This is a genomic window from Geothrix terrae, assembly GCF_022808775.1.
Classification (GTDB): Bacteria; Acidobacteriota; Holophagae; order Holophagales; family Holophagaceae; genus Geothrix; species Geothrix terrae.
In genome coordinates, this window is record NZ_JAKZLA010000005.1 from 1 (window position 1) to 54,663 (window position 54,663).

Here is a 54,663-nt window from a genome sequence, read left to right on the forward strand (position 1 = left end):
GCGCCGCGGGGCCGGCTCCTGCAGGTTCGCCAGGAACTCGTCGTTGGTCTTGGCCTTGCCCAGGCGGTCGACGAGCAGTTCCATGCTCTCGCTGGGGCCGCTGGCGCTGAGGATCTTGCGGAGCACCCAGATCTTGGCGAGCTTGGCGGCGTCGATGAGCAGGTCTTCCTTGCGGGTGCCGGACTTCTGGATGTCCATGGCCGGGAAGATACGCTTGTCGCTGAGCTTGCGGTCCAGCACGATCTCGCTGTTGCCGGTGCCCTTGAACTCTTCGAAGATCACGTCGTCCATGCGGCTGCCGGTCTCGATGAGCGCCGTGGCGATGATGGTGAGGCTGCCGCCGGCCTCGATGTTTCGGGCGGCGCCGAAGAAGCGCTTGGGGCGCTGGAGGGCATTGCTGTCCACGCCACCGGAGAGCACCTTGCCGCTGGGGGGCACCACAGTATTGTAGGCACGGCCCAGGCGGGTGATGGAGTCGAGCAGGATCACCACGTCCTTCTTGTGCTCCACCAGGCGCTTGGCCTTCTCGATGACCATCTCCGCCACCTGGACGTGCCGGGTGGCGGGCTCGTCGAAGGTGCTGGAGACCACCTCGCCCTTCACGCTGCGCTCCATGTCCGTCACTTCCTCGGGGCGCTCGTCGATGAGCAGCACGATGAGGAACACTTCCGGATGGTTGGCGGTGATGGAGTTGGCGATGTTCTGCAGCAGCACGGTCTTGCCGGTGCGCGGCGGAGCCACGATGAGGGCGCGCTGGCCCTTGCCCAGGGGCGTCATCAGGTCCATGACGCGGGTGCTGATCTCCTGGGCGTCCCGCTCCATGCGCAGGTGGTGCTTGGGGTAGAGCGGCACCAGGTCGTCGAAGTGGGCGCGGTCCTTGGCCACCATGGGCGGATCGAAGTTCACCGCGTCCACCCGCAGCATGGCGAAGAACTTCTCGCCCTCCTTGGGCGCGCGGATCATGCCGGAGAGCGTGTCGCCAGTGCGCAGGTTGAACTTCCGGATCTGGCTGGGCGAGATGTAGATGTCCTCGGGCCCGGCCAGGTAGTTCTGGTCGGGGCTGCGCAGGAAGCCGAAGCCCTCGGGCAGCACCTCCAGCACGCCCTCGGCGAAGAACTGGCCCTCGCGCTCGGCCTGGGCCTGGAGCACCCGGAACACCAGTTCCTGCTTCCGCATGGCGAGCGGGTTCTCGATCTGCAGGTCCTTCGCCAATTCGGCGAGCTTGCCGATGGAGAGTTCCTTGAGCTCTTGCAAGCTCAGGACGGCCGGGGACTGAGAAGGGGTGGCCATAGGTCACCTCAGGGGCAGGGCGAGTCGGAAGTGGCTCGGGGAAGGATGTATGGTAGGCCAGTTTCCCTTATCGGCCAAACCCGGCATCGACTTTATCCATGAAGTCCCTAATCCTGATCACGAATCCTTTGGGATCCTCGACAGGGTAGGCATGTCCGATGCCCGTCACGATCTCGAAGCGGCTGCCGGGAATGCGCTGGGCCGTCCCCAGGCATTTCCAGGGGGGGGTGAGGAGATCCTCGGCACCCGAGAGCACCAGGACCGGATCTTGGATGAGACTCAGACGCTCACAGATATCCCACCCCAGGATTCCCCGGATCTGGTGCAGGTTACCGTGCATGGGCTTTCCGACGCCGCCCGTCACCACTTGGTGGTAGGCCCGCAGGACGCCGTGCCGAGCCTCCAGGAACGCGTCGCCCCACAGGAATGGCGCCACGGCGTCGAACTGCATGAGGGGCCCGCCCACCTCCAGGCAGCGGGCCCAGTGCTCGGCCTTGAGGGCCATGGCGAAGTCGATGCGGGGCATGGCGCTTGTGAGCACCGCCCCGGCGAAGGCGCCGGGATGGGTGGTGAGCAGCTCCAGGCTCATGGCGCTCCCGTTGGAGAGGCCCAGCAGCCAGGGCCGCTCCACGCCCAGGATCTGGAATAGCTCCCAGGCCTCCGCGGCCATCAGGGCGGTGGGATAGGGGCCGTCCTCGGGCGCGTCCGACTTCCCCTGCCCCCGGCTGTCGAAGGTGAGGACGCGGTAGCGGCCCGTCAGGCCTGGCAGCACGCCGGCCCACATGGTGGTGTCCGACAACAGGCCGTTCAGCAGCACGAGCCAGGGACCATGGGGGTTCCCCTGGACGCGGTAGTGGAGCTTCAGGCCCGAACGGAGCGTGGCGAAGGTCGGGGCCGGCCTCACTTTTGCGCCTCGCTGTGTGGGCCCTGACTACCCCCCGATCGCGCAGGACATCTCGTCCTGCGCTCCCGCTCCTCGCTCCGCTCGATCGCGGAGGGGGCCCCGTCCCACATGGTCGTGTCCGACAACAGGCCGTTCAGCAGCACGAGCCAGGGACCATGGGGGTTCCCCTGGACGCGGTAGTGGAGCTTCAGGCCCGAACGGAGGGGGACGAAGGTGGGCTGGGGTCGCATCAGCCCCTCAGTTCCGATGGCTGGTACTGCGTCTCGAAGCGCCAGGCGCCGTCCTCCCAGCGGATGACGGTGCAGCCGGCCTTCTTCACTTCGAGGCTGCGGCCCGTGAGGTGGAAGATCAGCTCGCCGAGAAAGGGTTGGTGGCTGACGAGGGCCAGCACGCCGCCCGGCATCTCCGCCGCCAGCCCGCGCAGCCAGAGGTCGGCCTGCGGAGGGCGGCTCTCGGGCAGGACCAGCAAGGAGGTCTCCATCGGGAAGACCCCGGCGGCTTCCTGGAGGCAGGCCATGGTCTCCATGGCGCGCCGGTAGGGGCTGCTGAACCCCCTGGTGGGACGGTGGCCGCGGGCCACAAGCCCCTTCATGGCCGCGCGGGTCCTGGTCCAGCCTTCCCGGGTCAGGGGCCGGTCCGCATCGCGCTGGCCGGGCCGGCCATCCTCTGCGATGCCGTGGCGGATGAGCAGGATCGAAGTCATGCCGTGATCTTACCGCCCCCGCGACGCCTTCCATGCCAGCCGCGCTTCGCGGCGCCGGTGGGCGGCCAGGTAGCGGGCATCTTCCGCATAGGTGGTGGGATAGATGGGCGGCACCGGCCGCGGGCGCAGCTCGTCATCCACGTTCGTGAAGGTGAACACGCAGCTGTTCGAGAGGTTCGTCTGGGTCCGGTCGCGGCTCACGCGGATGATGTCCGTCTCCACGCAGACGCTGGTGCTGCCCGAATAGACGGCCCGGCTGAGGAACTGCAGCTTGTCGCCCATGCGCACGGGCTGGACGAAGTTGATCCGGTTCACGGCCACGATGACGGGCCGGTGCGGTGCCACCTGCTCTGCGCAGATGGCCGACTGCTCGAAGGCCTGGCGGATGAGGTGCCCGCCGAAGATCTTGGTGGGGACATTCTCGTGTTCCGGATAGGTGCGCTCCCAGCCGCTGGTGACGCACTCCGCCGCCATCAGGCCCTGGAAGCCGGATTCGTCCTGGGCCGCATGGAGGGATGCCAGCAGGGCGTATTCCTCACGGCTGGGAGGTTCCTGGGCCTGGTGCAGCTGCTGGCGGTAGGCCTCCCGCCGCTCGATGGCCCGCTCCCAGCGCCGTATCGCCAGGGCGTCGCCGGGTTCAAAACCGGGCAGCACGAGGCTCTCCGCTCCGGCGCCCGCGGTGCTGCGGGCCACCATGGTGAAGTAGCAGGAGGCGATGTGCGCGGCGGGCAGGCCCGCTCCCGCGGGGTGCTCCACGCGGATGCCCACCTCCAGGCTGGTGCGCCCCACGAAATTGACCCGGGCCCGGAACACCATGTCGCGGTGCACGTCGGCGGCGCTGCGCACGAAGATGTTGTCGATGGCCGCCGTCACCACCCGGGCTTGGGGATGGGTGCGACGCACGTAGTCCAGCGCGCACTCTTCCGCGACCTTGTCGAGCACCTCGAGGATCAGGCCGAAGCGCACGTTGGCCGGGAGATCCTGGTCGAGCACCATGTAACGCCGTCGCAAGGAGGGGTCGGAGCCCAGGGGGACGGTGAGGATGCGGTCTTCGGGATCAGCCATAGACCAGTATGGCGGAAGATTGTTGATACAGAATTGGAATATCCCTTGGAAATGATTGGGTTTCATGAGAGGCTTCCTGTTTGGGCCCCTCCCGGCTGGCGCTGTCTGCCATCTTCTGCGGGAACAGCCCCGGGAGACATCGTGAACGACCTGACCTTCGCAGCCCTCGGCTGCAGCGAAGCTCTGTTGGCCGCCCTGGCCAAGCGCGGCTTCGAGACCCCCATGCCCGTGCAGGCCCAGACCTTCAAGCCCGGCCTTGAAGGGCGCGACCTGCTGGTGCAGAGCCGCACCGGCTCCGGCAAGACGCTGGCCTTCGGCCTGCCTCTGCTGCACCGGCTCTCTGACGAGCGCCACACCCAGGCCCTCATCCTCGCACCCACGCGGGAGCTGGCCCAGCAGGTGGGCGCCGAGCTGCACAGCCTCGCGCCCAAGCTGCCCATCGCCTCCCTCGTGGGCGGAGTGGCCTACCCCCCCCAGCTCCGGGCCCTGCAGATGGGCTCTCCCGTCGTCGTGGGCACCCCGGGTCGGGTGAAGGATCATCTGGAGCGCGGCACCCTCGATTTGAGCCGCGTGAGCATGATCGTCCTCGACGAGTGCGACGAGATGCTGAACATGGGCTTCCTCGAGGACGTGGAGACCATCCTCGCCAAGGTTCCCGCCGGGCCGCAGACCTACCTGTTCTCAGCCACCCTGCCCGCCCCCATCGCCAAGCTGGCGAAGCGATTCCTCAAGGATCCGGTCCAGATCCAGCTCGCGGAGGCCGGCGAGCACGCCGTGCATGCTGACATCGCCCACACGCCCGTGCTGGTGCCGGACCACCAGCATGTGCGTGCCCTCGTGAACCTGCTGCTCCGCGATCAGCCGAGCTCCGCCCTGATCTTCACGAAGACCAAGGCCCAGACCGAGGAGGTCGCGGAAGAGCTGACGCTCTCCGGCCTGCCCGCGGCCTTCCTGCACGGCGACCTGGCCCAGGCCACCCGTACCCGCATCCTGGGCCAGTTCAAGGACGGCAAGCTGCGCTACCTGGTGGCCACGGACGTGGCCGCCCGCGGCCTCGACATCGAGGGCCTCCCCCTGGTGGTCCACGTGGGCATCCCCACCCAGCTCGAGAACTACATCCACCGCAGCGGCCGCACGGGCCGCGCCGGAGCCAAGGGCACCAGCCTGGCCCTGGTGGGCTGGAAGGAGAGTCGCATCCTGCTGGCCTGGGGCCGTCGTGGCGGGCTCAAGCTGGACTGGCGCGCCGTGCCCACGCCCGCGGAGATCCGAGAGGCCCAGGCCGCCAAGCTGCTGGACGGCATCCAGGGCGCCGCCAGCGTCGCCCTGCTCGCCCAGGCCACCCAGATGCTGAAGGACGCCGACCCAGTGCGCCTCGTCGCCGGCCTCCTGGGGCTGGTCCAGGCCGAGAAGTCCGCGGGGTTCGATCTTCCGAACGAGCCAGAGAAGAAGGCCAAGCCCCGCTTTGACACCCCCCGGGAGCGCAAGGAGGGCGGTCCCCGCCCCCAGCGCTCCTACGCGGAACGCAGCGCCGCCCGGGGCGATTCGCCCCGGCCCGATTCCGCCTTCTCCAAGACCCGCCCCGACGGCAGCTTCAAGGCCCGCCGCGAGTTCGACGAGAAGCCGCGCCCCTACCAGAAGCCCAAGCCGGAGGCCGACACTCGCCCGCGCCGCACCTGGGAGGAGCGCCCCGCTCCCAAGGACGTCTCCCGCCCCTGGAAGGCCGCGCCTGCCAAAGCCTGGAAGAAGAAGTAGCCCTTCGACGCACCAGCTCAAGGCATAAAACGAGGGCGCCATGGCGCCCTCGTTTTATGCCGATGCGGCAAAGCTGATCAGGAATACAGCCTAGGAATTCGGATCCGTCGCGTTCAGGTCCAAGGGCTTGGCGGGTTCCTCCACCACCTTGGGCTGGCCCCAGACGCGGTTCTCCATGGGCTGGGCCGCGGCCTTGTCGCGGGCCTCCTTCACTTTCTGGATGGCCTCGGCATCGCTGCCGGACTTGGGCACGGTGCCGGGCTTGAAGGCCAGATGGAGCACCTTGTCGGCGGTGGCGGAGGTGGCCAGCAGGCCCGTGTAGCGGTCGATGTCCGCCCACTCCATGCCCTCGGGGGCCTGGAAGTCCTCCCTGGGCGTGGTGGGCAGGGCCGCCTTCATGAAATCGACCCAGATGGGCAACGCCACCTTGGCGCCATCCGCCCCCCGGAAGATGGTCTTCTTCTCGTCCAGGCCCACCCACACGCCGCACACCACGCGCGTGGAGAAGCCCAGGAACCAGGCGTCCGTGTGATCGTCCGTGGTGCCGGTCTTGCCGGCCACGGGCCAGTTCAGCTCGTTGCTCTTGGCGCCGGTGCCGCTGGTGGCCACGCCCTGGAGGCACTGGATGAGCTGGTAGGTGCTCTGCGCGTCCAGCACCTGCTCCGTGGCCGCCCCGCCGTGGGTCTCCAGGACCCGGCCGTTCCGGTCCACCACCTTCTTGATGAAGAAGGGCGGAGGCGCCTGGAGGCCGTCGTTGGCGATGGTGGCGTAGCCCCGCACCATCTCCTTCAGGGTCAGGTCGGCGGAACCGAGGGCCATGCTGGGATAGGGGGGGATGCTGCTGGTGAGGCCGCACTTGCGGGCGTAGTCGATGACGTTGAGGACGCCCGTCTCCTCCAGGGTGCGGACGGCGGGAACGTTCCGGGAATCGCGCAGGGCCTCCCAGATGGGGATGGGGCCCCAGAAGTCCCGCTCGTAGTTCTTGGGTTCGTAGGGCTTCACGCCGCCGCGCAAGGGCTTGTATTCCGAGGTGCCATCCGGGAGGGTGACGGTCATGTAGTCCACGGTGTTGACGAAGCGCGTGGGCACATCCAGAACCATGCTGGCCGGCGTCTTGCCCGCGGTGAACGCCGCGCCGTAGACGAAGGCCTTCATGGTGGATCCCACCTGGCGCTGCGCCTGCATGGCGCGGTTGAACTTGGAGCGGTTGAAGTCGTAGCCGCCCACCATGGCGCGGATCTCGCCAGTCTTCGGATCCAGCGCCATCAGGGCGCCCTCCACTTGGGGCTCCTGGTCCAGTTCCAGGGTCTTCGGCGTGCCGTCATCCGCGGCCTTCACCAGGAAGAGCGGCGCGGCTCCCCGGGGCAGCAGCTTCTGGGGGTCCTTGCCGATCCAGGCGAAGGCACTGTCGGGGACCTCGAGGGTGGTCTTGCCGATGCGCACCTGGGCCTTGCCGCCCTTCCAGGCGAGGATCACCCCCCGGACGTTGTCGCCGGCCTCGAAGTAGCGCTTCCAGCCGTTGAGCTGCGTCGTGTCGGGATCCGTCACGAACTGCACGGCGTCCTTCCGGAAGCCGCGGCGGCGGTCCACCGCCTTGAGGCCATTGCGCACGGCCTCGTTGGCGGCTTCCTGCCAGAAGCTGTCCACGGTGGTGGTGACTTCCAGACCGCCGTTCAGGACCTGCTCGCGGCCGTACTTCTCGTAGAGGTACTTGCGGACCTCCTCCACGACATAGGGGGCCACGGCCTCCTCATGGGCGTTCTCGCGGGCCAGGCGGATGGGCTTGTCCATCAGCAGGCTGGCTTCCTGGGCCTTGAGGTAGTCCTCTTTCACCATCCGGACGAGGACGTGGTTGCGCCGTGCCTTGGCGGCGGCGCGGGCCTTGGGATCGGGGTTGTAGGGGTTGTACCAGTTCGGGTTCTGGACCAGCCCCGCCAGCAGGGCGCACTCCTCCACATTGAGCTGGGGGGCGCTCTTCCCGAAGTAGAACTCCGCGGCGGCCTCGATGCCATAGCGCCCGCCGCCGAAGTACACCTCGTTGGCGTACATCTCCATGATCTGCTTCTTGGAGTAGGCCTTCTCCAGCTTGCGGGCGAGGATGATCTCCTTCAGCTTCCGGTCAAGGCGCTTCTGGCGCTTGGCGGTGACCGTGCGGATGAGCTGCATGGTGAGGGTGGAAGCGCCCTCCCGCCGCCGGCCGAAGCTGGTGATGAAGTTCACGCCCGAGCGCATGATGCCCCGGGCGGAGACGCCGCTATGGCTCCAGAAATCCGAGTCCTCTGTCGCGACCAATGCGTTCACGAAGGCCTTGGGGATGTCGCCGTAGGGGATCACCACCCGGTGCTCCTCGGCGAAGATGCCGATGACGTTGCCGTCGTGATCCAGCACCTTGGTGATGGTCTTGGGCACGCGCAGGGCGAACAGCGTGAGGAAGCTGTCCGCGTCCCGCGAAAGCACGGACCAGGACACCGCCAGGGTGGCCGCGCCGGCCACCGCCAGGGCCAGGAAAGTCCACAGGGCGCGCCCGATCCAGCGCCGGGCGGGGGATGAGTGGGATGCCTGGTTCGAAGCCATGGGACAAGGATAGCGGTAGAGTGTTGCCATGCCCCAGCGATTGATCCTCGTGGCCAAGGCCAAGTCTCCGCACCTGGTGTCCACCTTGCGCGAGGCGGTCCCACCGTTCCTGGATCGGGACTGGGCCGTCAAGGGCGAACCGGACCTGGCCGAGGCCTGGGCCCAGGCCGGCCTGCCACCCGCGAAGCTGGCCCTGGATCCGGATCTAGGCACGGCGGATCCTGTCGCGGACCTCTGCCTGGTGCTCGGCGGCGATGGCACGCTGCTCCATGCGGCCCGCCGTGTGGGCATGCGGGGCACCCCCATCCTGGGCATCAACCTCGGCTCCCTGGGCTTCCTCACAGCCCATCCCGTATCTGAAGCCGGCGCCGCCGTGCAGGCCTTTCTGGCAGGGACTCTGGCGGCAGACCGGCGGCCGACGCTGGAGGTGGAGCTCTGGCGGGAGGACCGTCAGATGGTCCGGCAGACAGTGCTGAACGATGCGGTGGTGGCCAAGGGCGCCCTGGCCCGCATCATGGACATGCACCTGCGGGTGGGCAACGAGGATGCCGGCCCCATCAAGGCCGACGGCCTCATCGTGGCGACGCCCACGGGATCCACCGCCTATGCGCTGTCCGCAGGGGGACCCATCCTGCATCCCAGCCTGGAGGCCTTCGTCGTCGCCCCCATCTGCCCGCATACCCTGACACTCCGCCCGTCCGTGGTGCCGGCTTCGCGCCCCATCAGCATCACCTTGGAAGAAGCCGAGGACGCCCACCTCACCCTGGACGGCCAGGTGGGACACCGGCTGTTCCCCGGTGATGAGGTGCGCCTCCGCCAGGCTCAGACCCGCATCACCCTCCTCCAGCGCCCGGGCCTGGACTTCTTCGCCCTGCTCCAGCAGAAGCTGCACTGGGGGGATCGGTAGAAGACAGGTGGTCTGTCCCCCACAGACCGCCCGCGCCGGGGCCCATTCCTGACCTTTCGGTCGGTGGCGGTCTGCGCCGGAGCCCGCTTGTGACCACGCGCACACGGGGTGGGCATGACACTTCCCCGTGGTAGGACCTGCGTCCCTGCATGGAGTTCCCATGGCCCTCAAAGAACGACCGAAACCCTATCTGCTGCCGGAGTACTGCAAGGGCTGCGGCCGGTGTCTCGACGCCTGCGCGAAGGACTGCATCCACCTCAGCGACCAGATCAACCCCCTGACGGGCCTGGTTCCCGTGGAGCTGGACCTGACGAACTGCAACGCCTGCGGTCTCTGCATGGACGCCTGCCCCGAGCCCTACGGCCTGCGGCCCGCCCATGAGGGCGAGATCCAGGACTTCGAGCTGGAGGACCCGGCCAAGCTCTTCGGCGTGAAGCCCAGCGATGCTCCCGAGCCGGTGGACATGCCCTCGGAAGTGCTGCCCCTGCCCCGCACGGAGCCCCTGGTCATCAAGGGCACGTACGCTTCGGCCCTGGGTGCCCTGCTCGCAGGCTGCCGCCACGTCTACGGCTATCCCATCACCCCCTCCACCGAGGGCGCCGAGCTGATGGCCAAGTTCCTGCCCAAGCTCGACGGCACCTTCATCCAGGCCGTCAGCGAAGTGGCCACGGTGAACATGATGTACGGCACCGCCGGCGCGGGCCTGCCCACCATGACCTTCACCTCCTCGCCGGGCTTCAGCCTGATGCTCGAGGGCGTGTCCTACATGATCGGCGCGGAGCTGCCGGGCGTCTTCGTGAACGTCATGCGCGGCGGGCCGGGCCTCGGCAACATCGCCCCCGAGCAGGCCGACATCAAGCTCGCCTGCCACGGCCTGGGCCACGGCAACACCCGGGCCCTGGTGCTGGCGCCCGCCACGCCCCAGGAGATGCTCGACCTGACCATGCTGGCCTTCGAGCTGAGCTTCAAGTACCGCAACCCCGTGATCCTCCTCGGGGACGGCTACCTGGGCCAGATGACGGGCAAGGTCCAGCTGCCCGACACCATGATCAAGCCCGGCATTCCCAAGTGGGCGGTCTACGGCGATGCCATGCACCGCAAGAACGTCATCACGTCGATCTTCCTCACCGAGTCCGACCTCGAGGCCCACAACGTCCACCTGAACGCCAAGTACGAGGCCATGCAGGTGGAGGCCCGCGCCGAATCCTTCCTGTGCGAGGACGCGGAGGTGGTGCTCATCGCCTGCAACACCCCGGCCCGCACCGCCAAGGGCGCGGTCCAGGAGCTGCGGCACCAGGGCGTCAAGGCCGGCCTCTTCCGGCCCATCACCCTCTGGCCCTTCCCTGTGGAGGAGCTGAAGGCCGCCATCCACGGCGCCCAGCGCCTCGTGGTGGTGGAGGCCAGCGCCGGGCAGCTGGAGGACGAGATCCGCCTCGCCCTCAGCAAGGCCGGCGTCCACCAGTTCCCCGAGATCGAATCCGTGCGCCGCATGGGCGGCGTCCTGCCCCAGCAGAGCGAAATCATGACCCGGGTCCTGGGTCGGAAGGAGGTGCTCGCATGAGCAAGGCCAGCGTCTTCTACGACAAGTTCGAGCGCCATTCCCACGGTGAGGGCCTGAAGGGCCACGCCACCCACTACTGCCCCGGCTGCGGCCACGGCCTGGCCCACAAGTACCTGGCCGAGGCCATCGACGAGCTGGGCATCCAGGACCGCACGGTGGCCGTAAGCCCCGTGGGCTGCTCCGTGTTCCTCTACTACTACTTCGATGTGGGCAACACCCAGGCCGCCCACGGCCGTGCGCCCGTGGTCGCCCTCGGCCACAAGTTCGCCAACCCCGAGAGCATCGTGGTGAGCTATCAGGGCGACGGCGACCTGGCCTCCATCGGCCTCGCCGAGACCGTGGCCACGGCCCAGCTGGGCGCCCCCATCACCGTCATCTTCATCAACAACGCCATCTACGGCATGACTGGCGGCCAGATGGCCCCGACCACGCTGATGGGCCAGACCAGCTCCACCAGCCCCGCGGGCCGGAACGAGTACAACGGCCAGCCCCTGAAGATGGCCGAGCTCATCGCGGGCCTGGACGGCCCCATCTATGTGGAGCGCGTGGCCCTCTACGACGCCAAGCAGCGCATCAAGGCCAAGAAGGCCATCCACAAGGCCATGAAGCTCCAGGTGGAAGGCCGCGGGTACTCCTTCATCGAGGTGCTGGCCGAGTGCCCCACCCACCTGAAGATGAACCCCGAGGACACGGAGAAGTGGGTCAAGGAGTGCATGGAGCCCGTCTATCCCCTGGGCGTGAAGAAGGACCTCACGGTCGATCCCTGGTTCAAGCGGAACACCCCCTGCTTCAAGGGCGAGAAGATCCTCAGCCTGGCCGGGGCCACCTCCGAGCACCCCGAGCGCTTCTGCAAGGGCTTCCCCACGCACCTGGCCCCCAATGACATCTCGCTGAAGCTCGCTGGATCTGGCGGCGACGGCGCCCAGACTGCGGCCATGCTCATCGCCCGGGCCGCCATCAGCGAGGGCTTCGACGCCACCCACATCCCCAGCTACGGCCCCGAGAGCCGCGGCGGCACGTCCTACGCCGATGTCCACGTGGCCGAGGACGAGGTGCTGAACCCCGGATCCCCGGATCCCCAGGTGCTCATCGCCTTCAATGCCCCCAGCCTCGCCAAGTTCGGCCCCACGGTCCGCAAGGGCGGCTTCGTCATCTACGACAGCTCCGTGGTGACCGAGGCCCCGGCGCTGGATCCCAGCATCAAGATGTTCCCCGTGCCCTTCACGGGCATCGCCACCGACCTCGGCAAGGCCGTGGTGAAGAACATCGTGGCCCTGGGCGCTCTCCAGGCCGCCACGAACATCTTCCCCAAGGACACCCTGCTCGGCGCGATCCGAACAGCCCTGAAGGACAAGTGCGCCCTGATCCCCCTCAACGAAGAAGCCTTCGCCTGGGGCATCAAGTCGGTGGAAGCGCTCGACAAATAGGCTCGCAATCCCAGGAGGCAGCCATGACGGACATCGCCATCCAGACCACCCTCAACGCCGAGGAATGGAAGATCGTCATGGCCCTCCGGGAGATCCCGGACAGCCCGCTCCGCGCCAAGGTTTCCGGCCTTCTGGCCGAGCTGGCGCGGTTCATCCAGCAGCCCCGCTGCCTGGGCATGCAGAGTGATGGCTTCCCCTGCGGCAGCCCCCACACCAGCTGCGAGGAATGCCAGCACATGCTGAACGTCCTCGACGACCTGGCCGGGAGGATCCCGGTCCAGGGCTGAAGGCCTTTCAAGGCGGGTTAAGCTGGAGTTCCACCCACCTCGAGGACGTCATGACCAAGCTCGCCCGGGCGCTGGCCTGCCTGATCGGAACCGCAGCCGTGATCCAGGCGCAGGGCGCGCCCTCGGACCCCTGGGGGCCCGTCCGCTTCCTGGTGGGGGAATGGCAGGGCGCCATCACGGGGGATCAGGGGACGGGCACGGCCACGCGCCCCTACCGCTTCATCCTGAGCGGCCAGTTCCTCCAGGAGCGAAGCATGGCCAGCTTCCCGCCCCAGCCCCTCCACCCCGACGGCACCGTGGCCAGCCACGCCAGCTTCCTGGCCTACGACACCGCCCGGAAGGCCCTGGTGTTCCGCCTCCTCCGCCAGGAAGCATTCAGCGGTACCTTCATCCTCTCCCCGGCCCAGAGCCAGTCCACCAAGCTGGTCTTCGAAAGCGTGCAGCTGGACGGCGCCGCCACGTCGAAGGCCCGGGAAACCCTCGAACAGATCTCCCCCGAGGCATACGTGGAGACCTTCGAGGTCGCCGAGGCGGGGAAGCCGTTCTCGGTCAGGAGCCGCATCCAGTTCAAGCGGCGCCAGCCCTAGCAGGGGTATCCAATCAGCTCATGCCACCGGCCCCACCGGGGCGGCCGGAGAGGGGACCTTGCTATCCCCTATGGACCAGAAGGATGGGCCCCAACGCTCCTTCAGCACTCGTCCCATATCGTTATTTATCCATCAGTGGGATGACAAACAACGGCATTTGGCGGTGAGTCCCTGAAAACGACTTGCAGGGTGTCATCGGGTCCACATACTTCCTCCTGCGTCACGACCTCTGCTCCTCCGCCGATAAGGCCCGACCCCTAACGGACGCCAGGCCCCTTCCCCGGGGTGGCGCATCTGAAACTCCCTCAGGGCCCCCGGGCCGCTTCGCCGCGACATGACGGCAGGAGCGGCTCTGTCCCCGCTCATCTTCCACTCCCTTTCTCCTGGAGGCATTGCCATGCGCAAGCTACTGCTGTCCTCCCTGCTGGCCCTGGCCGCCGCGATACCTTTCATCACCTGCGGTGGCCGGTTCGGCGTCGACAAGGAAGGCAATCGCACCCTCGTCCTGCTCCACACCACCGACGAGCATTCCCGCCTGCTCGGCGTGGGCCCCGAGGTCGACGGCTACCCGGCCCTCGGCAAATCCCCACAAGGAAAGCTGGTGGGGGGCATCGCCCGGCGCTCCTCCATCCTCGCTGCCGAGCGGAAACGCGCGGAGGTCCTGCAGGAGAGCAGCCTGACCTTCTCCTCGGGCGACAACCTCATGGGCACCCTGTTCCAGGCCGCCTCCCTCACGGCCTCGCCGGATTACCGGGCCCTCAAGGCCCTGGGCTATGACGCCACCACTCTCGGCAACCATGAATTCGACGCGGGTCCCGCCTATCTGGCGGGTGCCCTGTATGCGGCCCAGGCCCAGGGTGGCCTCGTCCCCGTCATCGCCAGCAACATCCACTTCTCCGGAGAGGCGTCCGCACCCGACGCGGCCTTGGCCAGCCTCTACGATTCCACTGGCCAGGACAGCGCCAAGCCCATCCGGCCGTACCTGGTGCTCCGGACCACCAACGGCCTCAAGGTGGGCGTGCTGGGCGTGCTGGGGGCCATCCCGGCCGCCACCGCTCCCCTCAAAGCCCCGGTCTCCTTCACCGTGCCGGAGGATCCCAACCAGGAGCTCCAGGCCCGGGTGGACGACCTCCGGACCACGGAGAAGGTGGACCTGGTGGTCCTGCTGGCCCACGCCGGAACGGAACCCGATACCCCCGAGCTGGGCGAGAGCTACCAGATCGCCCGGAACATCGCCGGCATCGACGTGATCCTGAGCGGCCACACCCATGTGACCACCCCGCCCTTCCTGGTGGCCAACGCAACCACCGGGAAGAACGTGATCGTGGTGGAACCCGGCTGGAACGGGGAGGCCGTGGAGCGGCTCGTCCTCAAGGTCAAGCAGGACGGGACCATCCAGATGGATGCGGACCAGACCACCCTGATCCCCGTGGACGACCGCACCCCCGCTGATCCCAAGATGAGGTACCTGGTAGATGAAGCCATCCAGGCCCTCGAGACCCCCGAGGAATGGACCGGCGCTGGCCAGTCCATGCTCGAGCGGACGCTCAGCGATATCGAAGGCGCCGCCGTCGTGAATGATCCGAAGACGACCGGCGACCTGTTCTTCCGGAAGCTGGGCGCCACCACCTTCGAGCTGAAGACCAGGCCCCGCAAGGAGACCGGCATGCTCCGTCTCGCGGCCGATTCGATTCTCGCCGAGGCCGAGGCTTCCGGGGGACCCACCCACGTGAGCCTCACCTCCTACGGCAACGTCCGGGACGGCATCCACCTGGGCTACAGCGGCACCATCGCGATGTCCGACGCCTTCCGGGTCTACCCCATGGGGCTCGGCCCCGATGCCCTGGGACACTACACCCCAGGCTACGGATTGGTGCGGGTGGCCATCCCCGCCATCGAGCTGAAGGCCATCCTGGAGGTCACCGCCACCTACCCCTTCGTGTCCCTGAATGGCGCGGACCAGTACGTGCTGCCCTCCGGCGTCTCCTTCACCTTCGACACGTCCCGGCCGGTCTTCGATCCCCTGGATCCGGGCAATCCCGCCAAGGGAAGGGTCACCCGGATCGCCTTCGCCACGAACCATGCCGCTCTGGATACCTACGACTTCCCGATCTTCGATTTCACCTATTCACCGGCCGGCTGGCTGAACGCGGACTATCCCTACATGCCGGTGGTCGTGGCGACGGATGTGTACCTCGCCCTGATGGCCCAGACCCTGGGACTCGCCTACTGGCTGCCGGACGCCACGCCCGCGGATTTCGCCGGCGGGACCAAGCTGGTGACGAACATCGGCCAGGTGATGCTCTTCCGGTCCACGGACGGTTCCTCGATCAAGGCCTACGAGGCCTTCGCGAAATACGTGCGCGCCCTCTGCCAGGCCAACGGCGGCGTCCTCCCCTCTCGCTACGACGACTTGTCGACCGAGGGTGCGGCGCCCAGGCGGGCCATCGGCACCGGCCCCGGCACGGAGTGACCCCGCTGTTCGGAGCCATCCGTCAGGGTTGATCACGAAGACCGTAGGAGAAACCCTTCTCCTGCGGTCTTCGCCGATGAGGTCTACAACCCGCCCCGCAGGTTCGCGAAGGTGCGGAGCCCCCCGTCATCGGAAGGCCTCAGGAGGGCCACCAGGCGGTCTGCGTGCAGGGCCCGCAGGGGCGCGCAGGGATCGGGGAAACCTTCGGGCATGGCCCAGGTCGCCGGCGTCGTCTCTCCGGCAGGAATGACGCGGCCGTGGGCCAGGTGATCCGCCTCCACGTCAGACAGCAAGCGCGCTGGGCACCAGGGCAGCAGGTCCGCGCCGGTAAGCAGGCGCTCCCGGCCTTCGCCGGGATCCATCCAGGGGCCGATGGCCGTGCGGCGGAGGGCGGTCAGGTGGGCGCCGCACCCCAAGGCGCGACCCAGGTCCCGGGCCAGGCTGCGCACGTAGAAGCCGCCCCGGCAGGTGAGCTCCAGGGTGCTGCACCGGGGCAGCTCATGAGTTATCCAGCGGGCGGACAGCAGGAAGACGCGGCTGGGGCGCATGACCACGTCCTCGCCCCGATGCGCCTTCTTGTAGGCCGCCTCGCCCTCGATCTTCTTGGCGCTGGTGGCGGGGGGCACCTGATCCTGCCATCCCAGGAAGGGCGCCAGGGCGGCGTCCAGGGCCGCCGCGGTTAGGTGGGTGGCCGGGGCCTCCGAGATAGGCTTCCCGTGCAGGTCGCAGGTGTCCGTCTCCACACCCCAGACCACTTTGGCGAGGTAGGTCTTGGGCAGGGGATGCATCAGCTCCATGAGGCGCGTGGCCTGGCCCGCCAGCACCAGCAGCAGGCCGTCCGCGAAGGGATCCAGCGTGCCGCCGTGGCCCAGGGCCAGCTTCTTCTGCCCGGCCTCGAAGGCCCGGTGCTTGAAGCCGCGGATCACGTCAAAGCTGCTCTGGCCCACGGCCTTGTGGACGAGGTGGATCCCGGACTCCACCATTCAGGCGTCTTCCGCTTCCGGATCGACGGGGCGGGCGGCCCGCTCCTTCTCGATCTCCGCCAGCAGGGTCTCCATGTGGTTGCCTTCCTCGAGGGTACCATCCGGGAAGAAGCGCAGCTCGGGCACGCGCCGCATCTTGAGGCGGGAGGCCAGCTGGCTGCGGAGGAAGCCCGCGGCGCGGCCCAGGGCCTTGCGGGTGAGGGCGTCCTGGGCCTCCTGGTCGCCTCCATTGGCGGGCAGCACAGTGAAATACACCTTGGCCACGCTGCGGTCCGGCGAGAGCCGCACGGCGGTGAGGGTGAGGAATCCGAGCTCCGGGTCGCGGAGCTCGCGCTGGATGAGGTTCGACAGCAGGAAATGGATCTGGTCTTCGAGGCGTTCAGGGCGCTGCATGGGCTTCCTTCCATCCCCATTCTACCGGGCCTGGAGGTGTTAGCCTTCCCCGATGGCCGACTGGTTCGAAAGCTGGTTCGACGAGGACTATGCCCTGCTCTACGCGCACCGGGACGCGGAGGAGGCCCGTCTGGCCGTGGCCATGGCCTTGCGCGAAGCCCCGGAGCTGGCGGCGGGCCCCGTGCTGGACCTGGGCTGCGGCGCGGGCCGCCACCTGGAGGTCCTGCGGCGGACCAACCCGCAGGCCTTCGGCATGGACCTCTCCGCCCCCCTGCTCCGCCTGGCCCCGGGAGACCTGCGCCCCTGGCTCCTCCGCGGCGACATGCGCGCCCTGCCGGTGAGGGACGGAGCACTCTCCGGCGCCTGCCTCTGGTTCACGCCCTTCGGCTACTTCTCCGATGCCCAGAACCGCGCGCTGATGCTGGATCTCGGGCGTGTCCTCCGCCCTGGCGGCGCGCTCCTCATGGACTACCTCAACGCGGAGCTGGTGGCACACGAGCTGGTGCCCGAAGACACCCTGGAACGCTCGGGCGTGCGGGTCCAGAGCCGCCGCGCCATCGAGGGCGGCCGCATCGTGAAGCGCATGACCCTCACGCAAGTGGACACGGGGGAGACCCGCCAGGTCCTGGAGAGCGTGCGGCTCTACGACCCCGCCGAGCTCTCGGCCCTGGCCGCCGACGCGGGGCTGCGCCTGCGGACCGTGAAGGGCACCTACGCCGGGGGTCCCTTCACCGAGGACAGCCCCCGCTGGATCGGCATCTTCGAGAAGAGCCCGGTCACTGATCGCTGAGGGCGGATAGCTGACAACCGCATCTTCCGTCAGAATGGACCTTCCAAGAGCAAGGAGCAGCCATGGGCTTCCAGTCGGTGCGGGATCTCAATGTGAAGGGCCATCGCGTCTTCCTGAGGGCTGACCTCAATGTGCCGCTCAAGGAGGGCCGTATCACGGACGCCACCCGGATCCGCGAAACGCTCCCCACGCTGAAGTGCCTGCTGGACGGCGGTGCCTCCGTGGTGCTGGCCTCTCACTTGGGCCGTCCCGAGGGCAAGGGCTTCGAGGCCGCCTTCAGCGCCGCGCCCGTGGCCGCCTGGCTCAAGGAGCAGGGCTTCGACTGCCGCCTGGCCAGCTACGTGAACGGCGAAGCCGTGGAGGCCGAGGCCGCGGCCCTGAAGCCCGGTCAGGTGCTCCTGTTGGAGAACCTGCGCTTCGAGAAGGGCGAGACCAAGAACAAAGAGGACTTCGCCGCCAGCCTGGCGAAGCTGGCGGACACCTACGTGAACGACGCCTTCGGTGCGGCCCACCGGGCCCACGCCTCCGTCAGCGGCATGGTTGGCCATTTCCCCAAGGACCGCGTGGCCGCGGGCTTCCTCATGGAGAAGGAGCTGAAGGCCCTGGGCAAGGTCACGGAGAACCCGGACAAGCCCCTCGTGGTGATCTTCGGCGGCGCCAAGGTCAGCGACAAGATCGAGCTCATCCAGAACTTTCTCGGCCGGGCCGATGCCATCCTCATCGGCGGCGCCATGAGCTACACCTTCCTCAAGGCCCAGGGCTTCCAGATCGGCAAGAGCCTCTGCGAGGAGGACAAGCTGGACCTGGCCCTGGAGCTGCTGAAGCAGGCCGAGGTCAAGGGCACGCGCCTGCTGCTGCCCCTGGACCATGTGGCCGCCACCGAATTCAAGGAGGACGCGGCCTGCGCCATCACCGTGGACCAGAACATCCCCGCGGACCGCATGGCCCTCGACATCGGCCCCGAGACCGTGGCCACCTACGCCGGAGAGATTCGCGGCGCGAAGACCCTGCTCTGGAACGGCCCCATGGGCGTCTTCGAGATGGCCTCGTACGCCGCCGGCACCCTCAGCGTGGCCGAGGAACTGGCCGAAGCCGCCGACAAGGGCGCCTTCGTGCTGGTGGGCGGGGGTGACAGCGTGGCCGCCGTGAACAAGGCCGGCGTGGTCGCCCGCATGAGCCATGTCTCCACGGGTGGTGGCGCCAGCCTGGAGTTCCTCAGCGGCCTGGAATTGCCGGGCGTCGCGGCCCTTCAGCGCTGAGGGGTGGGCTGAGACGGGGAGGCGGCGTCGCCTGGCAGCGAGTACTCCAGCGTGTAGGTGTGCCGGCCTCCCTCGATGAGGATCGTCATCCTCCCCTCCAACCCTTTCAGATCCCCGGTACCGGAGTCCGGCACCACCATCACGACCCAGTCGCCGGGCACCCCACGGCTCATCACGGCAAAGTGCTGGAGGAGGAAGGTGCCGCTTCGGCCGCGGAGCGTCCCACGCACCTGCTCGATGGCCGTGTAGCCCGCGGAACCCTGGACCTCCGTTCCGGCCGCCAGCATCTCTCCCTGGCTGGTCGCCTCCAGATCGCCCTTGAACCGCTTGTCGATGGACATCCTGCCCGGCGACCAGACGCCTTCCCGGACTCCTTCCGTGAGAGGCACCAGTTTCACGTCGAAGGATCCTGTCGCAAGGGCCGTCATGTGGGCCTCCTTTGGGTGAATGGCCGGGGCCTGGGGGCCGAGGCAGAAGAGCAGGGCAAGGCTCGTTTGGATGAGGGGCATGGTCATGGCGGCTCCGGTCGCTGGGGCTGATCCCAGCGTCGGCCGGCATGTGATGGCAGTATTGTAGAAACGCGACATGTAGCGGGAGAGGGTTCAGCATGGCGAATCCTGTGGAGTGGCGGCCGAAGGGCGTGGTGGAAGCCGAGGCGATCCGCCGCGAATCCCCGGCCGGCCGCTTCCTTCCCGAGGGGCCCCTGGCCGGGTTCGTGGAGCACTTCTGGACCGTCTCCTGGGATCTGCGCGGGCGGCCTCCCCTGACCCGGGAAACCCTTCCCCACCCTTCGGTGCACCTGGTGATCGAAGCCGGCCGCTCCGGCCTCGCGGGCGTCCATGCGGGACGCTTCAGCCGCCTCCTGGAGGGCCGGGGCTGGGTGCTCGGGACCAAGTTCCTCCCAGGCTGTTTCCGGCCGTTCTGGGGCCGACCCGTAGGTGAGCTCACGAACCAGGTGCTCCCCCTGAGAAGGGCCTTCGGCGCCTCTGGCGAAGCCCTCGAAGCCGCCGTGCTTGGCTGTGCCGAGGATGCGAACGCGGCGATCACGCTCGTCGAGGCCTTTCTTCTCGAGCGCCTTCCCGAGCCCGATGCCAAGGCCAGATTGGCCCGAACCATCGTGGCCCGGATCCTGGAAGATCGCGAGTTGACCCAGGCGGAGGCTGTGGCCCGGGAAGCCGGGCTGAGTCTCCGGTCGCTTCAGCGGCTCTTTCAGGACTACGTCGGCGTCAGCCCCAAATGGGTGATCCAGCGGTACCGCCTTCATGAAGCCATGGAACAGCTGGAGGCGGGTCAGGCGGTGGATCTCCCGGCCCTCGCGCTGGCGCTTGGCTACTTCGATCAGGCCCACTTCATCAAGGCCTTCAAGGCCTACCTGGGCAGGACGCCCGCCGTGTATGCGAGGAGCCCGGAAGACTGATAGCCTCCAGGTTTACCCCATTGGTCGCGCCGGAACCCCATGGCCGACGACCACCCCTGCATTCCCCGGGAGACCCCATGCGCTTTGTCGTCGCCAACTGGAAGATGAACTTCCTGTCCGACCAGGCCCGCGACTTCTGCGAGGCTTTCCTCGCGGATTACGCGCCATCGCCCTCGGTGACAACGGCCATCGCGCCGCCCTTCCACCTCATCCGCCCAGTGGCCGACAGCCTGCGGAGCCGCCAGGTGCGCGTCTTCGGGCAGAACGGCCATGCCGAGCCCAAGGGCGCCTACACGGGCGAGATCTCCATGGCCCAGCTCCAGGACTGCGGCTGCTCGGGAGTCATCCTGGGCCACAGCGAGCGCCGCCAGTTCTTCGGGGAAACGGACGAGGCCCTGGTGGCCAAGGTGAAGGCCGCCCGCGACTGGAACCTGCTCCCCCTGCTCTGCGTGGGCGAGACCCTCGAGGAGCGGAAACAGGGCCAGACCCTGGAAATCCTGGACCGCCAGCTCTCCATCTTGGCCAAGACCGGCCCCACGCCCCTCTGGGTGGCCTACGAGCCGGTGTGGGCCATCGGCACGGGCCTCCGCGCGGAGGTCGCCCAGATCCGCGAGGCCCATGCCTTCATCAAGGCGAAGGTCGCCGAATACATGAGCATGAACTTCGGTCCCGTGCCCATCCTCTACGGCGGAAGCATCACCCCCGAGAACTTCCCCGAACTGCTGGACATCCCCGAGGTGGCCGGCGGTCTCGTGGGCGGCGCCAGCCTGGATCCCGCCAAGTTCGGCACCCTGGTGAAGCAGGCGGGCTGATCAATCCCGGTCGAGGAAGCGGCCCGCGACCTCCAGGGCCAGCCCCATCAACCCGGCGGCCGTGAGCCATGAAGGTGGGGCGCCGGTCTGCGGCTCGAGATCCAGGCCGGCAGCGGGCTGTGGCGCCTGGGTCCACCGGGCCTCCTTCAGGTCCTCCAGTTCCCGTGCCCGGGCGCGATCCAGGCCACCACCGGCGATGAAGGCGAGCAGGCGACGCAGCTCGTCGCGGTCGAACCAGAGGCCGTGGGCCTTGCAGACATCCAGCACCACGCCGGACCGCCGGGCGTAGTTCACCCGGTTCATGCGCTGTCCGCAGGCGGGACAGGGGCGGTACTGCACCGGCTCCAGCGTCGTGGCGGACGAGGGTGGCGCCGTCGGAAGGGCGCCCAGCACGGCCCCCTGACGCTCCCGGCTGGCGCCCAGCTGCTCGAACACGGCCCGGTCCAGCCACAGGCCACCGCAGGCCAGGCAGGCCTGGGTGTCGAGGCCCCCGACCTGGCCGGAGGCGAGAGGTTTCGCGCAGGCGGGACAGGGGGCCCCGTCGGCCACGGCCGGGGTTCTGGGGGCCATCGCGGCGCCGCAGGAAGGGCAGTGGTCCGCCGAGAGCGGCACCAGGGCGAAGCAGGCGGGGCAGGCCACCGTGGCGAGTTGGGCCTGGCAGTAGGGACACTGGGTCGCATCCGGGGGGACCGGTGCACCGCAGCCGGGACAGCGGAGGGCCTTGGCTTCCATCAGTCCTGCTTCGGTTCGGGCTTGGAAGGCGCGGACTCATCCTTCTTGGCAGCGGGCTCCTGCTTGGCAGCCGGCTCCTGGTAGAAGCGCTGCTCCGCCAGCCGCATCCAGTGGAACTCGGAGGACAGCTTCTGCACCACGACGCGGGCGAAGCCTTTGGCCTCCTCTTCGCGGATGCGGCCGTCATCATCCCGCGATCCGGGCGGCAGCGGATCCATGGCCTCGACCACCTCGGAGGGCTCGATGGCCTCGGTCCAGAGCGGTTCAGGGTTTCCGGGCTGCACCAGCCGGACCTGGGCCCGGACCACCTGGGGACGATAGCCCAGACGGTCCCGGGTGTTCTGCTGCGCCATGGCCGCCTGGCTGCCGGCCCACAGCCCCCAGAAGAGCCCGTCCACCACGCCCCAGCCCCGGTTGCCCGAGGCGGCGCTCAGGGCGCCCACGGAGGCCCCCACCGCCACGCCCACCGCCGTGGGACTGGGCTGGCCCGGGGCCGGAGAGACGTCCCGGATGTCCACCTGGAGTTCCGCCGACCCCACAGGCGGCTTCACGCCCTCGGGCACCACCACCACGCGGGTGGCCAGGTGGGCCCGCAGCGCGGAGGCGTACTCCTTCTGGAAGGACTCCCGGTCCGCCAGGCCCGACGGCAGGCTCACGGAGACGCTCACGGGACCGGGCTGTCGCCGGAAGGCCTCCACCTCGGGGCGGGTGCAACCCAGGACCAGCATCAGAGGGGCGAAGAGCAGGATGGGGGCGCGCCGCATGGGACCTCCGCGCCCAAGTCTGGGGGCGGCTGCGCCCCGTGTCCAGGCGCTCGTCCCATCCGGGCGCTAGAATCGAGGTTCCATGCGAGGCCGCATGCTCATCCTCTTCGCCCTGTCGGGCTCAGACCTCGGGAACAGAAAACCGTTCTCCCACCTTCGTCCGGTGCTCCCTCTCCGCTAAGAGGTCCGCATGCTCATCCTCATGGAATCCACCGCCACCCGGGAACAGGTCGGCGAAGTCCTGGCCCTGCTGGAATCCGCCGGCATCCGCAGCCAGGTGAACGAGACTCCGGAGGCCCTCAGCATCGTGGCGCCGAACGCCTCCAAGGCGCTGAAGCCCGACCGCATCGAACCCATGGCGGGTGTGCGCCGGGTCGTGCCCATCACCAGCCCCTACAAGCTGGCCAGCGCGGACGCAGCCACCGAACGCACGGTGGTGGACGTCCGCGGCGTGAGGATCGGCGGGCCCGACCTGGTGCTGGTGGGGGGCCCCTGCGGCGTCGAGAGCCGGGAACAGCTCTTCACCGTGGCCCGCTATGTGGCCGAGGCCGGCGTGAAGCTGCTGCGGGCCGGCGCCTTCAAGCCCCGCACCAGCCCCTACGCCTTCCAGGGCCTTGGCCTGGAGGGCCTGCGCCTGCTGGAGGAGGTCCGGGCCGAATTCGACCTCGGCATCGTGACCGAGGCCACGGAAGTCGAAACCTTCGACGATGTGGAGCGCAGCGCCGACATGGTGCAGATCGGTGCCCGCAACATGCAGAACTTCGCCCTGCTACGCAGGGCCGGACGCAGCGAGAAGCCCGTGCTCCTCAAGCGGGGCCCCGCCGCCACCCTGGAGGAATGGCTCTACGCCGCGGAGTACGTGCTGGGCGAGGGCAACCGCAACCTGGTGCTCTGCGAGCGCGGCATCCGCACCTGGTCCGATCACGCCCGCAACACGCTGGACGTGAGCGTGGTCCCGGCCGCGAAGGCCCTCACGCACCTGCCGGTCATGGTGGATCCGAGCCACGCCACGGGACGGCGCGACCTGGTGATCCCCTGCGGCCTGGCGGGCGTGGCGGCGGGCGCGGACGGCCTGCTGGTAGAGACCCACTGCAACCCCGAGAAGGCCCTGAGCGACGGGCCCCAGGCCCTGCTGCCCTCGGATTTCATCCGCCTGGTGGAGCGGGCCAGGGCCGTGCACCAGGCCCTGCGGGCCCCCAGCCTCACAGGGCTCTGGATGTAGGTTCCGCCCTGTGCGAGACTAGGAGGTTCGGAGTTTCCATGAATGGCCTCGCCCTCGCACTTCTGATCCTCTTCGGTGTCCTGCTCATCGGGACGATCCTGCTGCAGCCCGGCACCAAGGGCGGCCTAGGCGCCTCCTTCGGCGGCGGCGGTGCGAACTCCGCCTTCGGCGCCCAGGGCGCCACGCCCTTCCTCTCCAAGGCCACGTACTGGCTGGCTGCGGGCTTCCTGGGGACCACGCTGCTCATCGAAGTGATGATCATCCGCGGCAGCCGCTCCGTGCTGGAAAAGATCTCCGACAAGCCCGCGGCCACGGCTCCCGCGCCCGTTCCCGCCGTTCCTCTTCCCGCGCCTGCGCCCTCGCACGCGACCGAGAAGAAGTAGGTCCACCCGACGGTGGGGCGCGAAACCAGGCATTGACCGCGTCCGCGCTTTGGGTGAAGATGGTTGTTCCACGTGCCCGCGTGGTGAAATTGGTAGACACGCCATCTTGAGGGGGTGGTGGCCACAAGCCGTAGCAGTTCGAGTCTGCTCGCGGGCACCAAACAAAACGAGCGCCTTCCGGCGCTCGTTTTTCATTCTGGGAATCGGCTTCCGCGCTACCGGAAGATCTCCACCAGCTTGATGCCGCCGCCGCCCTCGGTGCCGCCGGCCAGGAGCACGTCCCCCGACAGCAGCCGCGTCGCCGTGTGGCGGTAGCGGGTGGTCAGGTCGGAGGTCAGCAGGGTGCTCTTGGCCAGGAGGGGATCGAACACTTCCAGCGTGGCCGACGCGATAGAGCCCTCGCCCTGGGTCCGCCCGTGGGCCAGGAGGATCCGCCCATCCGTGAGGAGGGTGGCCGTATGGTGGCTCCGGGGCCGGAGCATGGTCCCTGCGGCAGCGAAGGTCCCCGTGGCGGGATCGTAGATCTCCAGGGAGGAGGACACATCCGTGTTCGGCAGGTCCGGCGTGGTGCCTCCGGCGATCAGGATGCGGCCATCCGGAAGCGGGGTTGCCGTGTGTCCGTACCTGGCTTGGGTCATCCTCCCGGTCGGCGTGAACGTGCCGGTGGCAGGGTCGTAGAGCTCGGCAGAGGCCCAGATCAGCTCCGGGCATCCGTACCAGCAGGTGCTGTTCCGCCCGCCGGCGATGAGGACCTTCCCGTCCGGGAGGCAGGTCGCCGTGTGGCCGGTCCGGGGCGAGGCCATGGATCCCGACGTCGTGAACGCGCCCGTGGCAGGGTCGAAGATCTCCGAGGTCGACGTGGCATAGACATCCGAGCCCGTGGCGGGCAGCCCGCCTGCCAGCAGGACGCGCCCGTCCGCCAGCTCCGCCGCCGCATGGAGCATCCGGGTGGCCGTCAGGGTCCCCACTGTGCGCGGGCCGGTTCCGGCCTCGTAGACCTGGGCGGTGGACAGGGCGCTCGTGCCGTAAACACCCCCCGTCAGCAGCACGCCGCCGCCGGGGAGGACCGAAGCCTGATGGGCCCAGCGCTTGGTTCCGAGGTCGCCTGCCGGCACGAAGGTGCCCGACGCGGGCAGGTACCGCTCGAGCTGGCTGGACTCCATCCCGCCCGCCAGCAGCACGCTGCCGTCCGGCAGCAGGGTGGCGCTGTGGTCCGAGCGGGTGAACTGGGCCGAGGCGGCCGGTGTGAGGGTGACCAGGTAGGCGGAGACCTTCACGGGCACCTCGGCGACGGCCCCGGGGACCTGGCTGCTCGTGGCCCGGAGGTGGTAGGTCCCGGCCGTGAACGGCGCCTGGTAGCGGCCGCTGGCGTCCACCGTGCCCCCCTGGGGCTCCACCACCGAGAAGGCCGCCGGGACCGCATGGCCCTGGGCGTCCTCCGCCCACACCTGCAGGGCGCCACCCACCTTGATGTCGCCGGTGGCGGGAAGGAGCTTCAGCTTAGAGGGGGCCGGGGTTTCGACGCTGCCGGAGCTGGAGCCCCCTCCGCCGCAGGCCCAGAAGGGTGCCAGCCCCAGGCCGAGGAGCACCAGTGCCGAACGGGACGTGCTGATCATGGTTTTCATCGGTCATCCGTGAAAAAAGAATGATTCTAAAACGGAGTCGGTCTTCCGAAAACCCCCAAATTCGCACCTGGAAAGATCCCGCCCCGCCGGTGGGCCGCCCGAATGGCCAGGCCCCGGAATGGTAGGGTCTGGGTATGTCCTGGCCCCCCGCCCCCACCCTTCTCGCCCCCCTGGCTCCCTGGTTCGAGGCCGCGCGGCGGGACCTGCCCTGGCGGGCCGGAGACCTTGACGGCCCCCATCCGGATCCCTATGCGGTGCTGGTGTCCGAGCTGATGCTCCAGCAGACCCAGGTGGCCACGGTGATCCCCTACTTCACGCGTTGGATGGAGCGGTTCCCCACGGCCGCCTCCCTGGAGGAGGCCGACGAGGATGCGGTCCACAAGGCCTGGGAGGGGCTCGGCTACTACCGCCGGGCGCGCTTCCTCAAGGCCGCCGCGGGCCGCATCGCCGCCGAGGGCTGGCCCGGCAACCTGGAGGGTCTGGCGGGCCTCCCGGGCCTGGGGCCCTACACCGCCGCCGCCGTGGGATCCATCGCCTTCCAGTGGCCCGTCCCGGCCCTGGATGGCAATGCCTTCCGGGTCCTGGCCCGGCTGCTGCTGATCGAAGGCGATCCCAAGACCCGGGCCGGGGACCTGCGCGCCTGGCTTGCCCCTGCCCTCGCGGCCCATGGCCCCTCGCGCCTGACCCAGGCCCTCATGGAGCTGGGAGCCACGGTCTGCGCGCCCGCCCCCGCCTGCGGATCCTGCCCCCTGGCGGAGGCCTGCGGCGCCCGCCTGGCCGGCCGCACTGCGGAGATCCCGCACGTGGCGAAGCGGCCGGCACCGAAAGCCTCGGCCCTCTGGCTGGTGGCCATGGAAGCCGAGGGCCACATGCTGCTCCATGCCCCTGCCGCCAGTGGCCTCCTGGCCGGCCTATGGCGCTGGCCAACGCTCGATGCGGAGGCGACCCCAGCGGGCAGCGCCGCTTCGGCGGCATCGGCGCTCATCGCATGGCCCGGCTGGACCCAGGTCTATACCCATCGCCGCGAGGCCGTGAGCCCACTGTACCTGCGCCTTGAAGCACGCTTCGAGGCGGCGGAGGGTCTGCGCTGGGTCCCCGTGGGCGACCTCTCCCGCCTTCCCCTCGGGAAGCGGGATCAGCGCCTGCGGGACCTGCTGGCCATCCCCGGCCAGGCGCCCCTGGAGGCGCCGGATCCCACCCTGCTGATCGAGAACCTGTCCAAGGCCTAGGAGGAAACCCCATGCCGATCCTGCGCCCCTATGGCTCCACCGGCATGGCTGTGAGTCTCCTGGGCTTCGGCGCCGGCCACATCGGCGATCCGGCCTTCAGCGAAGGGGCCTGCGGCGCCTTCCTCCACGGCCTGCTGGATGCGGGCGTCACCCTGGTGGACACCGCCCGGGGCTACGGGCTTTCGGAAGAACGCATCGGGCGGCACCTGGCCGCACGGCGTGGCAAATTCATCCTCTCCACCAAGGTGGGGTACGGCGTCGAAGGGCTGGAGGACTGGACCCATGCCTGCGTGGCCGCGGGCGTGGACCGGGCCCTGAAGGTCCTGCGCACGGACCATCTCGACATCGTGCACCTGCACTCCTGCCCCCGGGAGATCCTCGCCCAGGGCGGCGTCATCGAGGCCCTCGAGCAGGCCAAGGCCGCCGGGAAGATCCGGGCCACGGCCTATTCAGGCGAGAACGAGGCCCTGGCCTTCGCCCTGGCCTCCGGCCGCTTCGATGGGGTGCAGTGCTCGCTCAACCTCTGCGACCAGAGGGCACTGGGCGACACCCTTCCCGTCACCCGGGCGCAGGGCCTGGGCCTCATCGCGAAACGCCCACTGGCCAATGCCCCATGGCTCTGGGCCGAACGTCCGGCGGGGGAATACTGCGAAGTCTACTGGACACGCCTGAAGGCCATGGGCCTTGATCCCGGGGACCTGGACTGGCCGGAGCTGGCCCTGCGCTTTGCCGCCTTCCACGAAGGCGTGTCCAGCTGCATCGTCGGCACCACCAAGCTGGAGCACCTGAAGGCCAACCTCCGTGTTCTCGAGAACGGGCCCCTTCCGGCGGATCAGGTGGCCGCCATCCGGGCCGCCTTCACCGCCTGCGACGAGGGATGGGACGGCCAGATCTGAAGTCCGGGCCTCCGATCCAGGTCAGGAGGCCTGAACCCGGTGCAGCCCCTGCGGCGTGATCCGCAGGTCCAGGGGGGGCAGGCCCATGTCTCTCAGGGCGGCTTCCGCGGTTTCCCGCATGCCATCCTTCACCACCAGCAGGCAGCATCCGCCCCCGCCGGCGCCGCAGGGCTTCATGCCCGCGTACCAGCCTTCGCGGCGGCCCCGGTCGCGCACGGCCTGCATGGCGTCCGTCTCCACGGCCGGGGAGAGCCTCACCCGGGCCTGCCCCTCGCGCTCCAGCAGGGCGGCCACCGCGGAGGGATCCGAGGGCAGCGCCGCAGCCATGTCGCAGGCGATGGCCCGGATCTCGGACAGGGCCTGGCGAGTCTGCCGGTCGCCCTCGATGAAGCGCTTGTAGGCTTCCCAGTTCGTGAGGCCCGAGTGGTGGGGCCTGCCGGTGTAGAACACCACCAGGTCCGCCAGCAGGCCGGGATGGGGCTCCAGGCGCTCCCAGCGCGGTTCCGGGCCCTCCCAGTGCAGGGCCAGCGCCCCGCCCAGGGCCGCCGGGTAGTAGTCCTGCCAGCCCGCCGGGGTCTGAAGCTCTCGACTCTCCAGGTCCCTTAAAATCGGCACTTTGCGGGCCAGACTTTCACCGGCTTCCTCGCCGATGGCGCAGCCCAGCAGGCCCACGCCGAGGCAGGAGGACACCCCCAGGCCCGAACCCTGCGGCACGGGGCTGTGGATGGACAGGGCCGTGGGTGGGGCGCCTGAGGCGTCCAGCACCCGCCACACCCAGGACAGGCCCTCCGGCGGTTCCGTCGGCCAGGCGCCAAAGGCAAGATTGATCCCCAGGTCCCGGCTGGTGATCCGGTGGCCGGCCCCGCCCCGCCTCACCTCCAGCTCGACCCACAGGTCCACGGCGGCGTTCACGGTGAGACAGCCGCCCATCATGGCGTAGATGGGCCAGAGGTCCAGGGTGCCGCCCGCGAAATCAATGCGGACGGGAACCCGCCAGCTTTCGACGCTCATGCGCTCAGAGCCCCAGGTCGCTCAGCTCCTGCTGGGCCGTGCGGGCTTCGGCGCTGCCGGAGAACCCGTCCACCAGCTCGCGGAAGGCCTTCACGGCCGCCGGCTTCAGGCCCTGCTTGAGGAGGCACTGGGCCCGCTTGAGCTTGGCGGGCAGGAATTGGGCGGAGGCCGCATGATCCTTGATGATCCGTTCAAACGCCTGCTGAGCCTTGTCGTAGGCCCTCAGGTTGTAGTGGGAGAGGCCGAGGAAGAACAGGGCATCGGGACGCTTCACGCTCTGGGGGTGGTTCTTCAGGAAGAGGTTGAAGCCTTCGGCGGCCAGGGGATAGTTGCCACGGTTGTAGTCCAGCACCGCCGCATTGAAGGCCCGCTCCTCATCGGATACCTGCGCAGGCTGGGCCTCCGGGGACGCGGGGCGCGCCGCCGTTCCGCGGGGCATGCTGTTCAGGCGGTTGTTCAGCACCCGCGTGGTGTCCTGAACCTGGCGCAAGCTCTCCTGCAGATCGGCCTGGAAACGGCGGTCCTGGCCGCGGGCTTCCTGGGCGGCCTTCTGCTCGGCCTCGGCGCGCTTGTTGCCGTCTTCGACCTGCTGGCGCAGCTTGAAGACCTCGAGCTTGAGGTCGCCGACCTCCTGCTCCACGCGGCGGAGCTGGTCTTCGGAACTGCAGCCAACGGCGAGGATCGCGGCCAGGACGGGGAACAGCATCGCGCGGGCGCTCATGGGGACTCCGGGACTTTCTTCATCCTAAACGAAAAGCGGGGGCCGAGGCCCCCGCTTCACGTCCTTCGGAACGACTACTTGAGCTTGAACTCGCCGCGGCGGTTCTGGCTCCAGCAGGCTTCCTTGGCCTCGGTGCAGAGGGGCTTCTCCTTGCCATAGCTGATGGTGGTGAAGCGGGCCTCGTCCACGCCCAGGGTCTTCAGGTAGGCCAGGGCGGCGGCGGCGCGGCGGTTGCCGAGGGCCAGGTTGTACTCGTTGGTGCCACGCTCGTCGCAGTGGCCTTCGATCTCGACCTTGGCGGCGGGGTAGGCCTTCATGAAGTCGGCGATGCCCTGGAGCAGCGCGCGATCGTTCTCCTTGATGTCCGACTTGTCGAAGTCGAAGTGGATGGTCTTGAGCGCGGCTTCGGCAGCCTTCTGGAAGGCGGCGGCCTTCTCGGCCTCGGCGGCCTTGCGGGCGGCTTCCTCGGCGGCGGCCTTCTCGGCGGCGGCCTTGCGGGCGGCTTCGTCGGCGGCGGCCTTCTCGGCGGCGGCCTTGTCAGCGGCGTCCTTGTCGGCCTTGGCCTTGTCCCAACCCTCGTACCAGCCCGTCACCTTGTGCTGGTTCTCCTTGGCGTCCTTCGCGTTCACATAGGGGTTGGTGTCGCGGGCCTTGCCATCCTTGAACGCCTGGTACCCCTCGTTGAATGCCGCCTGGGTCTCGGCCTTGATCTCCTCCGCGGTCTTGGGAGGCTTGCAGGCGAGGCTGCCGAGCGTGAGCACGATGGCAGCAGGGACGAGGTAGGTTCCGTATCTCATGGGGTTGTTCCTCCTGGATGAGCCTGAGTATAGATGGACAGTACTCAGGTAAATGCGATTTATTTTTTAACGCGCCCTAGTCCACTTGGGACTCTGGCAACCTGCAAGTTCCGTCATCCGCACCACCTGGCGGCCGGACAGATCCGTTGTGAAGATCTGCATGGAGCCGAAGCGATTGCTGGTGAACACAAGCCGGCGCTCATCGGGGGACCAGGCCGGCGATTCGGAAGTGCTCACGCCGGTGGTGATCTGATAGGCCTTTCCTTCCCCCAATTTATAGATAAAAAGATCGAACTTGCCCTCGAATCGCGAGACATACGCGATCATGGCGCCGTTGGGGCTCCAGGCCGGGCTGGCGTTGTACAGTCCTTCACCGGTCAGGCGGCGGAGGTTGGAGCCATCGTCCTGCATGAGGAACACCTGCGGGCCGCCCTCGCGGTCAGAGGTGAACGCGATCTGTGTGCCGTTGGGATTCCAGCTTGGTTCAGTATTGATGCCATTACCATCGGTCAGACGCCGTGCGCGTCCGGTGTCCAGATCCAGCACCATGATGTCGCTGTTGCCGCGCCGATCGCCCTGGACGAAGGCCAGGCGGCGGCCATCCGGGGACCAGGCCGGCGAGGAGACCATGGCGCCGGAGCCGGTCGCCGGATAGAGCTTCTCATGGGCGCCATCGCGGCGGCGCTGCCCCCAGATCTCGGGAGCCCCGCCCTTGTAGGTCACATAGGCCAGCCGGCCATCGGCCGCCACCGTGGGCGACAGCGTGAGGCTGCCGTGGCGCGTGAGCTGCACCAGGTTCGCGCCGTCACGATCGATCTGGAACAGCTCCTTCACCCCCGGCGCCGTCTGGCGGACGAACACCACCCGGCTGGAGGCCACGCCGCGCTCGCCCGTCAAGCGGGCCACAAGGTCATCGGCCAGCGCATGGGCCATGCGCCGCAAGGGAACCATGCGATCCGCTTTGTAGGGCTTGGTGAACACGGCCTTCTCCGCGCCAGTGTCGAGCGCGGAGGCTTCGAGCTGCAGGTCCCCCGCCGCCCCCTTCGTGAGACGGACATTCAGCAGCCACTGGGCGCCCGCCTCCTTCCAGGCCTTCACCGGGGCGCCATCGGCGGGCAGCCGCTCCTGCAGCACCGCGAACACCCCGGTCTCATCGAGATCGCGCTTGAGCACGGCCGTGAATTCCGTGGCGACCAGGCTGTCCTCGATGCCGGAGGCCTTCGGCGGGGTCATCCCCAGCACCAGCTTCGCGCTGCTTGATGCGCTCAACACCACTTCGGTCTGCTGGGCCTGAAGCGCCAGCGCGGTCAGCGCGACCAGGGCGCACAGGAAGGTCCGAATGAAGAATCGAGGCATGGCAGCTCCGGGCCTGGGGAGAGTCCAGCCTATCAGATCAATCCGCGGCATCCGGAGATGGGACGCCCTTGAGGCGGCGGATGAGCTCGCCGTTGGCCGGCGGGATGGGTAGGCGCGCCATCTCCTCCAGGGTGAACCACCCCCAGGCCAGCTCGGTCCGGGGAGCTCCCACCCCATGGATCACGAACGGATGGAGACGCACGGGCCCCTCCAGCGTCGGCAGTGCGGTGGCTGCATCGAGCTTCATGCCGACCTCTTCCATGAGCTCCCGGCGAAGCGCATCGAGGGGACTCTCAGAGGCCTCCACCTTCCCCCCCGGGAATTCCCACAGCCCCGGCATCACGGGATTCGAGAGCCCCCGGCGCTGGAGGAACCAGCGCCCACCGGACTGGATCGCGGCCAGGGCCACCTCGGTCATTCGAGGCCTTCTTCGCTGGCGAACCGGGCCAGCCGATCCGCGTACCGGCGGCGGAGTGTTTCCACCCACACGAGCTTCAGCCGGCCATAGGCGGGCCGAAGGTCCATCTGCACCCAGGCCTGCAACTCCGCCACCGAGGCGCAGGCATCCAGGCTGTGGCGCAGGGCCTCGCGGACGCCTTCATCCACCTGCTGCAAGGCGGCGACCGGCGCATAGCTGATGCGGTGGATCGGAGAGACGCCCAACTCGGCGATCCGGGCCCGGTGAAGGGCCGTCCCGTAGCCCTTGTGCTGGCCGAATCCGTACCCGGGGTGCAGCTCCTCCATGGCGATCATGAGCGCGTCCCGGTGGGCCTTGGCCAGGATGCTCGCGGCCCCGACGGCGCAGCTGATGGCATCCCCATCCACCACCAGGCGCTCCAGCAGGCCTGTTCCGGGGGCGCGGTTGCCGTCCACGAACAGGATGCGGGGACGGGGGGAGAGGTCCTTCGCCGCCTGCCGCATGGCCATCATGGTGGCCTCGAGGATGTTCTCCCGATCGATCGCCATCGAGTCCATCTCGGCGATGCCATAGGCGGGGAGGACGGACTTCAGCTCCGTCGCCATGGCCTCGCGCTTCTCGGGGCTCAGCTGCTTGCTGTCCCGCACGCCCCTCAGCACATGCCCCCAGCGTCGCACCGTGTCCGCGTCCAGCACCGCGCAGGCGGCCACCACCGGGCCGGCCCAGGCCCCCCGGCCCGCCTCGTCCACGCCGCCCCACGGCACCCCCGGCGGCACGTTGCCCAGGTCCCAGTCCAGGGGGTTCATGGGGCCCAGCCCCGCGCCTGCGGATCAAAAGATTCCATCGCCATGCGACCAAGGTACCCCCGAAGGGAATGGACCCCAAGTCCACGGGACGCGCTCCTTTTTTCGAATACACTCGAGCCATCCCCCCCTCACGGATGGACCCAGGTCCCAGCCAGACGAAGGAAGATCCATGCGACTGCTGACCCCTCTGCTGCTCCCATGCCTGCTGGCCGCCTCCGCCCTCCTGGGCCAGGAGACCGCTCTGGCCCCGGCCGTGAAGGCCCGCGTCACCGAGGCCAGCTTCGAGGTGGTGGTCGCCCGCCCCGACCCCGCCAAGGATCCCGTGTCCTATGAGAAGGACCTCCCCTGGGACCTGGTCCCTTTCAACCTCCGCAACGATCCCTACATCTCCATCGGAACCGCCTTCGCCGTCTCGAAGAACGAGCTGGTGACGGCCCACCACGTGTTCCGGTCCATCCACGCCTCCAAGGGCTACACCACCTGCTATATCCGCGACGCCAAGCAGAAGGTCTGGGAAGTGGACCGCATCCTGGCCCTGGACGAGCAGCGGGACGTGATCCGCTTCTCGGTCAAGGGGCGCACCTTCGACCGGTGGCTGGAACTGCGCCCCGGTTTCCGCGAGAACGAGCCGGTCTTCACCGTGGGGAACGCCTACGGAGAGGGCCTCGTGATCCGCCCCGGCGAGGTGATCGGGACCCTTCCCGAACCCATGAGCGGCGCCTGGAACCTGCTGAAGAGCAGCGCCGGCGTGAATCCGGGCAACTCCGGCGGTCCGCTGGTGGACCCCCAGGGGCGGGTGGTGGGCGTGGTCCTCGGGAAGAAAGACAACATCTGCTATTCCCTGCCCACCGCAGAGCTGAAGGCCATGAAACCCGACATGGCCGCCTTCTTCAACAAGGTGACCTTCAGCTTCTCTCTCTTCCCCGAGAAATCGAAGGCGCTCGAACGGGTGTTCAATCTCCCGCTGCCGCGCCCGTACCCTGAGCTCAAGCAGGAGATCGCCGTCCAGGAGAAGACCTTCTACATCCAGTCCATGGATGCCCTGTTCGCGAGCCTCCGGGGAGAGCTGTTCCCCGAGGGCGAGGCCAGCGAAGCGGCCATCGGGGACATTCCCACCAGCGGCAAGCCCGAGGTGATCTTCCGCGACACGACCACCAAGATGTGGACGATCTCGGGCCTGGAATACAAGAAGAACGATCTCCCGAAGAATGGCCGTCTCCTCTATGCCCAGGCCAACAATGTCTACCTCTTCTTGCTCCGGCATCCGGACGACGTGGCCGTCGGCGACCTCCTGGCCAAGCCCAGGACCGCCATGGACCTGCTGCTGAAGGGCGCCCGGGTGACCCGCACCGTGGGCGGACAGGACATCCGAGTCACGTCCTTCGGAGATCCCTACCAGGTTCAGCCCCATGTGGACCGCCTCGGGCGTCCCTGGCAGCAGGCCATCTGGTTCACGCCCTACGATGATGGTTCCGTCCTGACCTACACCACCCTGATTCCCGGCGGCGTGGTCATGGCCGTCAAGTTCGTGGACTCGTCCAGCCTCATGCCGTGGCTCTACGACCTTCCCAAGTTCCTCGACTACACCTACATCCCCTACGCCGGCGAGCTGCGGGACTGGGTGGAGTACCTGAAGCACCGGGACCGCCTGCCTTCGGCCCTGAAGGACATGACCTTCGACTTCAAGGAGGGCAAGCACCTCCGCCTGCAGGCGCTCTGGACAAGGCTCGACCTTGATTCCAGCCAGGTCGATCTCTCCCCGAAGGCCTTCCTCATCCTGAACATGGGCTTCTCCCGGAAGGGCGGGGACGTGGTCTGGGACCTCCGCCGCGTGAGTATCTCCGAAGACGAAGAAGACAACTACTTCGTCCTGCTGAAGCATCTCCACCCCACGCCGAACATGCCGGATGGCGAGCAGAAGAGCTGGAAGGAGATCGCCAAGCAGCGACATCCCTACACCCGGCGCACCTTCGAAGAGGAGGGCGCCAGCCGCATCGCCGCGGTGCATCCCGCCTTCCTGAAGGCCGGCACGACGAACGCGGACAGCCCCGATCTGTTCACCCTCTACCTGGCCCGGGTGGGCAAGGTGGACGACAAGGAGATGCAGGCCCGCCTCCAGGCCCTGCTTCGCGCCATCACCCCCGTGACCGGCACCTCCGAGGCCCAGGTGGTTCAGGCGCACGCCCCAGCGGCACACAACGCCGCCAAGTGATCTGCCTGGCGCCGGCCCGAGAGGGTCGGCGCCCGTTCAGCACTTCAGGGATTCCCAGGCAATTAACCAAGTATCCATCACCCCTCTGAAGTGGCTCCTCACCGGCCCCGGCTGGTAGATGGCCCGGATGGGCACGTGGGCCCATCGCAGCTTCCAGTCGGCCGCCTTCATCGCGATCTCCATCTCGATGGCGAAGCCGCGGGACTTCAGCTCCAGGCGGTCCAGCACCTTCTTGCGGATCATGCGGAAGCCGCTCTGGCTGTCCTCCCAGGTGACGCCGGCGATGCGGCCCAGCGTCCAGGTGCCCAGGGCGTTGGTGCGCCAGCGCTTGACCGGGATCATCGCCCGGTCCAGGAGCCGCGAGCCGATGAGGAAGTCGGCGTCCGGGTGGGCAGCGAGGTGCTCCAGGAATCGCTGGAGGTCGGCCGGGTCGTGCTGGCCGTCCGCGTCCAGAAACAGGTAGAAGTCAAAGGTGTCGGGGCGCAGGCGGGCGATCCCGGCCCGCAGGGCCTGTCCCTTGCCCCCGCCCTGCCCCGGCTCCAGGCGCAGCACCTCGGCGCCATGGGCGGCGGCCACGGACCCGGTGCAGTCTGAAGAGCCGTCATCCACCACCAGCACGCGATGGAGGCCGAACGGCTTCAGGCCCTCCAGCACCGCTCCGATGTGATCCGCCTCGTCGTGGGCGGCGAGGATCGCGGCGAGCCTCACCGGCGCCCGCTCCGCTTCACCGGCGCGGAGGGGAAGGCCTGGCCATAGGACAGGGAGAACGCGGTCCGCTGCGCGGTGCCGGCCCGGGGGTCCGCTGTCAGCCGGTGGGAGCGGTCCGGGCTCTCGATCACCGGCACATCCACCGCCAGCACCCGGCCCCGGTCCGCCACCAGGACCGCGACCCTTCCGCCGGGCCCCGAGTCCGCGAGATACCGCTGCGCCTCGGCGGCGGTCGTGGTGCGCCAGCCGTCCACCGCCAGGATCTCCATGCCGTAGCTGAGGCCTGCCCTGGCGGCTGGGCTGCCGGGAATCACGTTCTGGATGGTGGGCCCGTTGGAGGCCAGCACCAGGCCTGTCCAGGATCGGGCCCGTCGCTGGGCAGCCGGATCCCTGGCCTCTTCGGGGCCGAGGGATTCCCAGGGCGCCCTGGCTTCCATCGCCAGGCCGAAGGCGCGGCGAAGGGGCGCGGGATCCAGCTCCGCACGGCCAGAGATGTAGGCGTCCCAGAAGGGCCCCGGGTCCTTTCCGGAGAGTTTCTGGAAGGCCTGGCGCACATCCGCGTCCGTGAGGCCGGTCTCGCCATGGCGCGTCCAAAGCAGGGCGAAGAGGTCCGTCAGGCCCGCCTTCCCATGGCTGCCTTCCCGGAGGGCGGCGTCCATGAGCCAGGCCACCATCTCGCCCTTGTCGTAGTAGCTGACCGAGCTGTTGGGGCTGAACTCATGCTGCTTGTAGAAGCGGATCCAGGCATCCCAGCTGGACTCCTCCAGACTCTGCTCCAGGCGGCCCGGGCGCTGCACCTGCTCGCTCCAGCACTTGGCCAGCTCCTTCGAGGTGTGGCCCCAGGGCACCACGCCGGCCCGCGACACGATCACATGCTCCATGTACGAGGTGAGCCCCTCGTGGAACCAGAGCATCTTCGTGGGGTTCTCCCGGCTGTAGTCGAAAGGTCCCAGGGCTGGATCGTGGAGCCGCTTCACGTTCCAGGCGTGGAAGAACTCGTGGGCCACGAGCTGGTAGAGGGCGAAATAGCCCTCGGGCTTATCGAAGGCGTGGCTGTCGGCGATGAGGCTGGTGCAGTCCCTGTGCTCGAGGCCGCCGCGCAGCTTGGGCGTGAAGGCGAAGAAGAAGACATACCGCTTGAAGGGGAAGCCACCGAAGATGGCGCCCGCGGCCTCCACGATCTTCCGCGTGGCCTCGGCCATGCGGCCTTCATCGCCATTGTGCGACCCGGTGAACACCAGCTCGAAGGCCGTGCCGCCTGTCTTGAAGCTGCGAGTCCGGAAAGCGCCCAGCTCGAAGGGCGAATCCACGAGGGTGTCGAAATCCTTCGCCAGGCAGGCGCCCTGCTTCTGCGGCAGAGCGGAAGCCACCTTCCAGTCGCCGGGGAAGCCCTCGAAGCGGACCTCCACGGGCCGGTCCAGCTGATCCTCCAGGTAGAGGAAGGTGGCGGCGGGGATGATCTGCGCGTGGGCGGCGTCCACATGATTGGTCCGCACCGTGAGGTCGTTGCCGTACACACGGTAGCGGAGGACGAGATCCCGCTTGGACGCCGGCAACCGCCAGCGCTGTTTGTCGAGCTTCTCCAGGGACCGTTCCCGGCGGCCCTCCAGAATCCGCACGCGGTCCACGAACCGGGCGTAATCCCGCACCAGGTAAGAACCGGGCGTCCAGGCCGGCAGCGCGGCCACCGCGCCTGAGGCCAGGGCTTCGGCGGGAACCACCAGCTCTACCTCGAAGAGATGCTGGGGCAGGTCCAGCGGACGGAGGGTGGCCCTGATGGGGGCGAGCTTGGCCATGGTGCCCTTCCCTCGAATGTCAGCCCTGGACGCCGTGCAGCCAGCGCCTGGCCACCCACCTCACTTCATCTCCGGTGATCTGGTACTGCGGATCGCGGAGCTTCTCTTCGATGAGGGCGCCCACCAGGGACGTGAACAGCAGCACTTCTTTGCGCGCCTGCTCCAGGCTCGTGCCGAACACATGGTTCATGAAGAGGCCCAGCGGGGCCAGCCCCTTCTCCACCAGGGGCATGAGGTCCCGGAACCCGGAATCCGGCGAGGGCACGGCGATGGAGCGAAGGATGAACCCGGTGAACTCCTGGCTCTCCAGCAGCAGATCCAGATAGGCCTGGGCGAGCTTCACGGCGGCCTCGTCGATGGCTTTGGCCCCCCGGATGGGCGACGCCAGGAACGGCTCGACCAGCCTCTGGATGCGCACAGCCATGGCCGAGAGGGACACGAGGCAGAGCTGCCGGAAGAGGCCCTCCTTGCTGCCGAAGTGGTAGTAGAGGGTGGGCTTGGAGACACCCGCCTCCTCAGCTACCTCTTTCACCTGCACGCCGTCGTAGCCCTTGGCGGCGAAATGGGAAAGCGCCGAGAGCAGCAGACGGGCCTTGAGGTCGCCGCCCTCACTGAGCCGCGCCAGCGCGTGGTGGAAGCTCACGCCGGCCTGGGCCCCGAGGGCGTCGGGCCCGAAGACCGGCACCATCTCTTTGAGACCGTGGTCGGGAACTGTGGACATAGGCTGCCTCGGAGGTAGTCCAGTCTGCCACGGTTGAGCCTACTTCTGGTTAAGAGACCTTAGGGCCTGTTTTCAAAGTGGGACGCCGCCGCGACGCTGCCCAGCCGCGCTCATGGCAAGGCGGCGGCCGAAGGGCGATGCGGGACATCGTTCGAGGCCGGCAACGCAGCCAGGGGTGCGGCTGGGCAGCGTCCCGAAGGGCAAGGGGCGGCGCCCCTTGCGCGGCCACGCCCAACTTTGAAAACAGGCCCTAATGGACGGCAGATCTCCAGGGCTGGGTCCGGATCGCCTCCGCTTCCCGGTCCAGCCACCAGTCCAACCGCTGCTGAGTGGCCTCCCGGCCGAACCGCTCCTCCGCCAGGCTCCGGTAGGCCTGGGCGTGGCCGGCCTCGCACCGTTCCAGCTCCAGCAGGAAGGCCAGCCAGCCCGTGGATCCCAGGGCGAGATGGCCCACCGCTGCGCGCTCCAGCAGCCAGAGTCGCTCGCAACTGCGGGCCTCGATGAGGGCGGCGATGAGCAGCTGGTCCAGCAGCCCCTTGGAGGCCGACCGATGGAGCGCCTGAGCGTAGGGGTTCCCCCGGTCGGGACGCAGGGTCCAGCCGAAACCCTGAAGCCCCTCCAGCACGCGCCGGTAGTGATCCAGCTCCTCCTCCGCCAGCCGCTCCAGCAAGGCGGCGGCCCGGGCCATGTCGCCCAGGTGGCGGGCCAGGTTCAGAGCGGTGAGGGCCGCCTTCTTCTCGCAGTGGGCGTGGTCGGACAGCAGGGCTTCGGGGTCCGCCAGAGCGGCCTCGGCCCATTCGGGGGGAGTCTCGGCCCGGAGGGCCAGGGGTGGCGTGAAGGCGTTCATGGCCTTGCTCCAGTGAAGCTGTTCAAGCCCAGGGCGCAGGCGATCACCGCGCCACCGGCAGCCAGTCTCGGCCAGTCCACGGCTTCACGGAACACCAGGCCCGAGGCCAGGATGGCCAGGGGGATTTTCATGTTGTTGAAGATGGCCAGGGTACCGATGTCCGTCCGCCGGGCCCCGGCGTTGAAGAGAAAGAAACCCAGGCCCGACGCCACGGCGCCGAGGTAGACCAGCACCGCCCATTGGCGCAGGCCCATGGCGGAGATCCGGGCCCAGGGGATGGAAGGCGCGGCCATGGCCACGGCCACCACGGAAGCCCCAAGGTAGAGCAGGCCCATGAGGTCGCGGTCCCGCTTGCCCGACGCGGGCGCCAGGCGCCGGTAGAGCACCTGTCCCAGGGCGAAGCAGAGGTTCGCGGCCTGCATGAGCAGGAAGCCCAGGAGGATCCCGCGCCGCCCCAGTCCCGACCACACGCAGATGCCAGTCCCCAGCACCGCCAGGGCGGCCGTGAGGAGGAACATCCACGACATGCGGCCGTCCAGCAGGTCGCTCACCAGGGTCACGAAGAGGGGCGTGAAGATGGTGAAGAGCGCCACCTCGGAGGAGCGCAGCCAGTGGAAGGATGCGATGTAGAGCAGGTACATCAGGCCGAACTGGAGGGCGCCGATGCCGGCGAAGGCCAGGACCTGCCTTCGCGTGAGGCCCCTGGAATCCAGGAAGGGGAGGAACACCAGGGCCGCCAGGAGGGTCCGCATGGCCGTCACGAAGGGCGCCCCGAGCCCGCTCACCTGAGCCGTGAGACCGAAGGAGAGGGCCCAGAGCATCGAGACGATCATCAACAGGGACATGGAGCTCCGGGGCGGATTCAGTTCAGTCGAGGCTTCGCCCCAGTTTCAGGAAGATCTCCCGCCAGGGCTCCGGCAGGGCTTCGGCATCCCGGCCGATGGTGCCCTCGTCGCCGCGCACGAACGGGCCCGTGCGCCCCGCGGCCCCGAGGGAGGCCACGTTGCGCAGCGTGGCCTCCGCCAGGGGAAGCAGGCCCCGCCCAGGCAGCGCCACGCCGCGGGCGCGCAGCAGGGCCTCGGCTCCCAGCCACAGGGAGGCTGCATGGCCCGAGGTGAGCACCGCCGCCGCGTGGTAGAGGGGCTTCAGCTCCGCGGGCAGGTCGAAGGCCGCGAACCCCAGATCCCCGAAAGCCCTCCGAAGGCCGTCCGGCACCGCGCCCGTGATGGCCAGGGGCGTGCCCTTCCAGTCCCGGGCCTGCCCGTCGAAGCTGGTGAGCGGATGAGCACAGGGCACGTCAGGCAGATGCAGGCTTCCCGCCAGGTGCACGCAACGCCCGGGGAAGGCCTGGGCCAACTCAGCCACCGCCCGGTCCGGCACCGCCAGGAGCACCAGGCCCCCCGGCCGGGCGCCGTGATCCAGCAGCCCCGCCCGCGGCCCCCAGGCCGCTGCCAGCGCGCGGCCGGCACGGCCCCGGCCCAGGATGGTGAACTCGGGAGTCATGGAGATAGTGTGGCGCAAATCGGTCTCCAGTCCTCTGTCTTCAGTCCTCGGTCTTCAGTCTTCAGTCTCTCTAGACTGTTTCCATGCCGCGCCCCTCACCCGCCCCCTGGGCCCTGCCGCCCGAGCTGCCCTGGCCGCGGTTCCTGCGGATGCTTCGGCATCCGGAGCCGCCCCGGGGATGGCTGGAGGCGGCGGCGGACCTTCCTGAGCTGAAGAAGCGTCCCCTGCTCCTCCGGTGGATCGCCCAACACCCGAAGGCGACGGCCCACCTGCGCGCCTCGCTCATGGTGCGCCTGCCCTGGAGGGCCCTGGCGGCGGTGGCGGTGGATGCGGCGGCCCACCCCCAGGCGCGCCAACAGGCCATCGAAAAGCTCCAGCAGCAGTGGGCGGCCATGACCACCGGCGAGCGCCGCAGCCTGGCCCTGCACGCCCCGCGGCCCTTGTGGGCCCTGGTGTGGCGGGCCCCCGACGGAGGCGTACTCGCCGCTTTCCTGCAGAACCCCAAGCTGGGCCTGGAGGCCCTGGTGGCCCTCATCCAGCCACCCCTGCGCCCCGCCCAGGCCGATGCCCTGGCCACCTCGCGCTGGCGCGAGGCCGGCCCCGTGGCGGACCAGGTATTGCGTGCTTTGGACCGCAGCCTGGGTCTGCCGGAATCCGGCCTAGCCCTCGGACACGCCGCCCCCTGGATCAGGGCCCTGGACGAGGAGGCCCGCATCCTCGCCGCCAGCCGGATCCTGACGCCCGCCCTGCGCCGGATGGTGCACCCGAGGAGGGAACCGGAGGGCTGAAGGCGCAAGAAGGGCCTCCGGAGAGGTTGATCACTCGAAGACCTTCTCCTCGGGGGCGTCGGCGTTCTCCGCGTCGGCCTCCAGGTCGCGGCCGGGCCGGGGCGCTTTGAGGAACTCGCGGCAGAACTCGTGCTGGATGACGAGGTCCATGATCTCGTTGGTTCCTGTCCAGATGAGGATGAGGCGGATGTCGCGGAGGAGGCGCTCCAGCGGGTAGACATTGGTGTAGCCGATGCCGCCCATCACCTGCATGGCGTGGTTCACCACGGTCCACGCGGTGTCCGTGGCGAACTTCTTGGACTCGGACACCATGCGGCGGACGCGCCCCGGGGCGAGGCCGCCGTGGTCGATGGCGCGGCCCGTCTCCCGGCACAGGGCGCGGGCCGCCTCGAGCTGCGTGAGGGACTCGGCGATCTTGAAGGAGACGCCCTCGAAGCGCCGGATCTCCTGGCCGAAGGCCTTGCGCTTCGCCGCGTAGCGCGCGGCGATCTCGAGGCCGGCGCGGGCCATGCCCAGGGCGCCGCCCGCGCTGGTCATGCGCTCGGGGATCATCATCTGGTCGAAGACCGCGGCCCCCTGGCCGATGCCCGCTTCGCCTCCGAGGACCTGGGACACGGGCACCCGGCAGTTCCGGAACCGGAGGCGGCCGGTGCCGCCGCCCCGGGTGCCCATCAGGCCATAGACGTGCTCCACGGTCACGCCCTCGCCCCGGTCGACGAGGAAGGCCGTGATGGACCGCCGGGGGTCGCCGTCCTCCGAGGTGCGGGCGTAGACCAGGAAAACGTCCGCCCCCTCGGCGCCCACCACGAACCGCTTCTGGCCCTCGAGGAGGAAGGCGTCCCCATCCCGGACGGCGCAGGTGGCGGCTCCGAAGAAGTCCGACCCGCCCCGGGGCTCCGTCAGGGCCTCCGCGGGCGCCAGCCGCCCCGCGATCATGGGCGCCAGGTAGCGGCGCCGCTGTTCCTCCGTTCCGAAGTGGACCAGCGCCTCCCCCACGATGGACACCAGCGAGTAGAGACACCCGAGGGAGGTGCCCAGGACCCCGACCTCCTCCAGGGCGGCCAGCTCGGCGGTCCAGGGCAGCGCGCGGCCCCCGTAGGCCTCGGGGAAGCGCAGCCCCAGAAGCCGCCGTCGTCCGGCATCCACGAGGAAATCCATGGGATACCGCACCCGCTCCGCGTCCATGTCCAGCAGGAGATCCCGGGGTACGGCCTTGACGAAGGCCCGGACCTCCTCCCGGAGCCCTCGGGCCCGCTCGTCCAGCAGTTCGTCCAGGAAGGTGGTCATGGCGCCTCCGGCCCTTTCAGCAGCGCTTCAGCACCTCGGCCACGCAGCGCTCGATGCCGACCCAGACATCCGACAGCCGGGCGTCATCGAACATGTAGGCCGGTGTGGTGACGAGCTTGCAGGCCTCGTCGATGACGATCTCCCGCGAATCGGGCGTGTCCTTGTGGTGCTGGCCCAGCTTGTTCACGGCCGCGGCGCAGCCCTCGTCATTGCCCAGAGTTAGGTCGGCGGAAGCCCGGCCGGAGAGCGCCAGGGCCACCAGGGCCGGGGCGATGCAGATGGCGCCCACGGGTTTCTTCGCGTCGAAGAAGGCCCGCACGAAGGCGGCCACATCGGGCCGCACGTCGGCTTCGGCGCCCTTGAAGGCAAAGCTGCAGTGGTTCTTGGCGACACCGTACCCGCCAGGCATCACCAGGGCGTCGTAGTCGGTGGCCTTGGCCTGAGCCAAGTCCAGGCACTGGCCCACCCGGGCGATGCGGCTGGACTCCTCCAGGATGTTGCGGGTGGCGCCGGGCACGGGCTGGCCCGTGACGTGGTTGATGACGTGGTGCTGGTCCGCGTTGGGCGCGATGCACTGGAAGGCCGCCCCGTGCTGATCCAGGGCCAGCAGCGTGAGCACCGCCTCGCGCACCTCCGCGCCGTCCAAATGGCCGCAACCGGCCAGCAGCACCGCGACCTTGGGGGTCTTCGCCATGGGAGCCTCCTGATGGGTGGGTCGATTATCCCGCGAAAGACAAACCGCCAACCGCAGAGAACGTGGAGAGCGCAGAGGAAAAACATTCCTTCCTCCGCGTTCTCAGCGTTCTCCGCGGTGAGCCAGCGGTTCGATTAACCTAGCCCCATGCACCTTTCCTCGCGCCTCCCGCATGGTTTCGAGCCCAACGCCCTGTCGGCGATGCTGGTCCGCCTGCGGCGGGAGGGCCGGGAGGTCCTGGATCTCACGGTGTCGAACCCCACCCGCTGCGGGTTCACCTATCCCGAGGCGGAGATCCGCTCGGCGCTGTCCACGCCCGCGGTGCTGGCCTACGATCCCGATCCGATGGGTTCCCGGGCCGCCCGGGAGGCCGTGGCGACCCACCACGATCACGGCCTGCGGGCGGAGGACCTGCTGCTCACAGCCTCCACCAGCGAGGGCTACAGCCTGCTCTTCAAGCTGCTGGGCGATCCCGGCGACGAGATCCTGGTGCCCAGCCCCAGCTACCCGCTCTTCGAGTGGCTGGCGCGCCTGGAAGGCCTGCACGCCCGGCCCGTGCCCTCCTACTTCCATGACCGCTGGCACCTCGACCTGGGCGCCATGGAGGGCGCGGCGGGCCCCCGCACCCGGGCGGTAGTGGTGGTGAACCCCAACAATCCCACGGGACACTTCCTGTCCAGGGCCGAGTGGGACGGTCTCACGGCCCTCTGTGCCCGCCGGGGCCTGGCCCTGCTGGTGGATGAGGTCTTCGCGGACTACGCCCTGGAAGCTCCAGCGGACCGGCTCCCCACGGCCCTGGAGGATGCGGCGCCGCCCTGCCCGGTCTTCATGCTGTCAGGCCTCAGCAAGGTGGCGGCCCTCCCGCAGCTCAAGCTGGGCTGGATCGCCGTGCGCGGCGCTGGTGCCGAGGCGCACCTGGAGGCTCTGGCCTTCCTGGCGGACCAATACCTGTCCGTCTCCGCCCCGGTCCAAGCCGCGGCCCCCGCCCTCCTGGCCCTGGCACCCGCGGTCCGCTCCCAGGTGCGCGCGCGGCTCTCTGTCAACCTCGCAACCCTGGATGCCGCGCTCGCCGGGTACCCCCACCTCACCCGGCTGCCCGTGGAGGGCGGCTGGTCCGTCCTGCTGCGCCGCCCTGCCGTGGACGCGGATGAGGCCTGTGCCCTGCGCCTGCTCGAGCAGGCAGAGGTGCTCACGCACCCGGGTTCCTTCTTCGACCTGCCGGGGGACGGCCACCTGGTGCTGAGCCTGCTCACTCCGGAAACGAACTTCCGGGAAGGCCTCAACCGGATTCTTCCGATCCTCTGACATAATCGGCCATCCCCATGAGCCCCCTCGCCTCCTGCCCCAGCTGCGGTGCCCCCCTGAGCTTCCGGCCCGGGACCATGGTGGCCGTCTGTTCCTACTGCAAGGCCCTGGCGGCCCGGCGCGATCGCAACCCTGAGCTGATCGGCAAGGTGGCCGACCTGGTGGACACGGGTTCGCCCCTGGGCCTGGGCGCCACCGGGCGCCATGCGGGGCGCTCGTTCACCCTGGCGGGCCGGGTGCAGCTGAAGCACCCCCTGGGCGGCGTGTGGGACGAGTGGTACCTGGCTCTCGATGATGGCCGCTGGGGCTGGCTGGCGGAGGCCCAGGGCCGCTTCTACCTCACCTTCACCCAGACGCCCCACGGAACCCTGCCCGCTCCGGCCGACCTGCAACCGGGCGGCCTGGCGGATCTGGGGCCCGATGGGCTCTGGACCGTGGACGAAGTGAGCGAGGCCGCCTTCCACAGCGCCGAAGGCGAGATTCCCTGGGCCGTGGAGCCGGGCGCCACCTACCGCTACGCCGACCTCTCGGGTCGCAACGGCGCTTTCGCCACCCTGGACTACGGCGAAGAGCCGCCCCTCTTCTTCCTGGGCCGCGAGGTGTCGCTGGCGGAGCTGGGCATCCAGGGCGGCACGCGGAAGCCGCCCAAGGCGGGCACGCAGGCCCTCAACTGCCCCAAGTGCGGCGGCGCCCTGGCCCTGCGGGCTCCGGACCAGACCCAGCGGGTGGGCTGCCCCAGCTGTGGCAGCCTGCTATCGGCTGAAAACGGAAAGCTCGCCTTCCTCAAGAGCCTGCAGCAGCCCCGCCAAGATGTGGTCATCCCACTGGGTGCCGAGGGCAACCTGCGCGGCGAGCCGGTCACCTGCATCGGCCAGCTGCGCCGGAGCTGCACCATCGAGGGCACGGCCTATCCCTGGAACGAGTACCTGCTGCTGGACAGCCGCCACGGCTTCCAGTGGCTGGTGCAGAGCGAGGGCCACTGGAGCCTGGCCGTGGCGGTGGCGCCCGGCGAGATCCCCCAGGCCCGCGATGGCCAGAAGAACCTCTCGGCCCAGGGACGCAACTGGCGGCGCTTCCAGGATGTCGAAGCGATCGTCGAAGGCGTGTGGGGCGAGTTCTACTGGCAGGTGGAGCAGGGCGAGCGGGTGGAGGTGACCGAGTTCGTGGCCCCGCCCCAGAGCCTCACCCGCGAACGCCAGGCCCACAAGGGCGGAGGCGGCGAGGTGAACTGGAGCCTCTCCACCTACCTCGCGCCGACGGAGGTCTGGTCCGCCTTCAAGCTGCCGGGCGCCCCGCCGGAACCCATCGGCATCGCGTCCTTCCAGCCCAACCCCCACAAGGTCGCCCTCACGAAATCAGCCCTCTGGCTGGTGGGTGCCCTGGGCCTGCTGCTGCTGCTCGTGATGGCGGAATCCATCACGCACCGCAACACGGAGCTGTTCCACCGGCAACTGGACCTGTACGACCTGGCCCGCATCCAGACCGAGGCCCCCGGCGCAGCCCGCCCGGGCATCCCCGTGCGCAGGCCGCCGACCCCGGCGGTTCCAGCGGCTCCCGTGGCCCCGGCGGAACCCCAGGAGCCGGTGTTCTTCTCGGATCCCATCGAGATCAAGGACGGCCACCAGAACCTGGCGGTCACCCTCAACGCCCCAGTGAGCAACAGCTGGGTGGGCGTGGAGGGGGCCCTGGTGAGCGAGACCACGGGCGTGGCGGAGCTCTTCCTGGTGGAATCGAGCTGGTACCACGGTGTGGATGGCGGCGAGTCCTGGTCCGAAGGCGGCCGCACCGACACGGTGTTCCTCAGCGCCGTGCCGCCGGGAAGCTACGTACTGCGTCTCGCGCCCCAGTGGGACGGGAAGGTACCGCCCGTCCGGCTGATCGATGTGAGACTGCGCCAGGGGGTCATGCGCTGGCTCTACCCGGGCCTGGCCCTGCTGGCCATCCTGCTCGTGCCCCTGTTCATGGTGTTCCGCCTGGTCGCCTTCGAGAGCCGGCGCTGGCAGGAGAGCATGTACGCGCCGAACGCGGGCGCTTCCGGGAGTGACGACTGATGCGGATCCTCTACCTGCTCTTCCTCGGCGGCGGGTTCAGCCTCATGGTGGCCAACGGCTTCTTCGGCCGCGAATTCTTCGGGAACCGCCGCCGCGCCGACCTGCCGCCCAGCGTGCGCCAGACGCCCGGCGCCTATCGCACCTTCCTGCACAACAACGGATTCCACGGGGGTAAGTGATGATCACGGACCAACTGCTCCACCAGCTCCTCGTCGCCGCCATCTTCTCCGTCCTCGGCCTCGTCATCCTCGGCGTGGTCTGGCTCATCCTCGTGAAGGTCCTGCCCTTCTCCCTCCGCAAGGAGATGGAGGACGACCAGAACGTGGCCCTGGGCATCGTCCTCGGCAGCCTCATCCTGGGCATCAGCCTCATCATCGCCGCCGCGATCCATGGGTGAATCTGGACCAGAGGCACCCGCACCGACGCTCAAGGCGCCGCTGCTGTTCATCAGCGTGCTTCTCATCGCCAGCTGCGGGCTGATCTACGAGCTGGTGGCCGGCACCCTGTCGAGCTACCTGCTGGGCGACTCGGTCATGCAGTTCTCCACGGTGATCGGGGTGTACCTCAGCGCCATGGGGCTGGGGTCCTATCTCTCGAAGTTCATCCAGCGGGGGCTGGCGCGGCGCTTCGTGGACCTGGAGCTGGGCGTGGCCCTGGTGGGCGGCTTCTCCGCGCCCATCCTCTTCCAGGCCTTCGCCCACACCCACGCCTTCCGGGTGGTGCTCTACGGCGTGGTGATGGTCGTAGGCACACTGGTGGGCTTGGAGATCCCCATCCTCATGCGCATCCTCAAGAACCAGGTGCGCTTCAAGGATCTCATCGCGGGCGTGCTCACCCTCGACTACATGGGCGCGCTGTTCGCCTCGATCCTCTTCCCCCTGCTCTTCATGCCCAAGCTTGGTCTGGTGCGCACCAGCCTGTTCTTTGGCCTGCTGAACGCCACCGTGGGCCTCTGGTGCACCTACCTGCTGGCCACGCAGCTGGGGCCCACGCGGCTGATCCGCCTGCGCTGCCTGGCGGTCATGGCCCTGCTGGCGGTGGGCCTGGCGTTCGCCGGAAAATTCACGCTGGTGCTGGAGGAGGAGGTCTTCGCCGACGAGATCGTCTACGCCCGGGACAGCCCCTACCAGCGCATCGTGCTCACCCGGGGCCGGGGCAGCTTCCAGCTCTTCCTCAACGGAAACCTGCAGTTCTCCAGCGCCGACGAGTACCGCTACCACGAGGCCCTGGTGCATCCCGCCTTCGGCGTGAAGCCGGATGCGAAGCGGGTGCTCATCTGCGGTGGCGGCGACGGCCTGGCCGTGCGCGAGGTGCTGAAGCACCCCTCCGTCCAGGAGATCGTGCTGGTGGACCTGGACCCCGCCATGACCGACATGGCCCGGTTCCAGCCCATGGTGCGCCAGCTCAACGGGGCCTCCCTGGAGGACCCCCGCGTGAAGGTGATCAACGCCGACGCCATGGTCTGGCTCCAGGAGACCTCGGGACCACCCTTCGACCTGGCCCTGGTGGACTTCCCCGACCCCAACACCTACGCCCTGGGGAAGCTCTACACCTCCCGGTTCTACCGCCTGCTCCAGCGTCGCCTCACCGATGACGCCATGATCGCCGTGCAGAGCACCTCGCCCCTCATGGCGCGGGAATCCTTCTGGTGCATCGCCGCCACCATGGAGGCCGCGGGCCTGAAGGTGCATCCCTACCACCTGGCCGTGCCCTCCTTCGGCGTCTGGGGCTTCGCCCTGGCCTCCAGGCGCGATTTCGCCATCCCCACGCACGTGCTGCCGGGCCTGCGCCACCTGTCCGACGAGACCACGGCGGCCATGTTCGCCTTCCCCAGGGACATGGACCGCGTGCCGACCGAGGTGAACCGCCTCGACAACCAGGTGCTGGTCCACCTCTACGCCCGGGAGTGGCGGCGGTGGTCGTGAGGCCCCAGCCGTGAAGCGCCGCGACTTCCTCGCCACAAGTGCGCTGTCTGCGGCAGCCCTGGCCTGCCGGCGGAAACCCGAGTTCCCGTTCCAGGGCGAGCTGGTGGGGCCGGATCTGGCCCTGGGCCACTGGCTTCGCGGCGGGGCATTCCCGGATCCGGAGCGCTTCGAGCCGGTTTCCGTGGTGGTGGTGGGCGGCGGCGTGGCCGGCCTCAGCGCCGCCTGGCGCCTGGCGGGCGCCGGCATGGACGACTTCCACCTGCTGGAACTGGAGCGGGAACCGGGCGGGACCTCCCGCTCGGGGCGCAACCACGTGAGCGCCTTCCCCTGGGCCGCCCACTACCTGCCTGTGCCGGATCGCGGGAACCACGCGGTGTTGCGCCTGCTGGACGAGTGCGGCGTCCTGGAGGGCTTCGACGCCAAAGGCGACCCGCGCTTCGCGGAGGAGGCCACGGTGCGGTCTCCCGAGGAGCGGATCTTCGCCTACGGCCAGTGGTGGGAAGGGCTCTACCTGCGAGCCGGAGCCAGCGCCGAGGATGAGCGCCAGTACCACGCCTTCTTCCACGAGGTCGATCGCTGGGCGGCGTTCCGCGACGCGAAGGGGCGTCCGGCCTTCAGCATCCCGCGTTCCCGCTGCTCGGACGCGCCGGAGGCGATGGCCCTGGACGGCCTCTCCTTCGCCGCCTGGCTCGACGCCCGCGGTTTCTCCTCACCGCGCCTGCGCTGGTTGCTGGACTACGCCTGCCGCGACGACTATGGCTCCCGGCTGGACACCACCAGCGCCTGGGCGGGCCTCTTCTACTTCGCGGCCCGGAAGCAGGGACCCGGCGAGGACTCCCGGCCCCTGCTCACCTGGCCCGAAGGCAACGGCTTCCTCGTGGACCACCTGCGCCGGCCCCTCGGCGACCGGCTCCGTTGCGGCGTGATGGCCGTGGCCATCCGCGGGGAGAAGGACGGCGTCCTGGTCGCCGCCTGGGATCACCTGAACCAGCGGCGGGTGGGCTGGAAGGCGAAGCGCGTGATCTTCGCGGGACCGCAGCATGTGGCCCGCCATGTGGTCGCGGGCCTGGCAGAGGCGCGCCCGGCCGCGGCCCGCATCCGGAACGCGCCGTGGATGGTGGCCAACCTCACCCTGCGTGCGCGCCCCAAGGAACCCACCTTCCCCCTGGCTTGGGACAACGTGCTCCGCGACAGCGAGGCCCTGGGCTACGTGGCCGCCACGCATCAGAGCCTGAAGGACTACGGGCCCACGGTGCTCACCTGGTACAGGCCCTTCGCGGGCGCCGACTGCGATGCGGAACGGGCGAGGCTCCGCGCCCTGGACTGGCCCGCCTGCGCCCGCATGGTGATGGAGGACCTCCGTCCGGCCCACCCGGACCTCGAGGGCCTGGTGGCGCGGCTGGACGTGATGCGCTGGGGCCACGCCATGGTACGGCCCGAACCCGGCCTCCTGTGGGACCCCGCCTTCCGGGCGCTCGCCCGGCCCTTCGGAGCGGTCCACTTCGCCCACACGGAGCTCAGCGGCCTGGCCCTCTTCGAGGAGGCCCAGGACCATGGTGTGCGGGCCGCCGAAGAGGTGCTGGCCGCCTCAGGACGCCGCGGCGAGAGCTGGCGCTAGCTCCTGCATCTTCTCCACCAGCCGGGCCTCGCCCCCGGCGGAGACGGTGACGATCCAGATCCAGTCGTAGGTTCCCAGCGGCCAGTAGGGCACGGGCCCCTTCACACCCAGGGAGCGGACGAGTTTCTTCATGAGGTCGTGGTGCCAGCAGACGATCACCGTCTGGCCCCGATGGTCGCGGAGGATCTCCGCCGCCAGGGCTCCGCTGCCGTCCTTCGGCCGAACGAGGGGCGCCAGGCCCAGCCGGGCCGCGGTGGGGGCGAGGGTCTGCTGCGTGCGCCTCAGCTCCGACGTGTAGAGCGCCGCCGGGTGGAAACCCGCCAGCACGGGCGCCAGTGCCTGGGCCCGGCGCAGGCCGGCCTCGGCCAGGGGAGAGTCTCCATCCCAGAGAGACTGGCGTTCCGCGTGCCGCACCAGGACCACCGTGGTGTCCTGGGCTGCGAGACCGACCGCGGCGACGGTCAGCCAGAGCAAGAGGAAAGCGGATCGGACCGCGGTCATGAAACCTCCACTTCCGAGGTTAACGGAGGTGCGCCTCCCCTGTGATGGCGGACACATGATCTCCCAGTGGCATGGAAAGTCCCGACACTTGCGGCGATCTGTTTTTTCTCAGCATCTCCGGCATTGGAGCCGCCAGGCCGATTCGCGCATGTGATAACACGATTCATTGTTTTCTTTATGAACCGCTTGGAATGGATTCCCAAGGCTTGACGTCCCCTGACTCGGGGTGAGGATGGGTCCAACTCATCCAACCAAAGATCTCGGTCCCACCTCCCCGGAGGAAGGTCCATGTCCACTGCCCAGGTTCCACCCCTGAAGGCCCCGCCGGGCGAAGCCCCGCCGGCCGGAATGGAATCCCGCCTTGCGGCGCTGGCGGACGTGGTCCGAGGTCTGGAGGCCCGGGTGGGGGCCCTGGAGGCGGCGGTTCGGACCACGTCGACACCCACGGCGGTGTCCACGGCGCCATCTCCCGGAACCGCCCCCGCCGTGGATGCGCTCCTTCCGGAACCCGCCCTCCCAAGTCCCACCCGTGTCCTCGGCCTCATCGGACGGGTCTGCCTCATCCTCGGCGGGGCCTACCTCATCCGGACCCTGGTGGACGCCGGCACCCTGCCCCACGGCGTGGGCGTGGCCCTGGGACTCGCCTACGCCGCCACCTGGGCCGTGCTGGGGCGCCGGGCCCGGCGTCCTCTGGACGCCGCCTTCCGCACCCTGGCCTCCATCCTCATCGCCTACCCGCTGATCGTGGAATCCTCGACCCACTTCGGCATCCTGACCCCGGGACTGGCGGCCCTCATCCTGGTCGCCGTCGCGGCGCTGCACGCCGCCGTGGCCTGGCACAGGGACCTCCACGCCATCCTCTGGACGGCCACGCTGGCCGCCCTGGGCTCCGGCTTCATCGTGATGATGGCCCGCCGGTCCATCGAACCCTTCACCGCGGTCTTCCTCGCCCTGGGCGCCGGGGCCCTGTGGCTCACCTACGGGCGGCGATGGCATGGCCTGCGTTGGCCCACGGCCCTGGCGGCCGATGCCGGCGTACTGATCCTCACGCTCCTCGCCACCTGGCCCGGTGGCGCGCAGGGCATCTATCAGGGGCTGTCCCTGGGCCGGGCCCTGTTCCTGGCTCTGGCCCTGGTGGCCATCTACATCGGCAGCTTCGCGGTGCGGATGCTCCAGCGCCGCCGGGTGGTGAACGCCTTCGAGTTCATCCAGACGGCACTGGTCCTCCTCGTGGGCTTCGGGGGCGCCGTCCGCGTCTCCCAGGCCTCGGGCTCGGGCACGGCGCTGCTGGGCGCGGGCGTCTCCCTGGCCGGGGTGGGCTGCTACGCCGCCGCCCTCCCCTTCGTGGACGACCGGGAGGAGACCCGGGCGAACTTCAACTTCTTCACCTTCCTGGCCCTGATCTTCCTCCTGCTGGGCGGGCCCTTCGTCCTGCCCTTGCCCCTGTTCGCCACCCTCGCAGGGATTCTCGGCCTGGTGGCCATGCTGGCCGCGTTGCGCCTGCGCCGGAAGGTGCTGGTGTACCAGAGCGGCATCTACCTCACGGCCGCCGCCCTGGCCTCCGGGCTCGGCTCCTGGGCCCTGCACGTGTTCATGGATCCCGCCAGCCCCACCGCCGCCCCTTCCTTTGCGGGGTTGGCCAGCCTGGCCGCGCTGTTCGCCTCCCTGGCGGTCTTCCTGGCGCGCCGGCCGCCGGATCCCGTCACCGTCCTGATGCGCCCCGCCATCCTGGTCATGGGTGCCCTGGCCGCGGCGGGCCTTGGCGCCGTGGCGATCTGGATCTGCTGCGGCGGCAGGACCCCGGATCCCGGAGGTCTGGCCCTGGCCCGGACCCTGGTGCTGTCGGCCCTCGCCATCGCCCTGGCCTGGCTGGGGCGGCGCGTGCCCGTGCTGGAGCTGCGGTGGATGGTCTACCCGTTCCTCGCCGTCACCACGCTCAAGTTCCTGTTCGAGGACATGGCCGTGGGACGGCCCCTCACCCTCTTCCTGGCCTTCATGGGCTTCGGGGCGACGCTCATCCTCGCCCCACGCCTGTTGAAGAACCCGGCGGTCCGGGACGCGGACGAAGAGGAGGACGCCCCATGAAGCGCCCCGCCCGATCCGCCGGTCCCACCCCCATCCATCCGCCGTCCTGCGGCGCCGTTCCACGAAAGGACATCCCTATGCGCTTTCCGACCCTGTCCATGCTGGTGGCGGGTCTGCTGATGCTCCTGGGCTCAGCGGCCTTCGCGGAGCCGCCCACCGCCAAGCCGCCCGCCGGAACCCGGGTGGAGAACCCGGGAGCGCCGGAGGGCATCGAGGTGCCCAAGCCCCCCTTCAGCGAGGGCATCTTCCCCTGCACCTCCTGCCACGACGGCAAGAGCATGAAGCCGAACCTCAAGCGCCGCGAGCTGACCGACATGCACACGGACATCGTCCTGAACCACGGGCCGGCGAGCCGCTGGTGCCTGGACTGCCACGACGCCAACAGCCGCGACAACCTCCACCTGGCCAGCGGCGAGAAGGTGCCCTTCACCGCCTCCTACCTGCTCTGCGGCCAGTGCCACGGGGACAAGCTGCGGGATTGGCGAGTGGGCGTCCACGGGAAGCGCACCGGCCACTGGAACGGCGAGAAGCAGTACCTCCTCTGCGTCCACTGCCACAACCCGCATTCCCCCCGGTTCAAGCCGCTGAAGCCCCTGGCGCCGCCCGCCCATCCCGAAGAGATCCAGGCCCGGAAAGGGGGTGCCCGATGACGGACCCGAAGCCCGTCACCCCTCCCGAGAGCTGCGGCGATTCCGGCTGCGGCACCCGGCGTGAGTTCCTCGGCGCGGCCACGGCCGCCATGGCCGCCGCTCTCACAGGCTGCGGCACGCTGAGCAAGGAGGAGTTCCTCCAGCACAACTTCCGTGAGCTCTCCAAGCAGGAGGTGCTGGATGTCATCGCCCGGCTGGAGAAGGAATACAAGGCCAAGTACGGGAAGGACGTGAAGGTCGCCAACACCCCGGCCATCCCCGGCGTGATCTTCGGCTATGCCCTGGACCTCAGCCGCTGCATCGGCTGCCGGCGCTGCGTCCACGCCTGCGTGAAGGAGAACAACCAGTCCCGGGATCCCGAAGTGCAGTGGATCCGCGTCCTCCAGATGGACAAGGAGGAGGGCGTCAACCTCCAGCACGCGGACCAGTACTACAACCCGGAGGAGGTGCCCCAGGAGGGCCACTTCTACATGCCGGTCCAGTGCCAGCAGTGCAAGAAGCCGCCCTGCACCAAGGTCTGCCCCGTGGGCGCCACCTGGCGCGAGAAGGACGGCATCGTGGTGGTGGACTACAACTGGTGCATCGGCTGCCGCTACTGCATGGCCGCCTGCCCCTACGGCGCCCGCCACTTCAACTGGGGCGAGCCCAACCTGCCCGCGGACCAGGTGAACCCCAACACCCACTACCTCGGCAATCGGCCCCGGCCCAAGGGCGTGGTGGAGAAGTGCACCTTCTGCGTCCAGCGCACCCGCAACGGCCAGTATCCGGCCTGCGTGGAGATCTGCCCCACGGGCTCCCGCAAGTTCGGCAATCTCCTCGACAAGGACA

52 protein-coding genes and 1 tRNA gene (1 of these 53 only partly in view) are annotated in these 54,663 nt (G+C 69.0%); 27 read left to right on the forward strand and 26 right to left on the reverse strand.

What is annotated here, in order from left to right; genetic code table 11:
* The 4 genes from rho to MLE42_RS10500 form a co-directional block, all read right to left on the reverse strand.
* Positions 1-1,260: transcription termination factor Rho (rho, locus tag MLE42_RS10485; RefSeq protein ID WP_243288058.1), on the reverse strand; the 1,260-nt coding region annotated here is incomplete at its 3' end.
* Between the two features lie 97 nt (positions 1,261-1,357).
* Entirely contained in the window at positions 1,358-2,194 is an 837-nt protein-coding gene (locus MLE42_RS10490) for an alpha/beta fold hydrolase (RefSeq protein ID WP_243287836.1), read from the reverse strand.
* 229 nt (positions 2,195-2,423) lie between these two features.
* The gene (locus MLE42_RS10495) at positions 2,424-2,897 is read right to left on the reverse strand and encodes a SixA phosphatase family protein (protein WP_243287837.1); all 474 of its coding nucleotides are present in this window, start codon (positions 2,895-2,897) and stop codon (positions 2,424-2,426) included.
* Between the two features lie 9 nt (positions 2,898-2,906).
* A complete protein-coding gene (locus MLE42_RS10500; protein ID WP_243287838.1) occupies positions 2,907-3,962 on the reverse strand; it encodes an acyl-CoA thioesterase in 1,056 nt (351 codons plus the stop codon).
* A gap of 141 nt (positions 3,963-4,103) precedes the next feature.
* Here MLE42_RS10500 and MLE42_RS10505 point away from each other — a divergent pair, with 141 nt between their 5' ends.
* On the forward strand, positions 4,104-5,714 hold the full coding sequence (locus tag MLE42_RS10505; protein ID WP_243287839.1) for a DEAD/DEAH box helicase: 1,611 nt from the start codon (positions 4,104-4,106) through the stop codon (positions 5,712-5,714).
* A 90-nt stretch (positions 5,715-5,804) separates the two neighbouring features.
* On the opposite strand, the gene MLE42_RS10510 is transcribed toward MLE42_RS10505, so the two are convergent.
* The gene (locus MLE42_RS10510) at positions 5,805-8,318 is read right to left on the reverse strand and encodes a penicillin-binding protein 1A (RefSeq protein WP_243287840.1); all 2,514 of its coding nucleotides are present in this window, start codon (positions 8,316-8,318) and stop codon (positions 5,805-5,807) included.
* Here MLE42_RS10510 and MLE42_RS10515 point away from each other — a divergent pair.
* The 6 genes from MLE42_RS10515 (at position 8,317) to MLE42_RS10540 (ending at position 15,530) form a co-directional block, all read left to right on the forward strand.
* Entirely contained in the window at positions 8,317-9,195 is an 879-nt protein-coding gene (locus MLE42_RS10515; protein ID WP_243287841.1) for an NAD(+)/NADH kinase, read from the forward strand. The two genes, MLE42_RS10510 and MLE42_RS10515, sit on opposite strands and share 2 nt — an antisense overlap.
* 160 nt (positions 9,196-9,355) lie before the next feature.
* A complete protein-coding gene (vorB, locus tag MLE42_RS10520; RefSeq protein ID WP_243287842.1) occupies positions 9,356-10,756 on the forward strand; it encodes a 3-methyl-2-oxobutanoate dehydrogenase subunit VorB in 1,401 nt (466 codons plus the stop codon).
* Positions 10,753-12,183, forward strand: a complete 1,431-nt coding sequence (locus MLE42_RS10525) for a 2-oxoacid:acceptor oxidoreductase family protein (RefSeq protein ID WP_243287843.1) — start codon at positions 10,753-10,755, stop codon at positions 12,181-12,183. Before vorB ends, MLE42_RS10525 begins: the two co-directional genes overlap by 4 nt.
* Before the next feature lie 23 nt (positions 12,184-12,206).
* Positions 12,207-12,470 carry a hypothetical protein gene (locus MLE42_RS10530; RefSeq protein ID WP_243287844.1) on the forward strand — a complete coding sequence of 88 codons (264 nt, stop codon included), beginning with the start codon at positions 12,207-12,209 and terminating at the stop codon, positions 12,468-12,470.
* 50 nt (positions 12,471-12,520) lie between these two features.
* Positions 12,521-13,057, forward strand: a complete 537-nt coding sequence (locus MLE42_RS10535) for a hypothetical protein (protein ID WP_243287845.1) — start codon at positions 12,521-12,523, stop codon at positions 13,055-13,057.
* 397 nt (positions 13,058-13,454) lie between these two features.
* Positions 13,455-15,530 (forward strand): bifunctional metallophosphatase/5'-nucleotidase, encoded by a 2,076-nt coding sequence (locus MLE42_RS10540; protein ID WP_243287846.1) that lies wholly within the window; start codon positions 13,455-13,457, stop codon positions 15,528-15,530.
* An 83-nt stretch (positions 15,531-15,613) separates the two neighbouring features.
* Here the strand turns inward: MLE42_RS10540 and truB are convergent, their stop codons facing one another.
* Together truB and rbfA are read right to left on the reverse strand one after the other, a co-directional pair.
* Positions 15,614-16,513, reverse strand: coding sequence for a tRNA pseudouridine(55) synthase TruB (gene truB / locus MLE42_RS10545; RefSeq protein WP_243287847.1), 900 nt, complete (start codon positions 16,511-16,513; stop codon positions 15,614-15,616).
* Positions 16,514-16,906 (reverse strand): 30S ribosome-binding factor RbfA, encoded by a 393-nt coding sequence (gene rbfA, locus MLE42_RS10550; RefSeq protein ID WP_243287848.1) that lies wholly within the window; start codon positions 16,904-16,906, stop codon positions 16,514-16,516. It lies immediately after the preceding gene.
* Positions 16,907-16,958: 52 nt separating this feature from the next.
* Between rbfA and MLE42_RS10555 the strand changes: the two genes are divergently transcribed.
* Positions 16,959-17,696: a class I SAM-dependent methyltransferase gene (locus MLE42_RS10555; protein ID WP_243287849.1), complete on the forward strand. Its 738-nt coding sequence runs from the start codon at positions 16,959-16,961 to the stop codon at positions 17,694-17,696.
* Positions 17,697-17,758: 62 nt separating this feature from the next.
* Positions 17,759-18,955: a phosphoglycerate kinase gene (locus MLE42_RS10560; RefSeq protein WP_243287850.1), complete on the forward strand. Its 1,197-nt coding sequence runs from the start codon at positions 17,759-17,761 to the stop codon at positions 18,953-18,955.
* Here MLE42_RS10560 and MLE42_RS10565 read toward each other — a convergent pair.
* Positions 18,946-19,470 carry a DUF3224 domain-containing protein gene (locus tag MLE42_RS10565; protein WP_243287851.1) on the reverse strand — a complete coding sequence of 175 codons (525 nt, stop codon included), beginning with the start codon at positions 19,468-19,470 and terminating at the stop codon, positions 18,946-18,948. The two genes, MLE42_RS10560 and MLE42_RS10565, sit on opposite strands and share 10 nt — an antisense overlap.
* 92 nt (positions 19,471-19,562) lie before the next feature.
* On the opposite strand from MLE42_RS10565, the gene MLE42_RS10570 reads away from it, so the two are divergent.
* Together MLE42_RS10570 and tpiA are read left to right on the forward strand one after the other, a co-directional pair.
* Positions 19,563-20,372: an AraC family transcriptional regulator gene (locus tag MLE42_RS10570; protein ID WP_243287852.1), complete on the forward strand. Its 810-nt coding sequence runs from the start codon at positions 19,563-19,565 to the stop codon at positions 20,370-20,372.
* A gap of 77 nt (positions 20,373-20,449) precedes the next feature.
* The gene (gene tpiA / locus MLE42_RS10575; protein ID WP_243287853.1) at positions 20,450-21,184 is read left to right on the forward strand and encodes a triose-phosphate isomerase; all 735 of its coding nucleotides are present in this window, start codon (positions 20,450-20,452) and stop codon (positions 21,182-21,184) included.
* Here tpiA and MLE42_RS10580 read toward each other — a convergent pair whose 3' ends face one another.
* Positions 21,185-21,916 (reverse strand): TFIIB-type zinc ribbon-containing protein, encoded by a 732-nt coding sequence (locus tag MLE42_RS10580; protein WP_243287854.1) that lies wholly within the window; start codon positions 21,914-21,916, stop codon positions 21,185-21,187. It abuts the gene before it with no gap.
* Positions 21,916-22,680 (reverse strand): hypothetical protein, encoded by a 765-nt coding sequence (locus MLE42_RS10585; RefSeq protein WP_243287855.1) that lies wholly within the window; start codon positions 22,678-22,680, stop codon positions 21,916-21,918. Before MLE42_RS10585 ends, MLE42_RS10580 begins: the two co-directional genes overlap by 1 nt.
* 190 nt (positions 22,681-22,870) lie before the next feature.
* Here MLE42_RS10585 and aroF point away from each other — a divergent pair, with 190 nt between their 5' ends.
* From aroF to MLE42_RS10600, 3 genes are all read left to right on the forward strand, one after another.
* Positions 22,871-23,902, forward strand: coding sequence for a 3-deoxy-7-phosphoheptulonate synthase (aroF, locus tag MLE42_RS10590; RefSeq protein ID WP_243287856.1), 1,032 nt, complete (start codon positions 22,871-22,873; stop codon positions 23,900-23,902).
* A gap of 38 nt (positions 23,903-23,940) precedes the next feature.
* Positions 23,941-24,285 carry a preprotein translocase subunit SecG gene (secG, locus tag MLE42_RS10595; protein WP_243287857.1) on the forward strand — a complete coding sequence of 115 codons (345 nt, stop codon included), beginning with the start codon at positions 23,941-23,943 and terminating at the stop codon, positions 24,283-24,285.
* A 74-nt stretch (positions 24,286-24,359) separates the two neighbouring features.
* Positions 24,360-24,445 (forward strand) — tRNA-Leu (locus tag MLE42_RS10600).
* A gap of 55 nt (positions 24,446-24,500) precedes the next feature.
* On the opposite strand, the gene MLE42_RS10605 is transcribed toward MLE42_RS10600, so the two are convergent.
* Positions 24,501-25,910, reverse strand: a complete 1,410-nt coding sequence (locus MLE42_RS10605; protein ID WP_243287858.1) for a Kelch repeat-containing protein — start codon at positions 25,908-25,910, stop codon at positions 24,501-24,503.
* Positions 25,911-26,044: 134 nt separating this feature from the next.
* Here MLE42_RS10605 and MLE42_RS10610 point away from each other — a divergent pair, with 134 nt between their 5' ends.
* Positions 26,045-27,139 carry an A/G-specific adenine glycosylase gene (locus MLE42_RS10610; RefSeq protein WP_243287859.1) on the forward strand — a complete coding sequence of 365 codons (1,095 nt, stop codon included), beginning with the start codon at positions 26,045-26,047 and terminating at the stop codon, positions 27,137-27,139.
* An 11-nt stretch (positions 27,140-27,150) separates the two neighbouring features.
* The gene (locus tag MLE42_RS10615) at positions 27,151-28,035 is read left to right on the forward strand and encodes an aldo/keto reductase (protein WP_243287860.1); all 885 of its coding nucleotides are present in this window, start codon (positions 27,151-27,153) and stop codon (positions 28,033-28,035) included.
* 21 nt (positions 28,036-28,056) lie between these two features.
* On the opposite strand, the gene MLE42_RS10620 is transcribed toward MLE42_RS10615, so the two are convergent.
* From MLE42_RS10620 to MLE42_RS10645, 6 genes are all read right to left on the reverse strand, one after another.
* Positions 28,057-29,046, reverse strand: a complete 990-nt coding sequence (locus MLE42_RS10620; protein WP_243287861.1) for a GHMP family kinase ATP-binding protein — start codon at positions 29,044-29,046, stop codon at positions 28,057-28,059.
* A 4-nt stretch (positions 29,047-29,050) separates the two neighbouring features.
* Positions 29,051-29,767, reverse strand: coding sequence for a tetratricopeptide repeat protein (locus MLE42_RS10625; protein ID WP_243287862.1), 717 nt, complete (start codon positions 29,765-29,767; stop codon positions 29,051-29,053).
* A gap of 74 nt (positions 29,768-29,841) precedes the next feature.
* Positions 29,842-30,564 carry a peptidoglycan-associated lipoprotein Pal gene (gene pal / locus MLE42_RS10630; RefSeq protein WP_243287863.1) on the reverse strand — a complete coding sequence of 241 codons (723 nt, stop codon included), beginning with the start codon at positions 30,562-30,564 and terminating at the stop codon, positions 29,842-29,844.
* A gap of 66 nt (positions 30,565-30,630) precedes the next feature.
* Complete coding sequence (locus tag MLE42_RS10635; protein ID WP_243287864.1) at positions 30,631-31,920, reverse strand: LpqB family beta-propeller domain-containing protein; 1,290 nt, start codon at positions 31,918-31,920, stop codon at positions 30,631-30,633.
* Positions 31,921-31,957: 37 nt separating this feature from the next.
* The gene (locus tag MLE42_RS10640) at positions 31,958-32,338 is read right to left on the reverse strand and encodes an NUDIX domain-containing protein (RefSeq protein WP_243287865.1); all 381 of its coding nucleotides are present in this window, start codon (positions 32,336-32,338) and stop codon (positions 31,958-31,960) included.
* Positions 32,335-33,144, reverse strand: a complete 810-nt coding sequence (locus MLE42_RS10645) for a ribonuclease HII (RefSeq protein ID WP_243287866.1) — start codon at positions 33,142-33,144, stop codon at positions 32,335-32,337. The genes MLE42_RS10640 and MLE42_RS10645 overlap by 4 nt, the downstream gene beginning before the upstream one ends.
* Before the next feature lie 169 nt (positions 33,145-33,313).
* On the opposite strand from MLE42_RS10645, the gene MLE42_RS10650 reads away from it, so the two are divergent.
* Positions 33,314-35,356 (forward strand): S1 family peptidase, encoded by a 2,043-nt coding sequence (locus MLE42_RS10650; RefSeq protein WP_243287867.1) that lies wholly within the window; start codon positions 33,314-33,316, stop codon positions 35,354-35,356.
* 36 nt (positions 35,357-35,392) lie between these two features.
* Here the strand turns inward: MLE42_RS10650 and MLE42_RS10655 are convergent, their stop codons facing one another.
* The 6 genes from MLE42_RS10655 to MLE42_RS10680 form a co-directional block, all read right to left on the reverse strand.
* On the reverse strand, positions 35,393-36,064 hold the full coding sequence (locus tag MLE42_RS10655; RefSeq protein WP_243287868.1) for a glycosyltransferase family 2 protein: 672 nt from the start codon (positions 36,062-36,064) through the stop codon (positions 35,393-35,395).
* Positions 36,061-37,860: a M61 family metallopeptidase gene (locus tag MLE42_RS10660; protein ID WP_243287869.1), complete on the reverse strand. Its 1,800-nt coding sequence runs from the start codon at positions 37,858-37,860 to the stop codon at positions 36,061-36,063. Before MLE42_RS10660 ends, MLE42_RS10655 begins: the two co-directional genes overlap by 4 nt.
* A gap of 19 nt (positions 37,861-37,879) precedes the next feature.
* Positions 37,880-38,581: a TetR/AcrR family transcriptional regulator gene (locus tag MLE42_RS10665; protein ID WP_243287870.1), complete on the reverse strand. Its 702-nt coding sequence runs from the start codon at positions 38,579-38,581 to the stop codon at positions 37,880-37,882.
* Positions 38,582-38,831: 250 nt separating this feature from the next.
* The gene (miaE, locus tag MLE42_RS10670; protein ID WP_243287871.1) at positions 38,832-39,428 is read right to left on the reverse strand and encodes a tRNA isopentenyl-2-thiomethyl-A-37 hydroxylase MiaE; all 597 of its coding nucleotides are present in this window, start codon (positions 39,426-39,428) and stop codon (positions 38,832-38,834) included.
* Positions 39,425-40,273 carry an EamA family transporter gene (locus tag MLE42_RS10675; protein ID WP_243287872.1) on the reverse strand — a complete coding sequence of 283 codons (849 nt, stop codon included), beginning with the start codon at positions 40,271-40,273 and terminating at the stop codon, positions 39,425-39,427. Before MLE42_RS10675 ends, miaE begins: the two co-directional genes overlap by 4 nt.
* A gap of 22 nt (positions 40,274-40,295) precedes the next feature.
* Positions 40,296-40,949, reverse strand: a complete 654-nt coding sequence (locus tag MLE42_RS10680) for a DUF2520 domain-containing protein (protein WP_243287873.1) — start codon at positions 40,947-40,949, stop codon at positions 40,296-40,298.
* Positions 40,950-41,014: 65 nt separating this feature from the next.
* Between MLE42_RS10680 and MLE42_RS10685 the strand changes: the two genes are divergently transcribed.
* Positions 41,015-41,719, forward strand: a complete 705-nt coding sequence (locus tag MLE42_RS10685; RefSeq protein WP_243287874.1) for a hypothetical protein — start codon at positions 41,015-41,017, stop codon at positions 41,717-41,719.
* 30 nt (positions 41,720-41,749) lie between these two features.
* On the opposite strand, the gene MLE42_RS10690 is transcribed toward MLE42_RS10685, so the two are convergent.
* On the reverse strand, positions 41,750-43,006 hold the full coding sequence (locus MLE42_RS10690) for an acyl-CoA dehydrogenase family protein (protein ID WP_243287875.1): 1,257 nt from the start codon (positions 43,004-43,006) through the stop codon (positions 41,750-41,752).
* Positions 43,007-43,022: 16 nt separating this feature from the next.
* Positions 43,023-43,700 (reverse strand): isoprenoid biosynthesis glyoxalase ElbB, encoded by a 678-nt coding sequence (elbB, locus tag MLE42_RS10695; protein WP_243287876.1) that lies wholly within the window; start codon positions 43,698-43,700, stop codon positions 43,023-43,025.
* A 147-nt stretch (positions 43,701-43,847) separates the two neighbouring features.
* On the opposite strand from elbB, the gene MLE42_RS10700 reads away from it, so the two are divergent.
* Genes MLE42_RS10700 through MLE42_RS10725 form a run of 6 tightly spaced genes read left to right on the forward strand, consistent with a single transcriptional unit; the run spans position 43,848 to position 50,599 of the window.
* Positions 43,848-45,005 (forward strand): pyridoxal phosphate-dependent aminotransferase, encoded by a 1,158-nt coding sequence (locus tag MLE42_RS10700; RefSeq protein ID WP_243287877.1) that lies wholly within the window; start codon positions 43,848-43,850, stop codon positions 45,003-45,005.
* 17 nt (positions 45,006-45,022) lie between these two features.
* Positions 45,023-47,056: a DUF4178 domain-containing protein gene (locus MLE42_RS10705; RefSeq protein WP_243287878.1), complete on the forward strand. Its 2,034-nt coding sequence runs from the start codon at positions 45,023-45,025 to the stop codon at positions 47,054-47,056.
* Positions 47,056-47,235 (forward strand): hypothetical protein, encoded by a 180-nt coding sequence (locus tag MLE42_RS10710; RefSeq protein WP_243287879.1) that lies wholly within the window; start codon positions 47,056-47,058, stop codon positions 47,233-47,235. The genes MLE42_RS10705 and MLE42_RS10710 overlap by 1 nt, the downstream gene beginning before the upstream one ends.
* Positions 47,235-47,453 carry a DUF350 domain-containing protein gene (locus tag MLE42_RS10715; protein WP_243287880.1) on the forward strand — a complete coding sequence of 73 codons (219 nt, stop codon included), beginning with the start codon at positions 47,235-47,237 and terminating at the stop codon, positions 47,451-47,453. The genes MLE42_RS10710 and MLE42_RS10715 overlap by 1 nt, the downstream gene beginning before the upstream one ends.
* A complete protein-coding gene (locus tag MLE42_RS10720; RefSeq protein ID WP_243287881.1) occupies positions 47,446-48,981 on the forward strand; it encodes a polyamine aminopropyltransferase in 1,536 nt (511 codons plus the stop codon). Before MLE42_RS10715 ends, MLE42_RS10720 begins: the two co-directional genes overlap by 8 nt.
* Before the next feature lie 10 nt (positions 48,982-48,991).
* A complete protein-coding gene (locus MLE42_RS10725; protein ID WP_243287882.1) occupies positions 48,992-50,599 on the forward strand; it encodes an FAD-dependent oxidoreductase in 1,608 nt (535 codons plus the stop codon).
* Here MLE42_RS10725 and MLE42_RS10730 read toward each other — a convergent pair.
* Positions 50,570-51,100, reverse strand: coding sequence for a SixA phosphatase family protein (locus MLE42_RS10730; protein WP_243287883.1), 531 nt, complete (start codon positions 51,098-51,100; stop codon positions 50,570-50,572). The genes MLE42_RS10725 and MLE42_RS10730 overlap by 30 nt on opposite strands.
* Positions 51,101-51,388: 288 nt before the next feature.
* On the opposite strand from MLE42_RS10730, the gene MLE42_RS10735 reads away from it, so the two are divergent.
* The 3 genes from MLE42_RS10735 to MLE42_RS10745 form a co-directional block, all read left to right on the forward strand.
* Entirely contained in the window at positions 51,389-53,185 is a 1,797-nt protein-coding gene (locus tag MLE42_RS10735) for a DUF2339 domain-containing protein (protein WP_243287884.1), read from the forward strand.
* Between the two features lie 77 nt (positions 53,186-53,262).
* On the forward strand, positions 53,263-53,835 hold the full coding sequence (locus MLE42_RS10740; RefSeq protein WP_243287885.1) for a cytochrome c3 family protein: 573 nt from the start codon (positions 53,263-53,265) through the stop codon (positions 53,833-53,835).
* Positions 53,832-54,663, forward strand: the 5' portion of a protein-coding gene (locus tag MLE42_RS10745) for a 4Fe-4S dicluster domain-containing protein (protein WP_243287886.1). Its footprint extends 95 nt past the window's final position; the window shows 832 of its 927 coding nt (coding positions 1-832); the start codon lies at positions 53,832-53,834; its stop codon lies off the right edge, out of view. Before MLE42_RS10740 ends, MLE42_RS10745 begins: the two co-directional genes overlap by 4 nt.

What these genes read in the sequence shown, in the direction of transcription:
- MLE42_RS10495 (WP_243287837.1), bottom strand. Translation starts at nt 2,897, where the DNA reads ATGACTTCGATCCTGCTCATCCGCCACGGCATCGCAGAGGATGGCCGG.
- MLE42_RS10500 (WP_243287838.1), bottom strand. Translation starts at nt 3,962, where the DNA reads ATGGCTGATCCCGAAGACCGCATCCTCACCGTCCCCCTGGGCTCCGAC.
- MLE42_RS10515 (WP_243287841.1), top strand. Translation starts at nt 8,317, where the DNA reads ATGCCCCAGCGATTGATCCTCGTGGCCAAGGCCAAGTCTCCGCACCTG.
- MLE42_RS10510 (WP_243287840.1), bottom strand. Translation starts at nt 8,318, where the DNA reads ATGGCAACACTCTACCGCTATCCTTGTCCCATGGCTTCGAACCAGGCA.
- vorB (WP_243287842.1), top strand. Translation starts at nt 9,356, where the DNA reads ATGGCCCTCAAAGAACGACCGAAACCCTATCTGCTGCCGGAGTACTGC.
- MLE42_RS10525 (WP_243287843.1), top strand. Translation starts at nt 10,753, where the DNA reads ATGAGCAAGGCCAGCGTCTTCTACGACAAGTTCGAGCGCCATTCCCAC.
- MLE42_RS10530 (WP_243287844.1), top strand. Translation starts at nt 12,207, where the DNA reads ATGACGGACATCGCCATCCAGACCACCCTCAACGCCGAGGAATGGAAG.
- MLE42_RS10535 (WP_243287845.1), top strand. Translation starts at nt 12,521, where the DNA reads ATGACCAAGCTCGCCCGGGCGCTGGCCTGCCTGATCGGAACCGCAGCC.
- MLE42_RS10540 (WP_243287846.1), top strand. Translation starts at nt 13,455, where the DNA reads ATGCGCAAGCTACTGCTGTCCTCCCTGCTGGCCCTGGCCGCCGCGATA.
- truB (WP_243287847.1), bottom strand. Translation starts at nt 16,513, where the DNA reads ATGGTGGAGTCCGGGATCCACCTCGTCCACAAGGCCGTGGGCCAGAGC.
- rbfA (WP_243287848.1), bottom strand. Translation starts at nt 16,906, where the DNA reads ATGCAGCGCCCTGAACGCCTCGAAGACCAGATCCATTTCCTGCTGTCG.
- MLE42_RS10555 (WP_243287849.1), top strand. Translation starts at nt 16,959, where the DNA reads ATGGCCGACTGGTTCGAAAGCTGGTTCGACGAGGACTATGCCCTGCTC.
- MLE42_RS10560 (WP_243287850.1), top strand. Translation starts at nt 17,759, where the DNA reads ATGGGCTTCCAGTCGGTGCGGGATCTCAATGTGAAGGGCCATCGCGTC.
- MLE42_RS10565 (WP_243287851.1), bottom strand. Translation starts at nt 19,470, where the DNA reads ATGACCATGCCCCTCATCCAAACGAGCCTTGCCCTGCTCTTCTGCCTC.
- MLE42_RS10570 (WP_243287852.1), top strand. Translation starts at nt 19,563, where the DNA reads ATGGCGAATCCTGTGGAGTGGCGGCCGAAGGGCGTGGTGGAAGCCGAG.
- tpiA (WP_243287853.1), top strand. Translation starts at nt 20,450, where the DNA reads ATGCGCTTTGTCGTCGCCAACTGGAAGATGAACTTCCTGTCCGACCAG.
- MLE42_RS10580 (WP_243287854.1), bottom strand. Translation starts at nt 21,916, where the DNA reads ATGGAAGCCAAGGCCCTCCGCTGTCCCGGCTGCGGTGCACCGGTCCCC.
- MLE42_RS10585 (WP_243287855.1), bottom strand. Translation starts at nt 22,680, where the DNA reads ATGCGGCGCGCCCCCATCCTGCTCTTCGCCCCTCTGATGCTGGTCCTG.
- aroF (WP_243287856.1), top strand. Translation starts at nt 22,871, where the DNA reads ATGCTCATCCTCATGGAATCCACCGCCACCCGGGAACAGGTCGGCGAA.
- secG (WP_243287857.1), top strand. Translation starts at nt 23,941, where the DNA reads ATGAATGGCCTCGCCCTCGCACTTCTGATCCTCTTCGGTGTCCTGCTC.
- MLE42_RS10605 (WP_243287858.1), bottom strand. Translation starts at nt 25,910, where the DNA reads ATGAAAACCATGATCAGCACGTCCCGTTCGGCACTGGTGCTCCTCGGC.
- MLE42_RS10610 (WP_243287859.1), top strand. Translation starts at nt 26,045, where the DNA reads ATGTCCTGGCCCCCCGCCCCCACCCTTCTCGCCCCCCTGGCTCCCTGG.
- MLE42_RS10615 (WP_243287860.1), top strand. Translation starts at nt 27,151, where the DNA reads ATGCCGATCCTGCGCCCCTATGGCTCCACCGGCATGGCTGTGAGTCTC.
- MLE42_RS10620 (WP_243287861.1), bottom strand. Translation starts at nt 29,046, where the DNA reads ATGAGCGTCGAAAGCTGGCGGGTTCCCGTCCGCATTGATTTCGCGGGC.
- MLE42_RS10625 (WP_243287862.1), bottom strand. Translation starts at nt 29,767, where the DNA reads ATGAGCGCCCGCGCGATGCTGTTCCCCGTCCTGGCCGCGATCCTCGCC.
- pal (WP_243287863.1), bottom strand. Translation starts at nt 30,564, where the DNA reads ATGAGATACGGAACCTACCTCGTCCCTGCTGCCATCGTGCTCACGCTC.
- MLE42_RS10635 (WP_243287864.1), bottom strand. Translation starts at nt 31,920, where the DNA reads ATGCCTCGATTCTTCATTCGGACCTTCCTGTGCGCCCTGGTCGCGCTG.
- MLE42_RS10640 (WP_243287865.1), bottom strand. Translation starts at nt 32,338, where the DNA reads ATGACCGAGGTGGCCCTGGCCGCGATCCAGTCCGGTGGGCGCTGGTTC.
- MLE42_RS10645 (WP_243287866.1), bottom strand. Translation starts at nt 33,144, where the DNA reads ATGAACCCCCTGGACTGGGACCTGGGCAACGTGCCGCCGGGGGTGCCG.
- MLE42_RS10650 (WP_243287867.1), top strand. Translation starts at nt 33,314, where the DNA reads ATGCGACTGCTGACCCCTCTGCTGCTCCCATGCCTGCTGGCCGCCTCC.
- MLE42_RS10660 (WP_243287869.1), bottom strand. Translation starts at nt 37,860, where the DNA reads ATGGCCAAGCTCGCCCCCATCAGGGCCACCCTCCGTCCGCTGGACCTG.
- MLE42_RS10665 (WP_243287870.1), bottom strand. Translation starts at nt 38,581, where the DNA reads ATGTCCACAGTTCCCGACCACGGTCTCAAAGAGATGGTGCCGGTCTTC.
- miaE (WP_243287871.1), bottom strand. Translation starts at nt 39,428, where the DNA reads ATGAACGCCTTCACGCCACCCCTGGCCCTCCGGGCCGAGACTCCCCCC.
- MLE42_RS10675 (WP_243287872.1), bottom strand. Translation starts at nt 40,273, where the DNA reads ATGTCCCTGTTGATGATCGTCTCGATGCTCTGGGCCCTCTCCTTCGGT.
- MLE42_RS10685 (WP_243287874.1), top strand. Translation starts at nt 41,015, where the DNA reads ATGCCGCGCCCCTCACCCGCCCCCTGGGCCCTGCCGCCCGAGCTGCCC.
- MLE42_RS10690 (WP_243287875.1), bottom strand. Translation starts at nt 43,006, where the DNA reads ATGACCACCTTCCTGGACGAACTGCTGGACGAGCGGGCCCGAGGGCTC.
- elbB (WP_243287876.1), bottom strand. Translation starts at nt 43,700, where the DNA reads ATGGCGAAGACCCCCAAGGTCGCGGTGCTGCTGGCCGGTTGCGGCCAT.
- MLE42_RS10700 (WP_243287877.1), top strand. Translation starts at nt 43,848, where the DNA reads ATGCACCTTTCCTCGCGCCTCCCGCATGGTTTCGAGCCCAACGCCCTG.
- MLE42_RS10705 (WP_243287878.1), top strand. Translation starts at nt 45,023, where the DNA reads ATGAGCCCCCTCGCCTCCTGCCCCAGCTGCGGTGCCCCCCTGAGCTTC.
- MLE42_RS10710 (WP_243287879.1), top strand. Translation starts at nt 47,056, where the DNA reads ATGCGGATCCTCTACCTGCTCTTCCTCGGCGGCGGGTTCAGCCTCATG.
- MLE42_RS10715 (WP_243287880.1), top strand. Translation starts at nt 47,235, where the DNA reads ATGATCACGGACCAACTGCTCCACCAGCTCCTCGTCGCCGCCATCTTC.
- MLE42_RS10720 (WP_243287881.1), top strand. Translation starts at nt 47,446, where the DNA reads ATGGGTGAATCTGGACCAGAGGCACCCGCACCGACGCTCAAGGCGCCG.
- MLE42_RS10730 (WP_243287883.1), bottom strand. Translation starts at nt 51,100, where the DNA reads ATGACCGCGGTCCGATCCGCTTTCCTCTTGCTCTGGCTGACCGTCGCC.
- MLE42_RS10735 (WP_243287884.1), top strand. Translation starts at nt 51,389, where the DNA reads ATGTCCACTGCCCAGGTTCCACCCCTGAAGGCCCCGCCGGGCGAAGCC.
- MLE42_RS10740 (WP_243287885.1), top strand. Translation starts at nt 53,263, where the DNA reads ATGCGCTTTCCGACCCTGTCCATGCTGGTGGCGGGTCTGCTGATGCTC.